Consider the following 57,671-nt stretch of genomic DNA (forward strand, 5'->3'; position numbering starts at 1 on the left):
TCTACATGATGTGGACCGACGGCCTGGCCCGGTTGATGCCGCCATGGGAGCTGTATCTGGGCCGCTACACCGTGCCCGCGGTGTTCTGGGTCGCGCTGATCATGGGCTTGGTGTTCACCGTGCTGATCGCCTACCCGTGGATCGAGAAGCGGCTCACCGGCGACAACAGTGCCCATCACAACCTGCTGCAGCGGCCGCGTGACGTTCCGGTCCGGACGGCGATCGGCGCGATGGCGATCGCGTTCTACGTGGTGCTGACGCTGTCGTGCGTCAACGACATCATCGCCCTGAAGTTCGACATCTCGCTGAACGCGACCACGTGGATCGGCCGCATCGGCCTGCTCGTCGCCCCGCCCGCGGCGTACTACATCGCGTACCGGTTCTGCCTCGGCTTGCAGCGCAGCGACCGCGCGGTGCTCGAGCACGGCATCGAGACCGGTGTGATCAAGCGTCTGCCGCACGGCGAGTACATCGAGGTGCACCAGCCGCTCGGCCCGGTCGACGCGCACGGCCACCCGATTCCGCTGGAGTACCAGGGCGCACCGGTCCCGAAGAAGATGAGCAAGCTGGGTTCGGCGGGCAAGCCGGGCACCGGTAGCTTCCTGCGGCCCGATCCGCAGGAGGAGAGCGCTCGGAACTTCGAGATCGAGCACGAGGAAGAGCACAGGCAGCTGAAGGTGCTGCAGCGCGCTCAGGAGGCGGCGAACGGCAAGCACGGCCACTGACGCCCGCCCCACCGGACGGCCCCCGAGTCGAATGCGACTCGGGGGCCGTTCTGCGTCATACCGCGGGTGTCATAGGCGTGGCGCCGCGCGGCGTGCGGCCTCGATGGCTTCGAACTTGGCGAGGTTGTGCCGGGCGTCGGCCAGCGCGTCGTGCGCGTCCGGCGGGATCGGCGGGAGTTCGGGACGGCCGTGCGCCTCCCAGTGCTGGCGCAATTCGTTGGTGTAGCGCGGCAGGGTGTTGGGCAGGTCGACCATGGAGCCCCACAGCTGGCACAGGGCGACGTGGTCGTAGGCGGATACCCAGGCCCACAGCTCCGGTTGCACGGTCGGCCGCGGCACCAGGAACGCGTACAGCTCGTCCCGGATCCGGGCGCGGCTGCGCCACAACGGAGAGGAAGGCGACGGCAGCTGGGGCAAAACGAATTTGCGCACCCAGGGTCCCGCACGTCCGGCATCGAATTCGGTGGACACCGCGTAGTACTCCCTGCCGTCTTCGCAGACGACGCCGATGGAGACCAAATCGATGGTCACACCGTCCTCGATGAATTCGCAGTCATAAAAATACTTCAAGCACCAAGCCTCTCTGATATCTTCGCTGGCGGTAAATTCGGCAACACGGGGGTGGAATGGCCAGTGTTCTCGTATGCAGTGTAGAAGGTTGCGCGCGTCAGGTACGAGCGCGAGGTGTGTGGCACACATTATGCGCAGGACCCGTACGGGGTACTTCCGCGCTGCGCCGGCGAAAGCTGTTCCAGGCCAGCAGTAATGAAGTATGGAGTCTGCCGAGCGCACCTCCATGAGGTTCGACGATGGGGAGTGTCGATCCCGCCCTGGGGCCAGGGCCGCCAGGGCGGCGTCACAAAAGCTCACGACGGCGGCGGATATCTTCGTATGGTTATTCGATGCTCCGACTACGGGCCGGGAATTAGAGCGCCGTCTTGTCATGGAGGTTCAACCGGGTAGGAAGCTCCGTCCGAGAGGGAATGTTCACCGAATCAACGGCGATAAGTCGGAAACCGGCCCGAGAACCTCGAGTTGTGGCTCAGATGTCGACCGACAGTCCGGAGAGTGCGAGATCTGGTCGGCTGGGCGAAAGAATCCTCGAACTCTACGGAACTGCCGAAGACGATAATGCGATGCGGTCCCTGGACATGGTGTCCCATCGATCGTGAGATGGCGCAATATCCGCGTGGTTACCCCGGTGATCGCACCCGCCGGGGTATAAGCCATTCACCTCAGGTGGGGCGATTCCAGCCCTGGGACTGGGTTCCTGCGAGGGGGTGGCGGTCCGTATTCTGGACTGGTGAACTGGACCGTCGACGTACCCATCGATCGCCTGCCGGAACTGCCGCCGCTGCCCGCCGAGCTGCGCAGGCGGCTGGACGACGCGCTGGCGCGACCTGCGCTGCAGCAGCCGTCCTGGGATCCGGAGCAGGCGGCCGAGATGCGCACCGTGCTCGAGAGCGTGCCGCCGATCTGCGTGCCCGCCGAGGTGGAGGAGCTGCGCGCTCAGCTGGCCGAAGTCGCCCGCGGTGAGGCGTTCCTCATGCAGGGAGGCGACTGCGCGGAGACGTTCGCCGACAACACCGAGCCGCATATTCGCGGCAACATCCGCACCCTGCTGCAGATGGCGGTCGTGCTCACCTACGGTGCGAGCCTGCCGGTGGTGAAGGTCGCGCGGATCGCGGGCCAATACGCCAAACCGCGCTCGTCGGACACCGATGCGCTCGGCCTCAAGTCCTACCGTGGCGACATGGTGAACGCGCTGGCCGCCGACGCGGCGCTGCGCGAGCACGACCCCTCCCGCCTGGTCCGGGCCTACGCCAACGCCAGCGCGGCGATGAACCTCGTGCGCGCGCTCACCGGCGCGGGCATGGCCGATCTGCACAAGGTGCACGACTGGAACCGCGACTTCGTGGCCAAATCGCCCGCCGGTGCGCGCTACGAGGCACTCGCCGAGGAGATCGATCGCGGCCTGGCGTTCATGACCGCGTGCCGGGTCAACGATCCGAGCCTGAAAGCGGCGCGCATCTACGCCAGCCACGAGGCGCTCGTGCTGGACTACGAGCGCGCCATGCTGCGCCTGAGTCACAACGCGATCGGCGAGCCGGTGCTCTACGACCTGTCGGCGCACTTCCTCTGGATCGGTGAGCGCACCCGCCAGCTCGATGGCGCGCACATCGCGTTCGCGGAACTGGTGGCCAACCCGATCGGCCTGAAGATCGGCCCGTCCACCACGCCCGAGCAGGCCGTGGAATACGTGGAGCGGCTGGACCCGAACAACGAGCCGGGCCGCCTGACCATCGTCTCGCGCATGGGCCACAGCAAGGTCCGCGACGTGCTGCCGCCCATCATCGAAAAGGTCCAGGCCACCGGTCACCAGGTGATCTGGCAGTGCGACCCGATGCACGGCAATACGCACGAGGCGTCCACCGGCTTCAAGACCCGTCACTTCGACCGCATCGTCGACGAGGTGCAGGGCTTCTTCGAAGTGCACCACGCGCTCGGCACGCACCCCGGCGGCATGCATATCGAACTCACCGGCGAGGACGTCACCGAATGCCTCGGCGGCGCCCAGGACATCTCCGACCTCGATCTGTCCGGCCGCTACGAGACCGCCTGCGACCCCCGGCTGAACACCCAGCAGTCGCTGGAGCTGGCGTTCCTCGTCGCCGAGATGCTGCGCTGAGATCCGAGCCGCGTCAGCGGCCGGACTTCGCACGCTCGCTTCCGGTCAGGGAAGCGCCACGATGGTGACGGTGTCGCCCGCCTCGAGGTTGACTCCGATGGCCGGAGTTTGCGAGACCACCAGCGAGCTATCGGCTCGGGCCAATTGTTTGACCTCGACCTGCAAGCCGAGGCTTTCCAGCTTGGCGCGGGCGTTGGCCACGGTCCATCCGCGGACGTCGGGCATCTTCAGGGCATTGGAGATCAGCAGGACGACGCCGTCGCCGGATTGAATGGTGGCGCCTGCGCCCGGCTGGGTGCCGATGGCCTTGTCCGCCTCGATGCTGCGGTCGAACTGGGGTTTGGTCTCGCGGATCGCGATTCCGGCGGCACTGAGGATCTTGGTGGCCTCGTCGGTCGACTTGCCGCGCACGTCCGGGACCTTGACCGGCTGCGATCCCTTGCTGCGGTAGACCTTCACCTGCGCGCCCAGGGGCAGCACGGTGCCGGGCCGCGGTTCCACCCGGGCGACCGTTCCCTTGGGGGCGGCGTTGGACTCTTCGCCCGCGTCGACCGGTTGCAGCCCGTAGTCCCGGATCAACTGATTGACCTTCGACACCTGGTCACCCGCTTTGACGTCGGGCACCTTGGGCTTGCCATTGGAGACCAGGACGGCGACCGTGGAACCCTTGGTGATCTTGGACCCGGCCGACGGGTCACTGCCGACCACGCCGCCCACCGGGATCGTGTCCGACGCCTTCTGCCGGATCTCGGTCTCGAACCCGGCGTTCTGCAGCGTGGCGACCGCCTTGTCGGTGTCCAGCCCGGCGATCGGCGGCACCGCCGAATACCGGCCGACGCCCAGCCACCAGCCCCCGATGCCGACCAGCAGCGTGAGCGTCGCGACGATGGCCACCCATATCCACACGGTGCGCCGGGAGCGGTTGAGCTCGTCGGCGTAGGGCGGCGCGTACGGCGGCGCGGGGTGGGCTTGACGCGCCGGTTGGGGCCGGTCGTAGTCCGCCGGGGGGCTGTAGTCGACGCGGGGCCGCTGGGCGGTGACCACTTTGGTGTGCTGCACCGGTTGCGGCGCATGGGGGTCGTGGGCCGACGCGCCCGCGAAATCCGGCCGGTCGTCGTGATCCGGCGCGACGACGCGGTAGCCGGCACTGAGATGCTCGGCGGACTCCTGGGGCGCGGGCACCCGATAGGGAGGCAGGCGCAGCGCGGTGCCGATCTGCCGCAGTGCTGCCGCCATCTCGTTCGCGTCGGCGAACCGGTGCGCGGGGTCGCGCGCGGTGGCCTTGGTCACCAGCTCGTCGAACTCCGGCGGCACCCCGGAGATGAATCCGCTCGGGCTCGGCACATCGTTCTCGATGCGCTGATAGGCCACCGAGATCGAGGTGTCACCGGTGAACGGGACACGGCCGGTGAGCATTTCGAAGATCAGCAGGCCGAAGGAGTAGACGTCGCTGCGGGAGTCGGCGGAGCCGCTGGTGACCTGCTCGGGCGACAGGTAAGCGGCGGTGCCGAGGATGACGCTGGCCGACGTGGTGTTCGCCGCGGCCACCGCGCGCACCAAGCCGAAGTCGGCGATCTTCACCTCGCCCGCGTCGGAGATCAGCACGTTCTCCGGCTTGATGTCGCGGTGCACCAGCCCAGCGGAATGCGCGACGCCGATCGCCGCCAGTACCGGTTCGGCGACGGCGCGCACCGCGTGCGGTGGCATCGGGCCGCGTTCGCGCAGCAGCTCGCGCAGCGTGCCGCCCTCGACCAGCTCCATGATCAAGAAGGGATGGTCGCCGTCGATGCCCTGGTCGTAAACCGCGACCAGCGAAGGATGCTTGAGCTTGGCGACCGCGCGCGCCTCGAACTCGAATCGGGACAGGAACTGCGGGTCGCCCGCGAACTTCGGGTCCATCACCTTGATGGCGACCGGCCGGTCCAGGCGGGTGTCGACCCCGCGGAAGACCATCGACATTCCGCCGCGGGCGATCGGCGCATCGATCCGATAGCGCCCTTCCAGCATCTGGCCGATCAAGAGAAGTCCTCCGGCTTTCACAAAGTTTGCCGCTCCGTGCGGCCTCCACGATGGTATCGACTCCCACCACCCCGGGTGTCTCACGACGTGCGGCAGGTCACCGTCTACCGTTATCCGGGTGAGTGCATTTCCCTGCAGTGACGACGTCCTTCCGCAGTCGGTGGCCCTCGTGCCGCTGCCGGAGGTGGCCGACCGACTCGGGCTGGTGGTGACCCGGGTGCACCAGATGCTGCGCGATCACCAGTTGCTCGCCCTCCGCAGAAACGGCGTCGCGGGCGTCCCAGAACGGTTCTTCGACGACACCGGCGCGGTCGTGAAGCCGCTGCCCGGCCTGATCACCGTGATGCGCGACGCCAAGTACACCGACGAGGAGATCCTGGAGTGGATCTTCACCGAAGACGAGACCCTGCCCGGCAAACCGATCGACGCCCTGCACGGCCCCCTGGCCCGCGAAGTCCTGCGCCGGGCGGCCGCGGACCCGTTCTGAATTATTGGCCGCGCGGGCGCGGCGTGTTCGCGGCCCCTTGATGGCTCGCGTCCGAGCGGCCGCCGCTGGCGACTTCGTCGCGGACGCGGCGGCCGCTCGGACGCGAGCCGGGCCGCGAACGGAACATGCTCGGTCTCGCTGCGCTCGAAACCGGTGGTTGAGCTGTTGTGGTCGCGTGGGGTGGTCAACGCAGGATCAAGTGGATGCTGGTGCCTTGGGCTACCGGGCCCCGCGCGGTGTCGCTTCGCTCGGGCCTTGTTGCGCCGGCCGTAGTGGCGCCGATTCGAGTTCGCCGTCGGCAGTGGCGGGGAGTTCTGATGCGGCCTACTCGGCCGATCCGAGCCTGTTTGTCGAATGCGGCGACGGAGGGCACGAGCCGTTCTTCCTGCTCGCGCCTTGCACGAATCTGCGCCGCTGCGCTAATCGCGTTTGGGCTCGGCTCGGCTTACTTCCGCGCGCTGCTCACCATGCGGGGGCAGCTTGCCGCTACCGTGGCCCAGCACTCGCCGTCGATTCAGGTGGGCTGGACGGTCGTCAGCGGTCTAGGCGGCTGCGCAGGGTGGCGGTGGTGAATTCGGCGGCGGCTACGCGCAGGCGGTGGTGGCGGGGCACCGCGGCGCGGTGGTCGAAGACGGCGTAGTCGCTGCGTTCGATGTGGTGCAGGATGTCGGAGTAGAGGGTGGCCGCGGTGCGGATGGCGGGGCGCACCCGGGGTTCGAGCAGGTCGATGCCTGATTCGGCGCGGCGGTAGAGATCCCGGTTGACCGCGATGAGATGGGCGAGGGCACGGCGAACGCGTGGATCGGTGCGGCCGGTGCGCCGGCATTCGAACAGCAGGTCCTCGTCGACGCCGAACGCGGTGAGGGCATCGGCGGGCAGGTAGACCCGGTCGCGGTCGAGATCCTCTGCGACGTCGCGCAGGAAGTTGGTGAGCTGGAACGCCTCGCCCAGAGCGGCGGCGGCGGGTTCGGCCTCGTGCACCGGGACGACCGTGCCGAGCACGGGGAGCAGCTGCAATCCGATCGCGGCCGCGGAGCCGCGCATGTAGTCGCGCAACTCGGCCATGGTGGCGTAGCGGTTACGGAAGGATGGGGCGCCGGGCGCGTCCATGCGCATGGAGTCCAGGAACGTCCAGAAGTGCTGTGCCGCGATGCCGTAGCGGTGGATGGTGTGGGTGACGGCGGCGAGCACGAGGGCGCGCGGCCGTAGTCCCGCTTCCCGGCTTCGTTCGTGTTCCGGATTCGGGCCGGAGGGCAGCAGCGCGTCGCCGCGGGCCTCGCCGGTGTGCGATCCCAGCGCGGCCCGCAGGTCCCGCTCGATTCGGTCGAGTTCGGTGACCGGGTCGCTGTCGGTCGCGGCGTTAGGACGGCCCGTGCGGTCGACGACGTCGTCCACCATGCGCGCGAACGCGTAGAGCGCGTGCACTGCGGGCCGTCGCTCGGCCGAGAGCAGCCGGGTGGCAAGGAAGTAGGTGCGGCCGTGCGTGGCGGCGATCTGCCTGCACTCGCGGTAGGCGAGCGGGAGCAGGGCGGAACCGGGTAGCCGGCTTTCGGTCATCGGGCGGCGGGCGAAGCGGTGGCCTTGCCGGGCGTGGCCGTGACAGTGCTCGGTGGCGTGGTGCGCAGGCGCAGCGGGTCCACCGTGCGCAGCGACAACGCCGCGATACTCGCGGCGAAGGTGGCGGCGACGACATGCCAGAAGTTGTACAGGCCGATCGAACCGTCCGGCTGGAAGACCAGCATCAACCAGGTGCATACGCCGACCAGCGCCATCAGCGTCGTGGTGGACAGCGCGAACCCGGCGGCCAGCGCCAGCGGCCACGAGTAGTACCAGGGCAGCGCGGCCGGCGAGAGGATGACGATCGCGACGAACGCGATCAGGATGCCCAGCACCGCCTCGCGCTCGCTGTGCCGGAACCGCCACCAGGTCAGGGCGAGCACGGCGACCAAGGCCAGCGCGCACATCGCGCGGGTCACCTCGAGCACCGATTCCAGCCGCAGCGGGGTTATCCAGGTGATCGCGTGCGCCATCACGGTCGGCAGCGAGAGCCAGTTGATGATCTTCTTCGACCCGGACAACGCGGTCAGCCAGCCGATGCCGACGCCCGCGATGGCCGAGGCGGCGACGAACACGACCGCGAACACGCTGAGCCCGAGCCCGGCGATCTTGCCGAACATCAGCGCGGGATGCGGCATGTCCTCCGTCGGCTCCGCGGCGTCGCCGGGCTGCTCGCTGGCGGGCAGGTGTGCCGGATCGCGCCCGACCCGCTGCGCCGCGCGGCGTTCGCGTTCGTGCAGCATCCAGATCCAGACCAGGAACGGCAGCGCGACGCCCGCGGTCGCCTTGATGGCCACGCCGATCGCGACCACCACGATGCCCGCCACGTGGTGGCGCTCCAGCACCAGCGCGATGCCCGCGCACATCAGCCCGACCATCAGCATCTCGTTGTGCACGCCGCCGATCAGGTGGATCAGCACCAGCGGGTTGAGCACGGCCAGCCACAGCGCGACGGTCGGCTTGCCGCCGAGGTGCTTGGTCAGATACGGCACCGCCCACATCATCAGCACCAGGCCGGGCAGCATGACCAGCCGCATCGCGATGGTGCCCGCCACCACGTTGTCGCCGGTCACGGCGGTGATCGCGCGACCGAGCAGCAGGAAGACCGGACCGTAGGGCGCGGTGGTGGTGGTCCACACCGGACTGACGTTGTCCAGCAGCACACCGGGATTCGCGACCGGGCCGACCTGGTAGGGGTCGAAGCCGTCGCGCAGCAGCGCGCCCTGGGCCAGGTAGGAGTAGGCGTCGCGGCTGAACATCGGCACCGCGAACAGCAGCGGCGCGATCCAGATGCCGACGATGGCGCGAAGCTCGTTGAGCGTCACCTCGGCGCCGGTCCGGTCGCCGGTGCCGATCGTGGCGCGCCCGAGGCGGACCCAAGCGGTGATCATGAGCAGCACGCCGATCCAGATGCAGATGGTCGACAGCGCGTAACCGTGCCCGAACCGCAGCCAGGACAGATGCATGGCCTCGAGCAGCGGGTCGCGCTTGCGCACGCTGCCCGCGCCGAAACCACCGAACATGATCATGATCGCGCCGAAGAAACCGAGCAGGGCGGCATGGCCCTCCTGGCTTCTGGCGAAGTCGGCGCAGGTGCGCATCCACCACAGGAAACCACGGTCGGTGGCCGATTCGCGACGTGCGGAGGCGGGCGACGAGGGACGGGTGTCACCGGCGGAGGCGGCCTCTGCGGTGCGCGTTTCGGGGGATGCCATCTGGTGTCGGTCCCCCCGAGTGGTCGGCGGTCGCAACCGCGAGCGAATAGGTCGGCGCTTAGTTTACGGCGTCGTCTCGAACACTATCCGGCTGGTGCGCGGGGTCGCACGCGAAGTGCGCCCGACCTCGCCCGCGATGCGGTTTGCCGCCAGTTTTCCGGATAACAGGGCGGTCGGCACGCCCACGCCCGGAGTGGTGCCGCAACCGGCGATAACCACATTGTCGCTAGAGCGCGGGAAATTGCCCGGCCTGAAAGGGCCGGTCTGACGGAAGAGGTGTGCGGCGGAGAACGGCGTGCCCGCAAGCATGCCGTAGTCGAGCCACGTCCGAGGTGTGTCGAGCCGGTCGACGGTGAAGTGCTCGGCGATGCCCCGGTAGCCGCGCGATTCCAGTACGGTGAGCAACTCGCGGAGGTAGGCGGGGCCGAGGCGCGGCCAGTCCAGCGGTGCCGCCGCGAGATTCGGGCACGGCGCGAGCAAGGAGAACGGCTCATGGCGTCCGTCGCCGCGTTCGACGAACAGACTCGGATCGGTCAGAGCGGGCCGGGTCAGCAGCAGCGAGGGGTCGCTCATCAGCTTGCCGCGGCCGCGGCGAGCGGTGATCTCGGTGAACGTGCGGTCCCAGGCCTCCCCGAACTCGATGGTGTGGTGCGCCTGCACCGGCCACCGCGCCGCGACCGCGGCGGGGACGGTGCCGTGCGCGACGAGCGCCGACGGCGAGGCGCGCAGCCCGCGCCGTGGTCGCACACCGAAACGATCCAGCGAGCCGAGGTCGGCGGTGAGCACGAGCGCGTCGCAGTCGAACGAGCGCCCGTCGGCGGTGCGGGCGCGCCGGGCTCGCCTGCCCGCGTAGTCGATGCCGACCACCTCGGCATTCAGTTCCAGCGTGCCGCCTGCCTCGGCGAACGCGTGCGCCAGCGCCGCGGCGATCGCGCGCATACCGCCCTCGGGGAAGTAGACGCCCAGCGAGGTGTCCATATGCGGGATCGCGCCGTAGACGGCGAGCGCCTGCGCGGGCGGCATGCCCGCGTAGAGGGCTTGGAAGGTGAACAGGCGCGCCAGGCGCGGATCCCGCAGGAACCGGCGCACCCGCGGGCCGAGCCTGCCGAACCCGCCGAGACGTGCCAATTCGACCAGCGCGCGGCGCTTTTCGGGGAGGCGCACCATATCCAGCGGCGAGTCGAAGTTGGTGTCCATGAACTCGGTGAACTCCGCCGCGTAGACCCGCGCCAGCCATGCGCGCAGGCGCCGGTATCCGCGTGCCTCGGCCGGGCCGCAGGTCCGCTCGACCTCCGCGGCCATGGCATCCGGGTCGGCGAAGACCCTGATCTGCGCGCCGTCGGCGAACCGGGCGTGATAGCCCGGCGCCAGCCGGTGGATGCGCAGCGGGGGTTCGCAGGTCTCCGGGGCGCGGCCGACGGCGGCGAGCGCGTCGGTGATCAGTTCGGGCAGGGTGAGCACGGTGGCCCCGGAATCGATCTCGTAATCGGCGCCCTGGTACCGGCCCACCCGGCCGCCGGGGTGGTCGGCCCGCTCGAGCAGCGTGACCGTGTGACCCGCGCCGGTCAGGTAGAGGGCGGCCGACAGGCCGGCCAGGCCCGCGCCGACCACTACGACGCGATCGGTCGGTCCCGCAACGGTTCTCATCCGGTTCGTCTCCTTACCGTGGCGACCGATACCCGGCTCACGCCGCGCGCTCGGTCGCGGCCAGCGCCATCGCGCGCAGCCGTTCCTTGGCCACCGGCGTCGCCGAGCTGGCCTCGATCGCGACCAGACCGCTGTCGGTGAGTTCGGCGATCCGGCGTTCCACCTCGTCGACCGCGCCCAGTTCGGCGAGCAGCGCGCGCAGCCGCTGCACCTGCTCGGCGCTCAGGTCGGTGCCGATACTCGAACGCAGCAGCGCGGCCGCGGCGGCGTCGGTCTCGTCCGCGCGGCGCAGTGCCTCGGCCAGCAGCACGGTGCGCTTGCCCTCGCGCAGGTCGTCGCCGGAGGGCTTGCCGGTGACGGCCGGATCGCCGAATACGCCGAGCAGGTCGTCGCGCAGCTGGAAGGCGATCCCGATGGCGGTGCCGAACCGGCGGTAGGCCTCGATCAGCTGCTGATCGGCGGCGGCGATGGCGGCGCCGAGGTGCAGCGGGCGTTCGACGGTGTAGGCGGCGGTCTTGTAGCGGTTGATCCGCAGCGCGGCCTCGACCGATTCGTCGCCGCCCGCCTCGCCGTTGATGTCGAGCAGTTGACCGCCGAGCACCTCGGTGCGCATGTCGGCCCACACGGGGGCGAACCGGGCGATGGCCGCGGGCGCCAGCCCGGACGCGTGCACCATGTCGTCGGCCCAGGACAGCGCCAGGTCGCCGACCAGGATGGCCACGCTGGCGCCGAAGTGCGCCGAGTCGCCCGCCCAGCCGCGGTCGCGGTGGCGCTGCTCGAAGTCGACGTGCACGGTGGGGAAGCGGCGGCGGGTGCGGGAGGAATCGATGATGTCGTCGTGGATCAGCGCGCAGGCCTGGACGAGTTCGAGCGCGGAGCAGGCAGTGAGCACCGCGGTGGCCTCGGGGGCGTGCGGATCGCCGCCCGCTCCGAGCCACCCGGTCCACGCGAACGCTGGCCTGGTGCGTTTCCCGCCGCGCAGCACGAACTGCTCGAGCGCGTCGGTGGCCTCGACGAAGACCGGGCCGAGGCGCTCGGTCGTCGGGCGGCGGGTGGCGAAGAAACTGGTCAGGGCGTTTTCCACGGCGGTGACGAAGGCGGGGGTGCCCGGCTGCGGCACCGCGGGACGCGGCGTCTGAGTACCGGTTGCGGCGGACAGAGGAGCCTCCAAGGTCGTGCGGATGATGGACGCACGGGGTCGCGAAGGGTGCCCGGGCGCTGCGGGTGATTCGGGGCCGAGCGGGGGGCGGTCGCGCGTGTCGCTCGGCGTGGCGAACATGTCGCTCGAAGCGAAGAATACGCGGGACGTCCGAGCGACCCGACGGGGCCGCCACCGGCCACCTCTACACTGAACCGGTGACTTTCGACAACGTGCGGGGAAGCTCGACCCCTGGCCGGCCGTCCCGGACGCACCCGAACGTCTCTGGAACACCTTCGGTCGTGCAGAGTCTGCGGGCTCACGCGGGGCACGCGGTGCCGTTCTCCGTGGAGTTCAATCCGCCCCGCGACGCCGCCGCCGAGGCGCGGCTGTGGCGCGCCGTGCGGCAGTTCGAGTGCATGCATCCCGCGTTCGTGTCGATGACCTACGGCGCGGGTGGTTCCACTCGCGACCGCACCGTCCGGGTGACCGGGGAACTGGCGCAGCAGACGACGCTGCTGCCGGTCGCGCACCTGACCGCGGTGGAACACAGCGTCGCGGAGCTGCGCTCGCTGGTCGGCGCGTACGCCGACTCCGGTATCCGCAACATCCTGGTGCTGCGCGGCGATCCGCCGGGCGACCCGCTGGGGGAGTGGCACAAGCATCCGCAGGGCGTCTCCTACGCCGAGGAGTTGGTGCGTATCGTGCGCGACCTCGGTGACTTCCACGTCGGCGTGGCCTCGTTCCCGCAGGGCCACCACCGCTCGCCGGACCTGGCGACCGATACCGCGTTCCTGGCCGCGAAACTGCGTGCGGGAGCGGAGTATTCGATCACCCAGATGTTCTTCGACGTCGAGCACTACCTGCGCTTGCGCGATCGGCTGGTGGCGCTGGACCCGATCGAGGGCGCCAAGCCGATCATTCCGGAGCTGATGCCGATCACGTCGCTGCGCACGGTGCAGCGCGCCGAGGAGCTGTGCGGCAGGCCGCTGCCGGACTCGGTCATGCGGCGGCTGCGCACGGCGGCGGGCGACGGCGGGGAGGAGAACGCCGCGGCGGTGCGCGCGGCGGGCATCGAGATCGCCACCGAGATCGCCCAGCGGCTGATCGACGAGGGCGCGCCGTGCCTGCACTTCATCACGCTCAATTTCGCCAAGGCGACCAGCGAGGTGCTGACCAACCTCGGTTACGGCGTCACGGCCGCCCCGGTCAGCGTCTGAGGCTCCCGCCTCGGATGGGGGCTACGTGCGCGTCACCGGCCGCTTCGATGCCGTGACCGGCGGCCGCTCGTACTTCGGATGGTGCGTTCGATCCACTCCGGCATGCACTGTGGCGGCCTCCGTGACCGACCGGTGCGCTCGAGAGCGCACCGGAAAGACCCCGGGTCAGGCCGCGCGGACCGCGCGCAGCCCCCATGCCTCGGCGAGCAGCCGATGCGATTCCAGCCGATCGGCGTGCCGATGGGTGATCGTGGTCACCAGCAGTTCGTCCGCTCCGCTGACGCGTTGCAGCGCGGACAGCCGCTCCACGACGGTGCCCGGTGACCCCACGAACTGGGTGGCGAGGCGATCGTCGACCAGGCGCCGCTGCTCCGCGGTGAGCGGGGCGATGGTCGCCGGATCGGGGTAGTCGGCCGCGCCCGCGCCGCTGCGGATGCTGTGCACCCAGTGGCCGTAGCTCGCGGCCAGCCGCCGCGCGGTGGCGTCGTCCTCGGCCACGACCACGTCCGCGGAGATCACCACGTACGGCTCGGCCAGCTCGGCGGACGGGCGGAACGCCGCGCGATACGCCTCGATCGCGTCCAGCGCGGTGCCCGGCGAGACGTGATAGGCCGCGGCGAACGGCAGCCCCAGCCGCCCGGCCAGCTCCGCGCTCTCGCCCGCGGTGCTGCCGAACAGCCACAGCCGCACTTGCGCGCCCTCACCGGGAACCGCGTGCAACGCAACGCCTTCCGGGCTGACGAAGGTGCCCGCCAGCAGAGCGCGCACCTCGCCGACCTGCTCGGCGAACTCCAGCGGCTGCGCGCCGCGCTGCTGGAGCGCGCCCACCGAGGCGATGAACTTGGACCGGTCCAGGATGCGGCCCGGGTCGAACGGCGGCGGAACGACAACGCCGTCACGGATCTCGGTGCGTCCGGTCACCGTGGAGACCACGGGCTTGCCGCGCGCGGGTCGCGCGGCCTCCGCCCCGAACTGGCCGCGCCGATGACCCGACCGGCCGAGGCCCAGGTCGAGCCGGCCCGGGTACAGCGCGTCGATCGTGCCGAACGCCTCCACGATCGAGGCCGAGGTGTGATGACCCACCTGCACCGCCGCCGAACCCACCCGGATCCGCTCGGTGGCCGCCGCGACCAACCCGATCAGGGTGATCGAGGAGGAGCTGGCCACCGAGACGAAGTGGTGTTCGGCCAGCCAGTACCGGTGGTAGCCCCACTGTTCGGCGTGCTGGGCCAGATCGACGGTGTTGCGCAGGGCCTGCTGCGCGGTCGAGCCCGCGCTGATCGGGGACAGGTCCAGGATCGAGAGGGGAACGAACCGGCCGCTCATGCGGCACGTCCCCGCCGCGGGTCCTGCTCGCCCGCTTCGATGGCCACGCGCAGCCGGTTCTGCGCGGGCGCCACCGGGCAGGTCGCGAAATCGGTGAAGGCGCACGGCAGATTCGCGGCGCGGTTGAAGTCCAGCAGCACCGTGCCGTCCGCCTCCGGCGTGCCCACGGTCAGCGACCGTGCCGCCGGGTAGGTCGTCACACCGCTGGTGGCGTCGGTGAACAGCACCCGCAGGTTGTCCCGGTCGCCGAACGCGACCACGCGTTCGGTCACCTCGCCGATGCGGAATTCGATGGTGCCCGCGGCGCTGTGGCGGTGCTCGAGCCCCTCGACCACGGCGCCGGTGACCACGGTCCGCTGCTGCGCGAACGGCGTGAAGCGCCCCGGGACCACCCAGCGGGGGTCGGGCCGGTAGGCCGGGATGCCGTCGAAGCTCAGCAGGGCGGGCGAAGCGGGGTCGTGCACCCGGACGGCGTAGCGGCCCGTGCGGCGGATCACCTCGAGTACCCGGCGCTCCTGCCGGACGTGCAGGCCGGGCGCCCCTTCGGCAGGGGTGACGATCTGTACGCCCGCGATGCCGAGCCCGTCGTATTCCAGCCGGTCGGCGGGCTGGGCGGTGATGAACACCTTCTCGTCGGTGACCCACCAGGTGCCGGGCAGGTCCGGCAGCCGTTCGGGGCGGTCGGTGAGCCAGTGCAGGGCGGTCAGGCCGAGGAAGCCGAGCGGGTCGCGCAGTTGGTCTGCCCGCGTGTGGTGCCAGCGCGCCCACTCGGTCTCGAAAACGGTGGTGATGCTCGTGGTCATGACGCTTCGGCTCCTTCGTGGGCGGTGGTGCGACGGTGGGGATGGCGCAGGCCGAGGTGGTCGCGCAAGGTGGTTCCGGCGTACTCGGTGCGGAAGCTGCCGCGCTCCTGCAGTTCCGGGACGACCCGGTCGACGAATTCGTCCAGCCCGTGCGGGGTGAGGTGCGGGACGAGGATGAATCCGTCCGCGGCGTCGGACTGCACGTACGCGTCGATCCGCTCGGCGACCGCCGCGGGCGTGCCGATGAACTGCTGGCGTGCGGTGACCTCGATGATCAGCTCCCGGATGCTGAGCCCTTCGGCTTCGGCTCTGGCCCGCCAGGATTCGGCGACCGCGCGGGGATCTTTGGCGTGCCGCACGCGGCCGCGGGTGATGTTCACGTCGTCGACGGGCTCGACGTCGGGCAGCGGTCCGTCCGGGTCGTATCCGGACAGATCCCGGCCCCAGACCTGTTCGAGGAAGGCGATCGCGGTCTGCGGGCCGACCTGTTGGAGGCGGATGTGCCTGGCGCGTTCCTGCGCCTCGGCCTCGGTGTCGCCGAGGACGAAAGTGGCGGCGGGGAAGATCTTCAGCTCGTCGGGGGTGCGCCCGTACTTGGCCAGGCGGCCTTTCAGGTCGGCGTAGAAGCGCTGCCCGTCCTCGAGGGTGCCGTGGCCGGTGAAGATCGCGTCGGCCGTGGCCGCGCCGAATTCCCGGCCGTCCTCGGAATCGCCCGCCTGCAACAGCACCGGGTGGCCCTGCGGGCTCGGCGGCAGCACGAATCGGGCGGTGATGTCGAACTGTCTTCCGCGATGGCGGGTTTCGGGAATCTCCCGGGCGAACACCCCGGCCTGCCGGTCGACGACGAGTGCGTCCGCGGCCCAGCTGTCCCACAGCGCGCGGGTCACCTCGACGGTCTCGGCCGCGCGGTGGTAGCGCTCGCCGTGCTCGAGATAGCCGCCGCGCCGGAAGTTCTCGCCGGTGAACGCGTCGGAGGAGGTCACGACGTTCCAGGCCGCGCGGCCGCCGGAGAGATGGTCGAGCGAGGCGAATTGCTTGGCCAGCTCGAACGGCTCGTTGTAGGTGCTGTTGATGGTGCCGGCCAATCCCAGCTTCTCGGTGACCCCGGCCAGCGCGTTGAGCACGGTGAAGGTGTCCGGCCTGCCCACGACGTCGAGGTCGTGGATGCGGCCGCGATGTTCGCGCAGCCGCAGCCCTTCGGCGAGGAAGAAGAAGTCGAACAGGCCGCGCTCGGCGGTACGCGCCAGATGCTCGAACGACGCGAAATCGATCTGGCTGCCCGACTCGGGGTCGCTCCAGACGGTGGTGTTGTTCACGCCGGGGAAGTGGGCGGCGAGGTGGACCGGCTTGCGAGGCTTGTCGGTCACGACGGGGTACCTTTCGCGCTGATGGCGTAGCGGCTCTCCGGACGGGGCAGTCCGAGGCGCGCACGTAATGTGCTGTTCGACAGCGGCTTCCGGTCGATCCCGGGCAGCAGCCGCACGGCGGCCGGAAGCGCGAGCGGCCGGAGGACGACGCCGTCGGCGGCCTCGGCGCTGTCCACGGCCGCGAGCACTTCGCGCAGTGTCTCTGCGGTCCCGAGGTGGCGCAGGGCGCTGGGCGCTGCGGTGCGGACCGGGCCTGCCCAGCCGTCCAAGGTGTGCGCTTCCGCCCGTGCCGCGTCCGCGGAGCCGGCCAGGTGGATGTCGAGATCCAGCAGCACGTGCACGCTGTCGGGGTCGCGTCCCGCGTCCGCGAGCGCAGTGCGCAACGCGGTGCGCCGTGCCCGCGCCGCGTCGAGGTCATCCGCGCCGATCCGGATCAGGTCGGCGCGGCGCAGCGCGACCGCGGTGGCGGCCGCGCCATCGGCGCGCACCGCGACGATCGGTTGGCCCTGTGGCGAGCGCGGTGTGATGGAGGGCCCCTTCACGGCGAAGTTGTCGCCGGTGAAGTCGATGTAGTGCAGCTTGTCCCGGTCGACGAAGCGGCCGGTCGAGGCGTCGCGGATCTCCGCGTCGTCCTCCCAGCTGTCCCACAGCCGGGTGGCGACCTCGATCGCCTCGTCGGCCTCGTGCCACAGCGCGGCCGCGTCCTGCGCCGGTTTGCGCCCGAACGCCCGCGCCTGCTCGTCTCCTTCGGAGACGGTGACCTCCCAGCCCGCCCGGCCGAGCGTGGCGAAGTCCAAGCTCTGGATCGCCTTCGCCAGATGGAACGGTTCGGTGTGGGTGACCGGCGCCTGGGGAATCAGACCGACGCGGTGGGTGACGGCGGTGACGCGGGCGGCGATCGCGACCGCGTCGAGCCTGCCGCGGGTGACGCCGGGGCCGCCGGGTTGCACGCCGAACGAGTCGGGCAGGAACACCGCGTCGATGCCCGCTTGCTCGGCCGCGACGATAACCTCGGTCCAGTACCGTCCGGTGAACAGGTCCTCCGCGCGCGAGTCGGCACGCCGCCAGGACGCGGGGTGCGCGCCGGTGCCCGCCGCTTCGACGGCGAGGAAGAAGCCGGAGTGTGCCATCAGGCCGTGCCCTCCGCCTCGATCTGCTGCCGCAGCGCCGGATGGGTCCCGGATCCGGCGACATCGGGTCCCAGCAGCAGCGCCTGCTGCCACAGTGCGGCGCGCATGCCGCGCGCGGACCGGACGGCGCGGCGGTCGCGCTCGGCGCGGACCGGGGCGACGGCGTGCACCCGCGGGTTGCCGGAGGTGTCGGCGGCACGCGGGGCGCGCAGACGGGTGCGCCACCAGCGCGCGGGATCGGGTGCGAAGACGGCGGGGGCGGCCGGGATGTCCGGCGCGGGAGACGGTTCGGCGTCGGTGGCGGCCGGTTTCCGGTTGAAGGCGGAGTACACCATCAGGGCGATCCTTTTCGGTCGGTGCCACCACGGCTCGTGGCCGGTGGTGGGCTCCGGTGCGGGGGGAGGGGTGATCGCGCAGGGCGCGACGGCGGGTTCCGGGCGGCTGCGGCACGGGGCCCAGGGCTGCTGCCGGTTCAGCACCCGGCTGTGGCGGTAGGTCGGACGGGGCATTACGACACGCCTTTCGGGACTGCCGGCGCCGGGATGGCCGACAAAAGCTCGCGGGTGTACTCGTGCCGCGGGTTGCCGAAGATCTCGGCGGTGCGGCCGGATTCGACGATGCGGCCGCGCCGCAACACCGCGACGTGGTCGCTGATGCGACGCACCACCGCCAGATCGTGCGAGATGAACAGATAGCTCAGCGCCAGTTCGGCCTGCAGGCCGTCCAGCAATTCGAGGATCTGCGCCTGCACAGAGGCGTCCAGCGCGGAGACCGGTTCGTCGAGCACCAGCAGCTCGGGATGCAGCGCCAGCGCCCTGGCGATGGCGACGCGCTGACGCTGCCCGCCCGACAGCTCGGCGGGCTTGCGCTGGGCGAACCCGGAGGGCAGCGCGACTTGCGCCAGCAACTCCGCCACCCGGTCGCGCCGCTGCGCGCGACTGCCGACTCCATACGCGCGCAACGGTTCTTCGATGATCGCGCCCACCCGCCAGCGCGGATCCAACGAGGCGTAGGGGTTCTGGTACACCACCTGGAAGCGTTTGCGCAGCGCGCGCAGCCGCGACCCACGGGCCTTCGACAGCGGTTGCCCGTCGAAGGTGACCTCGCCCCGATCGGGTTCGGTGAGCCGCAACGCGATCCGCGCGGTGGTGGATTTGCCCGACCCGGATTCGCCGACCAGCGAGAGGGTCTCGCCGCGGCCCAGTTCGAAGCCGACCCCGGCCACCGCGGTCACGCTGTCGCCCCCGTGCGCCCGGAAGGTCTTGTGCACTTCGCGCAAGACCAGTAGCGGCTTACCGCCGCGTGGCTTGGGCTCGCGGTAGCCGCCCGCGGGAGCGAGGCTGGGCGAGGCGGCGAGCAGGCGCTTGGTGTACGGGTGGCGCGGTGTGGCCAGCAATTCGGCGGTCGGGCCGCTCTCCACCACCTCGCCGCCGTTGAGCACGACGAGCCGATCGGCGCGTTCGGCGGCGACGGCCAGATCGTGGGTGATCAGCAGCACCGCCGTGCCGCGTGCCGCGATCTGCTCGGCGAGCCGGTCGAGCACCCGGCGCGCGACGGTCACGTCGAGCGCGCTGGTCGGCTCGTCGGCGATGACCAGGTCCGGTGCGCAGGCCAGCGCCGCGGCGATCAGCACCCGCTGGCGCTGCCCGCCGGACAGCTCGTGCGGGTACTGACCGGCCCGCAGCTCCGGCCGATCCAGTCCCGCGTCGGCCAGCAGTTCGATCGCCCGCGCCCGCGCCGCCTTGCGGTCGGCAAGCCCGTGCACGAGCAGTGCTTCGGCCACCTGATCACCCACCCGCCGGACGGGGTTCAGCGACAGCCCCGGGTCCTGGGGGACGAACCCGATGCGAACTCCGCGCAGCCGCCGCAGCGCGCGTTCGGAGCCGGTGTCGACCACGGCGCCGTCGAAGGTCACGGTCCCCCCGGTGGTCTCGGCGTTCGACCCGAGCAGGCCGATCACGGCGTGGGCCAGCGTGGACTTGCCGGAGCCGGATTCGCCGACCAGCGCCACCACCTCGCCGCGGGCCACCGTGAGCGACACCCCGTTCAGCGCGGTGGCCGCGCCGGTTCCGGACCGGTACCGAACCCGCAGGTCCTGGACGTGCAGCAGCGAAGATGCCGGGGCGCTCACGGGTGTTCTCCCTTCCCGATCGCGCGTCCGAGGCGCTGTGCGGCGAGCACGACGGCGATGATGACGAACCCGGGCAGGGTGGTCATCCACCAAGCGGTCGCGAGGTAATTGCGGCCCTCCGAGATCAGCGTGCCCCACTCGGGGGTGGGCGGCTTCGCCCCGTAACCGAGGAAGCTCAGCGCCGACACCGCCAGCACCGCCATGCCGAATTCGACTGCGGCCAAAGCGAGTACGGGCTGGTAGGCATTGGGCAGCACGTGCCTGGCCAGCACCGTGTACCAGCGCACCCCCGCGGCGTGGGCCGCCTCCACGTACACCGCTTGCCGGACCCGCAGCACTTCCGATCGCATCACGCGCGCGAAATTGGCCACCAGCGAAACGCCCACCGCGATCGCCACATTGCCGGTGCCGAAGCCGAGCGCGGTGACCAATGCGAGCGACAGCAGCAGCGCGGGTACCGACAGCAGCACATCGACCGAACGCATGACCACGGCGTCGACCACGCCGCCGATCGCGCCCGACAGCAGCCCGAGCAGCGACCCGGCGACGAGCGCGATGCCGACGGCGGCCAGCGTGGCGGTCAACGAGAGCCCGGCGCCGTGCACCATCCGGGTGTAGAGGTCGCGTCCGAGATTGTCGGTGCCGAACCAGTGTTCGGCGCTGGGGCCCTGGAACTTCTGCGCGGGCACGCCGGTCAGCGGGTCGCCGCCCGCGAAGACCGACGGCGCCAGCGCCCATCCCACGGCGAGCAGCGCGACAGCGCCCGCGATCAGCAGTCCGGCGTTGCCGCGCAGCCTCTTCCAGCGCACGGCCGGGCGCCGCAGGCCGGGTAGCACGGCCGCGCGCCTTTCCTCGATGACGTCAACCATGAGTCCTCACCTCCTCGGCCGGCGGCGCGCCGAGCGCGAGTCCGGCGGCGGTACGAATGACGGAAGCGGCGTCAGGCACGGATGATCGCCTCCTCGGCGGCGTCGACGGCGTTCCGCTCGGATTCGCCGCCCACGGCGCGGGAGCGGGCGGCGATGCGCGGGTCGAGCAGCGGATACACCAGATCCACCGCGAGATTCACGCTCACGAACACCGCCGAGGTGAGCAGCACGATGCCCTGCACCACGGGGATGTCCTGCGCCAGCACCGCGGTCTGGGTCAGCCGCCCGACGCCCTGGCGGGCGAAGACCGTCTCCACCACCACCGATCCGGCGAGCATGTTGCCCACCAGCACCCCCGCGATGGTGAACGCGGGCACACTGGCCGGGCGCAGCACGTGCGTGCGCTGCACCCACCAGCGCGATCCGCCCCTGGCCAGGGCCACGTCGACGAACGGCTGACGCCAGGTCGTCTCCAGCCCGGCGGTGAGCACCTGCGCGATGACCGCGCCGATCGGCAGCGCCAGGGTGAGCGCGGGCAGCACCGTGCCCGCGAACCCGTGCCCGCCGAACGCGGGCGCCAGCCGCAACTGGAACGAGAACACCTGCAGCAGGAGCAGCCCGGTCCAGAAGGTCGGCACCGAGACGCCCAGCGACGGCAGCGCGGCCAAGGCGTTGCGCAGCCACGGCCGACGGCTGTGAGTCGCCGCGAACGCCAGCGCGACGCCACCGATGACCGCGAAGAGCAGGGCGGCGCCGGTCAACGCGAGCGTGGCGGGCAGCGCGTCACCGATCGCGCCGGTGACCGGCTGCCCGGTGGCGATGGAATGCCCGAGATCGCCGGTCACGGCGTGCCCGAGCGCGGTCCAATACTGTTCCCACAGCGGTCGATCCAGCCCGTAGCGGGCCTGCAACTCGGCGATGGCCGCCTTGTCCACCGGGGTGCCCGACCCGCCCGCGTCGGCCGCGATCGAGACCGGGTCGGCGGGCAGCAGGTACAACACCACGAACGACAGCGTGAACGCCGCCCACAGCACCCAGATCGCCTGCAACACCCGCAGGGTCAGATAGCGCGCCATGACTATCGCCCGCTCAGCCAGGTGTCGAAGAACTGCAATCGCGCCGAGGCTTCGAACTTCAGGTCCTGCGTGTTCGCCCCCGCTCCGATCGCCTGGGACAGCTCGACCGTCGGGATCAGTAGGCCCGCCTCGAGCACCTGCTGCTGCGCGGTGTGGATGAGCCCGTTGCGCACCGTGGTGTCCACGGTGGCGACCTGACCGTTCAGCGCGTCGTCCAGCGGCGGGATGGGGCCGCGCGCATTGAGGTTGCGCCCGTCGAGACCGAAGGAGGTGCGCAGGATGTCGCCATCGGCGCGGGTGGTGTTGCCGTAGAAGGTGTCGAAGTCCTTGCTGTTCTGCCGCGCCGTGGTCTCCGCCACCGACACCAGGTCCAGCTTCAGTTCGACGCCGACCTGCCGCAGTTGCTGCTGCACCAGTTCGAGGATCGCCTGGTTGCCCGCGAACACCTGGCTGAAGAGCACCGAGAACGTCAACCGCTCACCGTTCTTCGCCCGGATGCCGTCCGCGCCGGGCAACCACCCGGCCTGGTCGAGGATGGTGCGCGCCTTCGCCGGGTCGAAGGCCAGCCGTGCCGAGAGGTCGGTGTAGCCGGGTGTGGTGCTCGCCAGCGGGCTGGTCGCGGGTTTGAACTGCGGGCCGAGCACGGTGTCCACCAATTGCCTGCGATCGATCGCGGGCAGCAACGCCTGGCGCACCGCCGGATCGCGCAGCGGTCCGCGTGTGACGTTGGGCTGCAGGCCGAACGGCACACCCGGGTTGGCGGTGCTGAGCACCCGGCCGCCCGCCGCCTCGATCTGCGGCGCGTCCTGCGGCAGCGCGTCGCTGATCGCGTCCAGCTGTCCGGAGGCGAGACTGCCGGTGCGCACGCCGGATTCGGGCACCACGGTGAACTCGATCTTGTCCAGATAGGCCTCACCGCGATGGGCGAACACCGCCGAACCCCAGCGGTAGCCGCTGCGCTTGGCCAGCGTCACCGCGGCGTCCTGGCGGTAGGCCGTGTAGGTGAACGGCCCGCTGCCGACGTTGTCGCCGAGGCAGCGCTGCTCGGCGGGCTTGGCCGTGGTCACGTCGGCCAGGATGCCGAGCTGGGCGGTCGAGGCCGCCTGCAGGAATTGGGCGTTGGGCTTGCTGAACTCGACGCGGGCGGTGAGCCGGTCGACCGCCGTGGTCCCCACGTAGCCCGTGAGGTAGCTGCTGCCCAGCGGTGCCTTGCCCGAGCCGAGCCGCACGACCGAATCGAACGTGTTGCGTACCGAGTCGGCGGTGAGCGGCGTGCCGTCGCTGAAGGTGACGCCGTCGGTGAGGCGGAAGGTGAAGACCTTCGCGTCGGGGCTCGCTTCCCAGCTCTGCGCCAGCCACGGCTTCAGCTCGCCGGTGGCCGGATCCTGGTCGGTCAGCGAATCCACGATCTGCCGGGTGACGTACAGCGTCTGGTTGGTGCCCGCCTGAGCCGGGTCCGAGCAGGTCGGCGTCTGGGACAGGCCGTAGCGCAGGGTGCCGCCCGGCCGGGGCGGGCCCGCGTCGCCGCCGGGCGCGGCCGAATCACTGCCGCAGGCGGCCACGGTGGTGGCCGCGGCGAGCGCGCCGGCCAACGCGGCGATTCGGTGACGGGTTCGGATCACGAGGCGACTCCAGATACTTCGATGCGGGCGAGCTGCTCGCCCTGCTGGGGAAAGGCGTCGGCGACACCGGTCGCCGACGGTCGGCCGGGCATACGGCGGCGCTGCGTCATCTGCTCAGCGCTTCTTCGGCAGGCCGGGTGGGTTGATTCGCGATTCGGTGACCGCCTCGCCGCGCAGCCCCCAGCGGTCGATCACCTGCTGGTAGGCGCCGTGCTCGATGGCGTAGGCCAGCGCGTGCTGCACGGCGGTGATCAGCCCGCTGTCCTTCTTGGTGAGCACCGCGATCTCGCCTTGCAGCGCCTCGCCCGCACCCGAGAAGGTGCCCGCGATCCTGGTCTGCTTCGCGGTGGCCGCGTGGTAGATCGCAGTGGGGTTGGGTCCGAGGTAGCCGTCCAGCCGCTGCGAGGCCAGCGCCAGGTAGTAGTCGGTGACCTGCTGGAAGTAGGCGATATCGATCGGCGGCAGACCCTCGGCCCGGTTCTGCTCGTTCCACTTGACCAGCAGCTGCTCCTGGTTGGTTCCGCTGCCGACGCCGATCCGCTTGCCCGCCAGGCTTGTGCGGTCGGTGTATTCGAGCTTGCTCTGGATCGGCACCTCCAGCGCGACGTTGTCCTTGCGATAGGTCGCGAAGTCGTACTTCTCCTTGCGCTCCTCGGTGACGGTGACATTGGAGATGAACGCGTCCACCTCACCGGAGTCCACCCGCACGAAGTTCTGCGACCAGTCCGCCACCTGCGCGTCGAGTTTCAGGCCGAGGATGTCGGCGATCAGTGCGGCGAAGTCGACTTCGGAGCCGACCACCGTCTTGTCATCGGTGGCGTAGAACCGCAGCGGCGGCGCGGCGCCGGACGCGCCGGTCACCACCAGCGTGCCGCGCTCGCGAATCGCCTGCGGCACCTCGGCGGCGATGGCATCGACCTTCGCGGTCCGGACGCGTCCGGACTGGGCGGGGGAGAGGTCGAAGGTGATCGAACCGGCGGGCTGCGCGGCGGTATCCGCCTCGGGTTCGGTGCAGCCGGTGGCCAGCAGCGCGACCGCGGTCGCGGCGGCGGTGACCATGGCGGAGAACTTCATCGGATACCTGTTCATCAGCGGACTCGGGAAAGGAAGGCGCGGGTGCGCGGGTGTTCGGGATGGTCGAGCACGGCCGAGGGCGAGCCCTGCTCGACGATGACGCCTTCGTCGAGGAACACCACGGTGTCGGCCACCTCACGGGCGAAACCGATTTCGTGCGTGACGATCACCAGTGCGGTGCCGCCGTGCGCGAGATCGCGGATCACGTCGAGCACCTCGCCGACCAGTTCCGGGTCCAGCGCGGAGGTGGGTTCGTCGAACAGGATCACGCGCGGCCGCAGCGCCAGCGCCCGCGCGATGGCCACCCGCTGCTGCTGCCCGCCCGACAACCGGCGCGGATACGCGTCGGCCAACTGTCCGATACCGACCCGCTCCAGCAGCCGGTGCGCCTCGCGCTCCACCTCGGCCCGGTCGCGCCGCTGCGCGGAAAGCGGTGCGAGCGTGACGTTCTCGAGCACGGTCAGGTGGGGGAACAGATTGAACTGCTGGAAGACGAAGCCGATTCGCGAGCGCTGCTTGCGCACTTCGCGATCGGGCAGCGCGTGCAGGCGGTCGCGGCGCAGCCGATAGCCGATCAGCTCGCCGCCGATGCGCACGGTGCCCGCGTCCAGCGACTCCAGGTGGTTCACCACGCGCAGCAGGGTCGACTTGCCCGAACCGGACGGACCGATCACGGTGACTACTTCGCCGGAGCGCACGGTGAGATCGATGCCGCGCAGCACCGGATGCGCGCCGAAGGATTTCCGGACGCCGCGGACCTCCACGGCGGGGGCCGCGCTCATCGGGTCGCTCCGCGCGGTGCGGCGGGACCGGCCTCGGCGACCTCGCGCAGCTTCTGCCACGCGCGTCGCAGCGGTGTCGGCGGCGGCGTGCGGTGCGCGCCCTTGGCGTAGTGGCGTTCGATGTAGTACTGCGCCACCGACAGCACGGTGGTGAGCACGATGTACCAGACCGTCGCGACCATCAGCAGCGGCACCACCCGCCCGTTGCGCCCGTAGATGACCTGGACCTGGTAGAACAGCTCGGCGATCGCCATCACCGACACGATCGAGGTGCCCTTGAACAGGCTGATCACCTCGTTGGTCGCGTTCGGCAGGATCGAGCGCATGGCCTGCGGCGCCACCACCGTGCGGAACTGCCGCAGCCGCGGGATCCCCAGCGCGGCGGCGGCTTCCAGCTGACCGGCGTCCACCGCGATGAACCCGGCCCGGATGATCTCGGCCGAATACGCCGCCTGATGCAGGGCCAACCCGATCACAGCGGCGGTGAAACCGCTGATCACACCGTTCACCTCGAAGGTGAACAGCGCGGGCCCGAACGGGATGCCGATCGAGACGGTCCGGTACAGGTAGGCGATGTTGAACCAGAACAGCAGCTGCACGATCAGCGGGATCGAACGGAACGCCCAGATGTAGACCCACGAGATCACCCGCAGCACCGGATTGTTCGACAGCCGGGCGACCGCGAGCGCGGTGCCGAGCAGAAAGCCCAGCGCCGTGCCCCATACGGTCAGCTCCACGGTGACCCGCAACGCCGACAGCACCGACTTCGCGGTGATGTACTGCGCGAACGTCGGCCAGTCCCATCCGGGATTGGTGGCCAGCCCGTGCACGAACTGGGCGAGCAGGATCAGCGCGACGGCACTGACCACCCAGCGCCAGGGATGCCGGGTCTTGGCCACGGTCGGCGGCGTGCCGTACTCGGCGGCGTCCGGCGCGCGGAGGGGTGTGCCGGTCGGGCCCGGTTCGCGCGCCGGGGCGGTCGCGGGTGCGGTGGACGCACTCATGACGGGTCCTCGATGATCACTTCGGTTCCTCCATCGGTCCCGGCGGAAGCACCCGCACCCGGTGACCGGGGGGTTGCTGCGACGTCGACGAGCCAGGTCTCTCGGTCGCTCTGGATGGTTGGCGCCGACCCCCTGTCAACCGATGTCAGGGGCGAGCCGAATCATGATGCCCAGCAAGGGAAGGCTGGAACAAGAGAAGTAATCAGCGTGAGCGTAGACCTTGTCCACGCCAGTCGATCGGGTCTTTGTAGTAACCAGATGTGCGCTGCTGCGTCGGGGGCGGTGCGAGCCTGTCGCGTCCTCGCGGACGGGCATCCAGCGCCGGATGACGGCGGTCCGATGCAGCATACGGGTATCGCCAGGGCTGGGGAACGCGGGTCGGCCACGCGGAAGCCTGTTTTCGGGCAAACGAGACTCGCCGCGAAATTGCTGTACCCAATCCGTGCTGTTGGAGCCGTTTGCCGGAGTACTGTGCCCCTCGATCGTTCCGCCGATGAGGAGGTTTCGTGATCATTTTGCGTCGTCTGACCCAATTGTCCGCTGTCGCGACCTGTTCGGTCGCCCTCGCGTTTGCCGGGCCGGGTGCCGCGTTCGCGGCTCCGGATGCCACGATTCCCGCGTTCTCCGATCTCTCCGCGCCGATCGCCGCCCCCGGTGACCTGTTCGGCGCCTATCAAACCGCGCTCGACGCGCTGCGCGCGCTCGGTATCCAGCCGTTCGCGTACCCGAGCGCGTCGGCGTTCTGCCTCGACAACACCACGGCCGGGCTGGCGCCCGCGGTGGCCGGAGCCATACCCGGGCCGTGGCCGAAGAACACCGTGCAGCTTCCCGGACTGGACCTCAGCGCCGTCAAGGCCGGGCAAGCCATGTTCACCTTCGTGCCCTACGGCCTCGGGCCGGACGGCGCGAACACCGCGGGAATGCAGGTGGCCTGGCTCAATCTGAGCAACGGACGCAGCGGAACGGCCGCCATGGGACCGCTGGCCGACATCGCCCGCACGATGATCCCCGCTGCCGTTCCCGCGGACCAGCGGCCGGTGGCCGAGCAGGCGATCCGGGACTTCCTCATCGCGGCCCTCCCCATGGGCGGGGTGCGGGCGGTCCCGGTGGACACCGGCAAGGGCACCGTTCTCGCCGCGGTGTTCGGCACGGTGCAGAACGGCGCCAAGTCCTGCTTCTTCCTGCCGACGGTCGGAATCACCGCGGTCCCGTGAGATTCAGCTGTCGCGGCGCGGCGCCGCTCCTGGGAGCGAACGCCCCTTCCAGTGCGCCGTGCCGCGTCGGCGGGCCCGGTGCGAACGCCCCCACAGCAGCAGATACGCCGCCACCGATACCGGATGCGCGAGGGCGGCGGGCACGTCCGCGCGTCCCAGCGGGCCGCCGGTCTCGGTCGAGCGGGCCAGCAGGCGCCCGGCGACGGCGGCGAGCCAGCCGATCGCGCCCGTCCGGCGGATTGCGCCCCTGCCGAGCACGGCAGCCGCGGGCGGTACCCAATAGGCAAGGGCCGCAACAAGTCCCACCGCCGCTCCGCCCGCGATCGTGCCGTCGTAGGCCGACCAGAGCCAGCGGGTGTAGCCCGCGTCCAGGTCGGCGGCGCCGCGATACATCCTGGTGCGGGCCAACTCGCCGGCGGCCACCAGAGCGGTGGCGTGACCGGCTCGCCGCAGCGTACGGGCGATGTCGAGGTCCTCGGTGACGCTCCCGGCCACGGCCGTGTGGCCGCCGACCGCGCGGTAGGCGGCGTTGTCGAACACGAGGAACTGGCCGCAGGCCACCGCCGTGGCGGGTCGCAGGCTCCGGTCGGCCACGGCGATCGGCAGCGTCGAGGCCCACGACCAGCACAGCAGAGGCTGCACCACGGCTTCCGCCACGGAATCGGCCACTTGCAGGGGCCAGGGCGAGACCAGCGCGGCTGAGCGCGTACGCAGCGCGCCGACCGCCGCGGCGAGCGCCGTGGGGGCCAGCCGCACGTCGGCGTCCAGGAAGATCAGCACCGGCGTCGACACCTCCTCCGCCAGCCGGACGCAGGCGGCGGCCTTTCCGGTCCAGCCGGCGACCGGATCGGACTCGGTGCGCAGCAGGGTGAAACGCGCGTCGTCGCCGATCGCCGCTCGTGCCGCGGCGCCGGTGTCGTCGGTGGACGCGTCGTCGAGGATGCGCACCGCGAGGCGCGGTACGCCCACCTGCGCGCGCAGGTCACCGATCAGGGCGGGCAGCCGGTCGGCCTCGTTGCGCGCCGGAACGCAGACGGTGACGGGTTCGATCACCGTCGTCGGGGCATTCGTCAGCCTCTGCACGGTGATGCGGTTGTATAGCGCGATGCCCGCGCCGAGCGCCGCCACCGCGGTGGCGAAGGTCGGCAGGATCGAGTTCGCGCGCAACGTCTTCGGCAGGTCGGCACTCACCATGTGGGCCACGCTATCCCGGCGCACCGACCTGCCGCTCAGCGATTCTGCGTCACCGAGCGCCACCAGCGGCTCAGGGAGAAGCCGACTTCCGGCGCGCCGGGCGCGGCGGGGTTGCGGTCCATGTACGCCATCGCCGCGACGATGGCGGCCACCGCGAGCGTGATGCCGCCCGCGATGCCCGCCCAGCCCGCGAACGAGCGGGTGTTCGGGTCGGCGTAGCTGACCTCGGCCTGCGGCCTGGAGACTTCGCCGGGCGGCAGTTTCCAGGAGACGACGTTGTCGCCCTCGCGGCTGCCGTTGGTCTTGGCGACGCGGGCCGGGAATGCGATGGTCAACTGCACGTCGGAGCCGTGCGGCGGCAGCGATTTCAGATCGACCCGCCCGCTCAGGCTGACCAGGTCGCCGGTGCGCTGGAACTGCAACTGGAACATGCCCTGGGTCTGCTCGGACAGCTGGCCGAGCTGCTGCACATCACCGAAGGACAGGTCCTCGAAGAACACCTGGCTGCCGGTGTAGCCGTCCTGGGCGTACGGCTCCACTCGCAACTTGGCCGCCAGCGTCTCGGGCGCCTTCAGCTGTGGACCCTTGTCCCCGGCGTCGGCGGGCACCACGGCGGCGACGATCCGGCCGGACACCCGGTCGTTGGACGAGACCCCCATCGAGACCTGCACCCGCAGGCAGCCCGCGAGCATCGGCACCAGCATCGCCGCGAGCAGGACCACCGACGCGACACGCGCGCCGCGGCGTGGGGCCCGCCGCTGCGGGAGGTCCGGGGCATCGGGCTTCGTGATGACGGGACTCGGCTGCACGGGTGACATCGTGCCAGGCCTGCCGCCCGGAATGAAACGCGCCAGTCGCAGCGCGCGTCGGCGCGCCGGGCGCGGGACGCGGCGGCGGGTCAGCGGCGCGCGCGAGCCAGGGCGACCAGCAGGGGAGCGCCCAGCAGACCCATACCGGCGAAGCCGTATCCCGCCGAGGAGGGAAGGTCGAGGAACACCGCGTGGGCCAGCGCCGATCCGAGCCAGGTCCACAGGAACAAGGCCACCGGAACGGTGAGCGCGATCGCGCGGTGGTGCGATCGCGGCGTCCGCACGGGATCCGGCGCCGCCCGCTCCCAGACCGCGAGCACCGCGGCCATCACGAGCGCCACGCCGAACCAGCCCAGGTAATTCGTCAGCGGAATCCAGTCGAGGCCGGGCAGTCCGGAATGGAGGTCACACCAGGTCCACTGCCCGTCGGCCACCATCTGCGGATCGAGGAACAGGTCCCAGCCCACCGCGCCGACCGCCGTCCACCCGAGTCGGGTGATCGTGCGCCGCGACAGCATCCCGGCCACCACCCACACCGGATACATCCCGCCGGTCCAGGCCAGCGGGACGATCAACGGCACCTCGAGCAAGGCCGGTCCGAGCCGGTCGGTCGCGTACTCGTAGCAGCCGAACGGGATGCCGGTCGCGGTGCCGATCACCTCCGCCGCGAGCCCGATGCCGGAGACGATGGTCAGAAAACCGACGGCGTAGCGCAATCCCCTGGTCGCCGTCGCGTGCGCCAGCGCGGCGCCGGTGCACAGCAGTACGACCGCGACGGTGATGCGGTCGCGCCCACCGCCCGTGGTCAGCGGATACCCGATCTGCGCGACGATCGTCAGCGCCACGAGGACGAGGGGCAGCAGAAAGCTCGCCGAGCGATAGCCGGACAGCAGGCCTGTGGAGTGATCGGGCGCGGTGGGTACCGCCGGGGCAGGCGGGTCGCCCGAGTCCGTCATCGTCGAAGCCACCGGGACAGCCCGCGCCGGTGCAGGTCGCGCAGTGCGAGGGCGGCGGCCGTGCGGCCGCTCGCGCCGGAGACACCGCCGCCGGGATGGGTGGACGCGCCCGTCAGATACAGCCCTCGCGCGCCGGGCACCCGCTGCCCCGCCAGCTCGGGCAGCGGTCGCCACAGCATCATCTGGTCCAGCGACATCTCCACGTGCATGACGTTGCCGCCGACGAGCCCGAGTTCGCGCTCCAGATCCACCGGCGTCTGCACATGCCCGCGCAACACCGTCTCCGCGAAACCGGGTGCGTAGGACTCCACTTCGGCGATGATCCGGTCGCCTTCCTGCCGCGCGAGATCGGACCAGTCGGCGCCGGAGGCCAGGCGGTACGGGTGCCACTGCGCCCACAGCGACAACTGATGCTCACCGGGCGGCGCGATGGTCGGGTCCAGTGCGCTGAAGCTCATCGCCAGGACGACCGGTCGCGGCGGCAGGTCCCCGGCCAGCGCCGCACCGTGCGCACGGCGCAACTGCGCGCGGTCGGACACCAGGAATTGCAGGCCGTGGGCGGAATGCTCGATCGGGCTGCCGGGGTAGCGGGGCAGCGCCGACGTGGCGGCGCGCACCACCATCCCGATGCCGGGACCGACGCGGATGCGCCTGCGCCAGTCGTCGAGCACCGCGCCGTCGAAGCCACCGTCGCGCAGCAGCTCCAGCGTCGTCTGCACATGGCAGCCCGCGATCACGATGTCCGCGCGCAGGTCTCGGCCCGAGGCGGTGCGCACCCGCCAGCGGTCTCCGTCGCGGCGCAGCGCGGACGCCGCGTCGCCCGCGGTCACCACCCCGCCGTCGGAGCGCAGCCGCGCGACCAGGGCCGTGGTCAGCGCCCCGCTGCCGCCGACCGCGCGCCCCGGCGGCAGGGTGTGCATGAGCGCGGCGAAGCCCACCATCGGCGCGGTGCCCGGCTCGGACATCGGCGGCCCGGATTGGGCGCCGAACCACGCCAGCGACGCCTTCAACCGTTCGTCGTCGAAGCAGGCGTCCAGCAGCGCGTCACCGGATTGCAGGAATTCCCGCGACAGAGCGCTGCCGCCGTCCTTCGCGTCCAGTCCCCAGAACGACCGCACCAGCCGTCCCGGCGTCGGTCCGCCGCCGAAGGCCCGCATCACCCGGGCGCTGCGCGGACCCCACGTCCGCACGAACCGGCGGTAGGCGGCCGCGTCCCGCGGGCCGCAAGCCGCCGCGATCGACGCGCAGGTCGCTTCCAGGTCGCGATGGAACACGATCGCGGAGCGGCCCGCGTGCGCGGGCGTGAAACCCCATGGGTCGCAGTCGATGTATCGCAGACCGAAGCGGTCGAGTTCGAGTTCCTCGACGATGCCGGTGTGGCGGATCATGATGTGCGCCGACGAGCCGCGATCGACCCGATGGCCGGGGAACCGCTCGACCGTCGACACCGCGCCGCCGAGGACGTCGTCGCGTTCGAGCACCTCCACCTCGTGTCCGGCGCGGGCGAGATAGCACGCGGCGACCAAGGCGTTGTGGCCCGAGCCGACGACGACCACTGTCACGTGACCCTCACAGCGGCAGCCGCCTGCCGAGAATCGCGAACGGACGGTTGTCGCCCGCGAACACGAAATTCCGGACCACGTCGGTGAATCCCTGCCTGCGGTACAGCCGCCATGCGCGATTGTCCTCGCCGGTGACCTCGGGCGTCGACAGCAGCACGGCGCGCTCGGTGCGGTCGCGCAGCAGCCGTTCCAGCAGTGTGCCGCCGATGCCGCGACCCTGCGCGGCGGGATGCACATGCAGCTCGGTGAGCTCGAAGTAGTCCGACAGCAATTCGCGCGCGGAGTGTTCCGGCCAGCCCGAGCGCCGCATCCCGCTGTGCACCTGCTGGTGCCACCACTGGTGGGCGGCGCCGCGATAGCCGTAGGCGATCGCCACGATCGGCGCGTGGCGCAGATCGATCCGGCCGGAGTCGTCGGGCAGCACCGCGGCGACCGCCTGCCAGCCGGGCCGGGTGGTGTGCTCGGTCCACATCGGCGCGCGATGGTTCTCGGTCCCGCGCGGATAGTCCATGGCGGCCACGTAGACCGCCAGCGCGTCGTGCAGCCGGGAGCGCAGAGCCGCCACCGAGAGATCGATGACGGCGGGTGCGGGAGTGTGATTGGGCTTGACGGCGGTCATGGCTCTCGTCGGTCGCGCGGACGCGGAAGTTTGTCGGTGGGCGTCTCTATATTGAAGCTCAATTCAAACGTTCGAATACCTGTTCGGTCCGGGTGGTGCTGGAAAGCGGTGGGGGACCCCGCCTCCAGTACGGGATACGGGCCAAGGTACGCGATGGTGGAGGGACGGCGATGTGATGTCTGGTCGAGTGGAACATCCGGGCCGGCCCGGCCGGGCCGGCAAGTTGCTGGAGCGCGCGGACGGGTTGCTCATGCAGGCGGCGGGGGAGCGGGATCCGCGGGAGCGGTTCCGCACCGCCTACCTCGCCGCGCTGCGCGGCGCGGGCGCGGTGATCGCGCTCACGGGCGCCGATGCCGCCCCCCGGGCGCGCTCGCGCAACGCGTGGGTGCTGATGCAGCGCGCCGCGCCGGAATTCGTGATGTGGGCCGACTACTTCAGCGCCCGCTCGGAGACCCGGGCGGCGCTGGAGGCGGGGCTGGACCGGAATGTCGACGAACACGAGGCGGACGAGTTCTCTTCGCGGGTGGCGGCATTCCTCCATGACGTGGAAGACCTCCTCGCGGCGTCGGCTCGGTTGCGGCCCGCCCCGGGAGTGACCGGCGGCATGACCGCTTGATTATCGGCCTGAAGACGGACTACGTCCGACTGCGCACATAAGGCGTACCTCCGCCTTCGCTGCGGCCGTGCGCGTTCTGAGGACGGACTACGTCCGACTGCGCACATAAGGTGGTCTGGCCCTGATCGAACTCGTATCATTGGTGACAGATGGCCGCCAAGGTCGGCTATCTGTCGCCTACCCGGAGGCGACAGCCACGTCCTAGTGCCGGGGGAGGTACCGTGCCACTCTCCGAGCACGAGCAGCGCATGCTCGAACAGATCGAGAGCGCTCTCTATGCTGAGGATCCCAAGTTCGCCTCATCCGTCCGCGGCGGACGGCTACGTTCGACCTCGAGTCGTCGCAGACTCCAGGCCGCGGCGTTGTTCGTCCTCGGCCTCTTTCTCCTCGTCGCGGGCATCGCCGCGCCCGTGAAGCCCGGCGGCTTCCCGATCATCAGCCTGATCGGATTCATCGTGATGTTCGGCGCCGGTGTACTCCTGTTGCTCGGCACCTCGAAGAACACCGCCAAGAACGATCGGTCCGGCGCTCAAGCGCCCTCCGGTTCGGGCGGGCGGGGCCGGCAGCGGAAATCGGGCGGTTTCTCCGAGCGCATGGAGGATCGCTTCCGGCGGCGGTTCGAGCAGGAATAGCTCGCCCGTAGCCTGACAACTTCAGTAGAACCGGCGACGCCGCACCGCGATGGTGCGGCGTCGCCGGTTCGCGTGTGTGTCCGATCGCCGCACGGATGATCTTCGAACCGGACTTCCCCTTTCCCCCACACCTCCCCACAGACTTCCCCCACCGCGCCCCCTCTCCGGGTGCATCAGAGCGTTTGCTGGGTGTTTTCGGGCGTTTGTCCCGGGGGGTGGCGCGTGTCGGCAGAACTCGCGAAAGTTCTCCACGGCGGTGATAGCTGGGGTGACCTGCGTAATCGTCTGGGTCGGGAGCCAGATCACCGCCTGTTTCGATTGAAAGTGGGGGAAAGTGGGGTAATGTGGAGCGCGCAGTACTGAAGGGCCGACCATCGAGGTGATCGTTAGGGAGGTATCGAGTTGTTTCTCGGTACCTATACACCTCGCTTGGACGACAAAGGGCGACTCACGTTGCCTGCGAAGTTTCGAGACGATCTGGCGGGAGGGTTGATGGTCACGAAGGGGCAGGACCACAGCCTTGCCGTGTACCCGAAAGAGGAGTTCACCGCGCTCGCCCGGCGTGCCGCGGCCGCGTCTCGAAGCAACCCGCAGGCCCGTGCTTTCGTCCGGGCACTCGCGGCCGGAACGGACGAGCAACGTCCGGACGCGCAGGGCCGGATCGTGTTGTCCGCCGATCATCGTCGCTACGCCAACCTGCAAAGGGATTGCGTGGTGATCGGTTCGGTCGACTTCCTGGAGATTTGGGACAAGCAGGCGTGGGAGTCCTACCTCGCCGAGCACGAGGAGGACTTTTCGCAAGCCAGAGACGAGTCGCTGGGCGGAATCTTCTAGCCGCGGGCGCACGAGTGCCACGCGGTCTCTGCCCGGACGCGGACCCTGACGTACTTCCCCGACGCCAGGTGCCGGAGTTCGGTCAGAGACCCCGGGGCATTCGTAATCCGTATCGAAAGCACTCTGTATCAAGGCGACCCGTGTGGCGGTGCGCGACGACGCGAGGCAGGACTCCGGGAGGTCGAGGTGAACCGTGAACAGCGCGGTCCCCGCCATGTTCCGGTTCTGCTCGAGCGAGCCGACGCGCTGCTCGGTCCGGCCTTGGCCGAGCCCGGCGCGGTCTACGTCGACGCGACGCTCGGTCTCGGTGGTCACGCCGAGCACTTCCTGAGCACCTACCCGGACATCCACCTGGTCGGTCTCGACCGCGACACCACTGCCTTGAAGCTGGCCGGTGAGCGGCTCGCGCCGTTCGCGGATCGAATCACGCTGGTGCACACCCGCTATGACGGTATCTCCGACGCGCTGTCCGAGGCAGGCCTGTCCGCCACTGGTTCGGTCTCGGCGATCCTGATGGACCTCGGGGTCTCCTCGATGCAGCTGGACGAGGCCGATCGCGGCTTCGCCTACTCCGTGGACGCCCCGCTGGACATGCGGATGGACCCGACCAGCGGACTCACCGCCGCCGACGTGCTGAACACCTACAGCCACGGCGACCTGGCCCGGGTGCTGAAGACCTACGGCGAGGAACGCTTCGCAGGCCGGATCGCCTCCGAGGTGATCCGCCGCCGCCGGATCAAACCGTTCAGTACAAGCGCGGAGCTGGTGGAGCTGCTGTACGCCACGATCCCCGCCGCGACACGCCGCACCGGCGGGCATCCTGCCAAGCGCACATTCCAAGCGCTGCGGGTGGAGGTCAACGGGGAACTCGACTCGTTGCGAGCCGCGCTGCCCGCCGCACTCGCCGCGCTGCGCGTGGGCGGCCGCATCGTCGTCATGTCCTACCAGTCACTGGAGGACAAGGTGGTCAAGCACGAGTTCGTCGCGCACACCGCGTCGAGGACACCGGTGGACCTGCCGGTCGAGCTCCCCGGCATGGGACCGGAGTTCCGGATGCTGACCCGCGGAGCGGAGAAGGCGACCGAGCAGGAGATCGAAGACAACCCGCGGGCGGCGCCGGTACGCATGCGCGCCGCCGAGCGGATCCAGGAGGCGCGGTGATCGAGCAGTGCCCGGCGCCGCGTCGCGCCGGTCGGGTGCGGATGTCCCGCAGCGATGTCGGAGGCCGGATGAGACAGCGGCGCGCTGTGCTGATCCGGCGTCCCGGGAGGACACAGGAGGGGAATCGATGAGCGTGCGGACGCGGACCGTCGAAGCGCCGAGCCGGGTCGCCCGGCGGGTTCAGGATGCCGAGCGGGTGAAATCCGGCGCGGCGCAGCGCGCCTACGCGAAGCGGCGCATGCGCGCCGAAACCGGTTCGGACACCACGTTTCTGCCCACCGTGCGGCGCTCGGCGATGGCCGCGCGCATTCCGTTCGTCACGGCCATCCTCGTTCTGCTCGGCTGCGGCCTCGCGCTCACCTTGCTGCTGACCACCCGTGCCGCCGAGGACAGCTATCAGCTCGGTGACGCGCGGGCGACGAATCGGCGGCTGGCCGACGAGCGCGCGGCGCTGCAGCGCGAGGTCGAGGTCGCCGATTCGGCCCCGGAACTGGCGCTGCGCGCGCGGGAGCTGGGGATGATCCCCGCCAAGGACCCGGCCCGCCTGTTGATCGGGCCGGACGGCTCGGTCACGGTGATCGGCAAGCCCACCCCGGCCGAGGGCACTCCGGTGCCGCCGCTGAACGCCGGGCCTTCGGCGCGCTCGCCGCAGGGGGAGCGGGTGGTACCGGTCACCACCACGCCCGGTGCCCCGGTGCCGGGCCGTCCGAACAGCGGGCCGCAGAACAACGCTCAGGTGAACGCGGCGCCCGCGCCGGCAGGCCCGGTCCCGACGTCGTCCGCGGCGGCCGTCACGCCGCAGCCCGAACCGACCGCGGCGCCGCAGGCCGCTGCGCCCCAGCCGCCCGCGGAAGCGGCTTCGCCGCAGCCGGAAGCAGCGCCCGCGCCGGAGCCGGCGCCCGACGGAGTGCCGCAGTGACGCATCCCAGGCCCGCGCCGCGCCGGCGACGTGGGCCTGCGGCGCCGCGCGCCGCGGGCAGGCAGCGGCCCTCGACCAAAGCTGTCCCGGACGGTCCGCTCCGGTTGCGTCTCGGCGTCGGCCGGGTGGTCATGCTCGTCGCGCTCGCGGTGGTCACGATGCAATTGCTGTGGGTGCAGAGCATCGCCGCGCCTGGACTGTCCGCCCAGGCGGCCAGCCAGCGCACCACCCATCAGCCCGACCCGGCGATCCGCGGGCCGATCAACGACCGCAACGGCAAGGCGCTGGCCTTCACCGTCTCGGCCAAAGCCCTGCACTTCCGGCCGGTCGCCGTCCGCAAGGAGCTGGCGGACGCCAAGGCCAAAAGCGACAAGGCGCCCGATCCGGCCCAGCGGTTGCGCGACATCGCGCGCACCATCCACGAGAAACTCGGCAAAGACGCGCCCGCGGAAGCGGACCTGCTCGCGAAGCTGAACAGCGACGAGCAATTCGTATTCCTCGCCCAGAACGTGGATCCCCGGATCGCGGACGAGATCACCGAGAAGTTCCCGCAAGTGGGCGCCGACCAGCAGAGCCCGCGGGTGTATCCCGGCGGGTCGCTGGCGGCGAACGTCGTCGGCGCCGTCGGCTGGGACGGTCACGGGCAGGTCGGGCTCGAGTCCTCGCTGGACTCGGCGCTGGCCGGCACGGACGGATCACACACCTACGATCGCGGTTCCGACGGCGCGGTCATCCCCGGCAGCTGGCGTGACGAACAGCCCGCGGTCAACGGGTCCGCCGTCGAACTCACCCTGGACTCGGATCTGCAGTACTACGTGCAGCAGCAGGTGCAGCAGGCCAAGGACGTGTCCGGCGCGGGTTCCGCTTCGGCCGTCGTCTTGGACGCCAAGACCGGGCAGGTCCTGGCGATGGCCAACGACAACACCTTCAACCCCGGCCTCGGCCCGCAGAAGTGGGCAAATGCCCAGCTGAGCAACCCGTCGGTGACGGACGTGTTCGAGCCGGGCTCGGTGAACAAGATCGTCACGGCCGCCGCGGCCATCGAATACGGCCTGACCGATCCGGACGAGGTGCATCAGGTGCCCGGCGCCATCCAGATGGCGGGCGTCACCGTGCACGACGCCTGGGCGCACGGCGTCGAGCCCTATACGACCACGGGCATTTTCGGCAGGTCTTCCAATGTGGGCACGCTGATGCTCGCGCAGCGCGTGGGCGAGGACCACTTCGCCGACATGGCGCATCGGTTCGGGCTCGGCCAGCGCACCGGCATCGGCCTGCCGGGCGAGAGCGCGGGCCTGATGCCCGACCGCGATCAGTGGTCCGGTGGTACCTTCGCGAATCTCCCGATCGGGCAGGGCCTTTCGATGACAACGCTGCAGATGGCCGGCATGTACCAGGCGATAGCCAACGACGGCGTCCGCATCCCGCCCCGGATCGTGCGCGCGAAGATCGCGCCGGACGGCACCCGGAGCGAGGAGACCCAGCCGGACGGCGTGCGGGTGGTGAGCAAGCAGACCGCCGCCACGTTGCGGACGATGTTCCAGGCGGTGGTGCAGCGTGACCCGATGAACGCCAACCAGAACGGCACCGGATGGCCCGCGGCCATCACCGGCTACCAGGTGGCGGGCAAGACCGGGACCGCGCAGAAGGTGGACCGGAATTGCCGGTGCTACTCCACGTCGTCGTTCTGGATCACGTTCGCGGGCATGGTCCCCGCGGACAATCCGCGGTACGTGATCGGGCTCATGCTCGACGCGCCCGTCCGCAGTTCCGACGGCTCCGGCGGCGGTTCGGTCGCTCCGCTGTTCCACAACATCGCCTCCTGGGCGTTGCAGCGCGACCGTATTCCGCCGTCCGCGCAGCCGTCCAGGCAATTCGTCCTGCAGGCGGGGTGATCGAGCTTTCCGGGCCGGTGTGACCGGGGTGTGCGAGCGGTAGCGAAGAGATCGGATCCGTGCGGAGGAAACAGCAGGTGAGTGCGGTGTTCGAGGAGCGAGGGCACGCGGCGGACCGCCGTGTGCGCCGCGTCCTCACCCGGTGGCGTCCGGGCGCCGCGTGGCGCGGTCCGGACCGGGTGGGCGAGCCCGTAGGGTGCGGTGGGCGACCTCCCCGGGTTTGCGATGGGGCGCATGGTCCCGCCGTGACCGGTCGCCGGTAACCTGACACGTCGATCACCGCCCCCGAAAGGAGCCTGGTTTCTGTGCAGTCCGGTCAACCGCGCGCATTGCGGCCAGAGCATTCGCCGTCAACGCCGCTGGCGTCGCTGGCCGCCGTCATCGGGGCCGCGACGAGCCCCGAATCGGCTGTACACGGTGTGTCGGTCACCGGCATCGAGCAGCGCTCGGATGCGGTGCTCCCCGGTGACCTGTTCGCCGCGCTGCCCGGCGCCCGCGCGCACGGCGCGCGTTTCGCGCGGGATGCGGTCGCCCAGGGCGCGGTCGCGGTGCTGACCGACGCGGCGGGCGCGGAGCTGGCGGGGCCGCTCGGGGTGCCGGTGCTGGTGCGGGAGAACCCCAGGGCCGTACTCGGCGAGCTGTCGGCGACGATCTACGGCAATCCGTCCGAGCGGTTGCGCATCGTCGGGATCACCGGGACCTCGGGCAAGACCACCACCTCCTATCTGGTGGAGGCGGGTCTGGCCGCCGCGGGGCTGTCCACCGCGCTGATCGGCACCATCGAGACCAGGATCGGCGGCAGGCGGGTGCCAAGCGCGCTGACCACCCCCGAGGCGCCGCAGTTGCACGCGATGTTCGCACTGATGGTCGAGCAGGGCGTGGACGCGGTGGTGATGGAGGTGTCCAGCCACGCGCTGACGCTGGGCCGGGTGGACGGGGTGCGTTTCGCGGTGGGCGCGTTCACCAACCTGTCCCAGGACCACCTCGACTTCCACGCCGACTTCGAGGACTACTTCGCCGCCAAACGTAAGCTGTTCGAACCGGATTCGCCGGTCGCGGCGCGCACCGCCGTGGTCTGCGTGGACGACGAGTGGGGGCGGCGGCTGGCCGCCGGTCTGGCGAACCCCGTCACCGTCTCGACCACCCGCACCGCAGCCTGGAGCGTCACCGGGGCGGTGTCGGCGCACGGCGGCGAACAAGACTTCACCGCGGCGGGTCCGCAGGGGGAAATTCCCGTGCGCCTGCGGCTTCCCGGCCACTACAACGTCGCCAACGGCCTGCTCGCGGTGGCGGTGTGCGCCGCGGCGGGCGTCGAGCCGTCGGTCGCGGCGCCCGCGTTGGCGACCGTGGACGTGCCCGGCCGGATGCAGCGGGTGGAGCGCGGGCAGGACTTCCTGGCGATCGTCGACTACGCGCACAAGCCCGCGGCGCTGGAGTCCGTGATCGCCACGCTGCGCGGGCATCTCGCGGCGGATACCGCGGGACGGCTCGCGGTGGTGGTCGGCGCGGGCGGCGATCGGGACGCGGCGAAGCGGCCGCTGATGGGCGCCGCGGGCGCGCGCGGCGCCGACCTGCTGATCGTCACCGACGACAACCCGCGCACCGAGGACCCGGCGGCCATCCGCGCCGCCGTGCGCTCCGGTGCGCTGGAGGTCCCGGCGGCCGAACGCGGCGAGGTGCGGGAGATCGGTGACCGGGCGGAAGCCATCGCGGCCGCGGTGGCATGGGCGCGCCCCGGTGACGCGGTGCTGATCGCGGGCAAGGGACATGAGGCAGGGCAGGAGATCCAGGGCGTGAAGCACCCGTTCGACGACCGCGATGTACTCGCGGCCGTCTTGGAAAGACGCAGTCCGCAAGGAAACCACGCGGAGGACTTGACGGTTTCATGATCGAGATGACACTGCGGGACATCGCGGACGTCGTCGGCGGCACGCTGCACGACGTCGCAGACCCGGAGGTGCGAGTGACCGGTGCGGTCGAATTCGATTCGCGTCGAATCGGTTCCGGGGATCTGTTCCTGGCGCTGCCGGGCGAGCGCTCCGACGGCCACGACTACGCGGAGGCGGCGATCGCCGCGGGCGCGGTGGCGGTGCTTGCGGCGCGGCCGGTGGGCGTGCCGGCCATCGTCGTCACTCCCGCCCGCGGCGCCGTGCCGTCGAGTTCGGTTGCGCTCAGCCATGATTCGGATGGTTCCGGTGCCGCCGTGCTGACCGCCCTCGCCGCGCTGGCCCGCGCCAGCGTGTCGCGTCTGGCCGCCGAGGGCGGACTCACCGTCGTGGGCGTCACCGGCTCGTCCGGCAAGACCTCCACCAAGGACCTGCTGGCCGCCGTCCTGGCGCCGCTGGGCACGGTGGTGGCGCCGCCGGGTTCGTTCAACAACGAACTCGGCCACCCGTGGACCGCGTTGCGTGCCGACGCGGGCACCCGTTTCCTGGTGCTCGAGCTGTCCGCGCGCGGGCCGGGGCACATCGCCGCGCTGGCCGAGGTGGCGCCACCGAGCATCGGGGTGGTGCTCAACGTCGGCACCGCGCATCTGGGCGAGTTCGGCAGCCGCGAGGCGATCGCGAAGACCAAGGGCGAGCTGGTCGAGGCGTTGCCGCCGACCGGGCTGGCAGTGCTCAACGCCGACGATCCGCAGGTCGCCGCGATGGCCTCGCGCACGTCGGCGCGGGTGGTGACCGTCGGCCAGGCCGCGAACGCCCAGGTGCGGGCCACCGGCATCCGGCTCGACGACCAGGCTAGGGCCGAGTTCACCGTGCACACGCCCGTGGGCAGCGCCCCGGTGCGCCTGGCCGTGCACGGCGAGCACCAGGTGGGCAACGCGCTGTCGGCGATCGCGGTCGCGCTGGAATGCGGCGCGGACCTCGACACCGTCACCGCGGCGCTGTCCGGTGCGCGCGCCGCGTCCGCCCGCCGGATGGACGTGCGGACCACCGCGGACGGGATCACGGTGGTCAACGACTCCTACAACGCCAATCCGGATTCGGTCCGCGCCGCGCTCAAAGCGCTGGTGAGCATGGCCCGCGCGGCAGGCACGCCGCGGCGCAGCTGGGCGGTGCTCGGCGAGATGGCCGAGCTCGGCGAGGAATCCGTCATCGAGCACGACGCCATCGGACGGCTCGCGGTGCGGCTGGACGTCAGCCGGGTGGTCGTCGTCGGCACCGGAAGGCCCGCCCGCGCGCTGCACCAAGGCGCGGTGATGGAAGGGTCCTGGGGTGAGGAATCGATCCTCGTACCCGACATCGAGGCGGCGATCGCACTGCTGGACAAGGAAGTCGCCCCCGGCGACGTGGTGCTGGTCAAGGCATCGAAGTCGGTCGGCCTCTGGGAGGTCGCCGAGCATCTGACCGACCCGGGCGCTGTGACCGCACGCGGCGGCACGGCGAACAACGGGGCGGGACAGGACACGGAGGCAGCAGGATGAGACAGATTCTCTTCGCCGCGGCGATCGCGCTGACGGTCTCGATCCTGCTGACGCCGCTGCTCATCCGCTTGTTCGCCAAGCAGGGCTTCGGGCAGGAGATCCGGGTCGACGGTCCCGCCAGCCACCAGGCCAAGCGCGGCACCCCGACGATGGGCGGCGTCGCCATCCTGGTCGGCATGTGGGCCGGCTACCTCGGCTCCCATCTGATCGGCATCGGCTACGACGCCGATGGGCCGTCGGCGTCGGCGTTGCTGGTGCTCGGCCTGGCCACGGCGCTCGGCGCGGTGGGTTTCGTCGACGACTTCATCAAGATCCGCAAGCAACGCAACCTTGGTCTGACCGCGGCGGGCAAGTATCTCGGCCAGCTGTCCGCGGCCGTGATCTTCGGTATTCTCGCCTTGCAGTTCCGCGGCGGGAGCGGGCTGACCCCCGCCAGCAGGCACCTGTCCTACGTGCGCGACATCAGCACGGTGACCATGGGCGTGGTCGTGTTCCTGGTCTTCGTCTGCTTCGTGGTCGTCGCCTGGTCGAACGCGGTGAACCTCACCGACGGACTCGACGGGCTGGCCGCCGGATCGATGAGCCTGGTGCTGGGCGGCTACGTGATCATCACGTTCTGGCAGTACTACCACGCCTGCGAGACCAAGCCCGAGACCGGCTGCTACAACGTGCGCGATCCGCTGGACCTCGCCCTGGTCTGCGCCGCGGGCGCGGCGGCGTGCGTCGGCTTCCTGTGGTGGAACGCCGCCCCCGCCAAGATCTTCATGGGCGACACCGGTTCGCTCGCGCTCGGCGGCCTGCTGGCGGGCCTGTCCATCACCACCCGCACCGAGCTGCTGATGATCGTGATCGGCGCGCTGTTCGTCGCCGAGACCGCCTCGGTGGTGTTGCAGGTCGCGGTCTTCCGCACGACGCGCAACCGGTTGTTCAAGATGGCGCCGTTCCACCATCACTTCGAGCTCAGCAAATGGGCCGAGACGACGGTGATCATCAGGTTCTGGCTGCTGGCCGCGATGGCCTCCGCGGTCGGGCTCGGGCTGTTCTACAGCGAATACCTCTCCGCGGTCGGGTGAACGAGATGGTCGAACATTCTCCGCGGGCCCTGCGCTCACCCGGGCCCATGCTGGAATTCCTACGCGGCCGTGACGTCCTGGTCGCGGGCTGGGGAGTCTCGGGACGCTCGCTGGTCGAACCGCTGCGCGACATCGGCGCGCGCCCGGTGGTCACCGACGCCGGCGCCGCCGCCTTGGACGAGGCGGCCGGGCTCGGGCTGGACGTGGCCACCGCCGCGGAGCTGGAGAACACCGACTGGAGCCGGTTCGCGCTGGTGATCACCAGCCCGGGCTGGCGGCCGGACTCGCCGGTGCTGGCCTCCGCCGTGTCCGAGGGCACGCCGGTGTGGGGTGACGTGGAGTTCGCCTGGTGGGTCGACCAGGCCAGGATCTACGGCCCGGTGCGCAAATGGCTGGTCGTCACCGGCACCAACGGCAAGACCACCACGACCCAGATGACCCACGCCATCCTGCGCGCCGCCGGTATCGCCAGCGTCGCCTGCGGCAACATCGGCCTTCCCATCCTGGACGCGTTGCGGCGCAACCCCGGTCCGCAGGTGCTCGCGGTCGAGCTTTCGTCGTTCCAGCTGCACTGGGCGCCGTCGGTGCGCCCGGAGGCGGGCGTGGTGCTCAACGTGGCCGAGGATCACCTGGATTGGCACGGCGGCCTGGACGCCTACGCCGCCGCCAAGGCCAGGGCGCTGGTCGGCCGGGTCGGTGTGGTCGGCCTGGACGATCCGGTCGCGGCCTCGCTGGCTCGCAAGTCCAAGGCGCGCCGGACCGTCGGTTTCCGGGTCGGGGTGCCCGCCGACGGCGAACTCGGCGTGGTGGACGGCAAGCTGCTCGACCGCGCGTTCACCAAGGCCGCGATCCTGGCCGAGGTGGGCGACATCAGCCCGCCCGGTCCCGCCGGCGTCGCCGACGCACTCGCCGCCTCCGCGCTGACCCGGGCGATCGACGTCGCGCCGCAATTCGTCCGGGAAGGCTTGATCGAGCACAAGGTCGGCCCGCACCGTGCCGCGTTCGTGCGCGAGCTGGGTGGCGTCGAGTTCGTCGACGACTCGAAGGCCACCAATCCGCATGCCGCGCGCTGCTCGGTCCTGGCGCATCCGCAGGTGGTCTGGGTGGCAGGCGGCCAGCTGAAGGGCGCGCACGTCGATGATCTCGTCGAGGAGGTCGCCGACCGCCTGGTCGCGGCCGTGCTGATCGGCGCCGACGCGCCGGTGATCGCGGCCGCGTTGGCGCGACACGCCCCCGAGGTCCCGGTGGTCGAGCTGATCGCGGGAGACGATGCAGGGATGGGTGACGAAGCGTCGAGAACCGCCGCGGCCGACGCCGTCATGGCGCGCGCCGTGCGAGCGGCCGCCGGGTTCGCCCGCCGCGGCGACACCGTGCTGCTGGCTCCGGCCGCCGCGTCGCTGGACATGTTCGCCGACTACACGCATCGGGGTCGCAGCTTCGCCGCGGCGGTGCACACCCTGGAAGAACGTGACCTGGGCACCACCGACATCGGAGGTTTGCGGTGACCGCCGACCGGGGCGGGTGTGATCCGGACGCCCACTCCGGTCGGTCGAAACACCTTCGCGGACCGGCGGGCCCACCGCCGCATCGCTTTCGGCGCCGAGATATCCCGACGCCGCTCCGGTTACGACCGAGGGTGAACCAGGGGGCGCATGGTGGGTAGAGGTAGCGGCACGCGGTCGACAGCGAAAGCGGGTACCCAGAAGACCGGCGCGCAGCCACAACGGAGCCGGGCGTCGGGTATGGGGCCCGCGGCGTGGCTGGCACGCCCGCTCGCGTCGTTCCATCTCGTCGTTACCATCGCGACACTGCTGACGGCCCTGGGACTCGTCATGGTCCTGTCGGCGTCCGGAGTCGTGGAATACGCGGAAGGCGGGTCGGCGTACTCGCTGTTCATCCAGCAGACCCTGTTCGCGGCGATCGGCGCCGTCCTGTTCTATCTGGCCCTGCGGGTTCCGCTGCGCCTGTTACGCCAAGCGTCGTTCCCGCTGTTCGCGATGTCGGTGCTGGCGCTGGTGCTCGTCCTCGTTCCCGGTATCGGCACCCGCGTGCAGGGCGCCCGCCGGTGGCTGATCCTCGGCCCGGTCTCGGTGCAGCCGTCCGAAGTCGTGAAGGTGACGCTGATCGTCTGGGGCGCTCACCTGCTGGTCTCCCGGCGCGCGATCGGTTCGGGTCTGCGCGACCTCCTGGTTCCGCTCGTCCCGGCGGGTGTGCTGGTGTGTCTGCTGATCGTGGTCCAGCCGAACCTCAGCACCACGGTCGCGGTCGGGATCATCCTCGGCGCCCTGCTGTGGTTCGGCGGCCTACCGGTCCGGTTGTTCGTGACGATCGCGGTCTCCGGCGTCGTGGCCGCGGGCGTGCTCGCGATGTCCGCCGGATACCGGTCGAATCGGGTCCGGTCCTTCTTCAACCCGGGTTCCGATCCGCAAGGCGACAATTACCAAGCCCGGCAAGCGCTGTATTCCCTGGCCGACGGGGGGATCTGGGGCAGAGGGCTTGGGCAGAGCCGGGCCAAGTGGAGCTACTTGCCGAACGCGCACAACGACTTCATCTTCGCGATCATCGGCGAAGAACTGGGCTTCCTCGGCTGCGCGCTGGTGCTCGGACTGTTCGCCTTGTTCGTCTACACGGGCCTGCGCATCGCCAGCCGGTCGGCGGATCCATTCCTGCAACTGCTGACCGCCGCCGCGACGACGTGGATCGCCGGGCAAGCCATGATCAACATCGGGTACGTGGTGGGTCTGCTGCCGGTCACCGGACTGCAGCTGCCGCTGGTGTCGGCCGGTGGCTCATCGCTCGCGATCACCCTGCTCATGTTCGGGCTCATCGCCAACGCCGCTCGACACGAGCCGGAGGCCGTCGCGGCGCTGCACGCCGGACAGGACGGTCGTTTCAGTAGGCTGTTGCGGTTGCCCAAACCCGAGGTGTACGCACCGGCCCGGGCGAGTTCGGCCCGCCGCGGCCGGGCGCCAAGGCAGGCCGACCGCGGACCGTCCGCGCTTCCGCGGGGGCGGGGCGGGCGGTACAGCGCGGAACCGCCGCGGCGCCGCTCGCCGGAGAGCCGCGGCACCAGCTCGGCGCGCGCCACCAGGGCTTGGGAACCCAGTTATCCGGTCAATCACGCAAGAGAACGGGGAAGATCTAGGTGATCTCGGTAATCGTCGCGGGCGGCGGCACGGCGGGCCACATCGAACCGGCACTGGCGGTGGCGGACGCGTTGCGGCGGCTCGACGATTCGATCCGGGTGACGGCACTGGGCACCGAACGCGGTTTGGAGACCCGCTTGGTCCCCGAGCGCGGCTATCCGCTCGAGCTCATCCCTCCGGTCCCGCTGCCGCGTAAGCCCACCGCCGATCTGCTGCGGTTGCCCGGCCGGGTACGCGCCTCGGTGGCCGCGACCCGGGCGGTCATCGACGCGGTCGAGGCCGACGTGATCATCGGATTCGGCGGCTACGTGGCGCTGCCGGCGTATCTCGCCGCTGGCGCGGGCGTGCTGCGCCGCAGGCGGCCGGTTCCGGTGGTGGTGCACGAGGCGAACGCCAAGGCCGGTATCGCGAACAAGGTCGGCGCCCGCCGCGCCGCGCGGGTGCTGGCGGCGGTCCCGGACTCGGGTCTGCCGAACGCGCGCGTGGTGGGCATCCCCGTGCGGGAATCGATCACCGGATTGGACCGCGCCGCATTGCGAGCCGAGGCGCGGGCGCACTTCGGCCTGCCGGCCGAAGGACCGGTGCTGCTGGTCTTCGGCGGTTCGCAGGGCGCGCGAACCCTGAACGAGGCGGTCTCCGGCGCCGCGCCCCAACTGGCCGCCGCGGGTATCTCGGTGCTGCACGCGCACGGCCCCAAGAACACGCTCGAGGTGGACGATTCCGCCGGTGCGGACGGTGTCCGGTACGCGGCGGTGCCATACCTGTCCCGGATGGACCTCGCCTATGCCGCCGCCGACGCGGTGGTCTGCCGATCGGGCGCGATGACCGTCGCGGAGGTCTCCGCGGTGGGGCTGCCCGCGTTCTACGTGCCGCTGCCGCATGGCAACGGGGAGCAGGAACTCAACGCTCGGCCCGTGGTGCGCCAGGGCGGTGGCAGAATTGTCCCCGATTCCGAGTTGACGCCGAAGTACGTGATCGATGAGGTGATACCGCTGCTCATGGACCCCGCACGGCTGATCGAGATGGGCCGGGCCGCCGCAGGCGCCGGGCACCGCGACGCCGCCGACGAGGTGGCGCGGATCGCGATGGAGGTGGCGCGCCGATGAGCGACACCACCGCCGACCATGCCGCGCCGGACGCCGTCACCGAACGCACAGGGCTGCCCCCGGAGCTGGAACGCGTGCACATGGTCGGCATCGGCGGGGCCGGGATGTCCGGCATCGCGCGGATCCTGCTCGCCCGCGGCGGCGCGGTGTCGGGATCGGACGCCAAGGAGAGCCGTGGCGTGCTCGCGCTACGCGCGCGGGGCGCGCAGGTGCGGATCGGGCACGACGCCACCGCCTTGGACCTGCTACCCGGCGGCCCGACCGCCGTGGTCACCACGTACGCGGCCATTCCCAAGACCAATCCGGAACTGGTCGAGGCCAACCGGCGCGAGATCCCGGTGCTGCTGCGCCCGACCGTGCTGGCGTCGCTGATGCGAGGGCATCGCACCCTGCTCGTCTCCGGCACGCACGGCAAGACCTCCACCACCTCGATGCTCATCGTGTCGTTGCAGCACTGCGGGGTCGACCCGTCGTTCGCGGTGGGCGGTGAGCTGAACGAGGCGGGCACCAACGCCCACCACGGCACCGGCGACATCTTCGTGGCCGAGGCCGACGAGAGCGACGGCTCGCTGCTGCAATACGACCCGGACGTCGCCGTGGTCACCAACATCGAGTCCGATCACCTGGACTTCTTCGGCTCCGACGAGGCCTACGTTCAGGTCTTCGACGACTTCGCCGACCGGCTCGCCGCGGGCGGCCTGCTGGTGGTGTGCCTGGACGATCCCGGCTCGCGGGCGCTGGCCGAGCGGGTCGGCGAGCGCTTGGCCGAGCGGAACGTCCAGGTCCTCGGCTACGGCTCCGGCGACCTCGCGGACGCGCCGGTCGCGGTGGGCGCCCGGCTGCACAGCTGGGAGCCGCGCGACGTCGGCGGCGTCGCGCAGTTCCAGCTCGCCGACGAGGCCGCGCCGCGCGCGCTGCGCCTGGCGGTGCCGGGCAGGCACATGGCGCTCAACGCGCTCGGCGCCCTGCTCGGCGCCCGGGCCGCCGGCGCCGAGGTGGGGGAGATCATCCAGGGACTGGAGGGGTTCGGGGGTGTGCATCGACGGTTCCAGTTCGCCGGGCGGGAGAAGGGCGTGCGGGTGTTCGACGACTACGCCCATCACCCCACCGAGGTGCGCGCGGTGCTCGGCGCCGCCGCCGAACTGGTCCAGCAGGAGGCGCGCGACGGCGCCCGGTCCAGGCAGGGCCGGGTGATCGTGGTCTTCCAGCCGCATCTCTACAGCCGGACCGCGACCTTCGCGCAGGACTTCGGCGCCGCGCTCAGCCTGGCCGACGAGGTCGTCGTGCTCGACGTCTACGGCGCGCGGGAGAAGCCGCTGCCCGGCGTGAACGGTGCGCTGGTCGCGCAGTCGGTGACGAAGCCGGTGCACTACCAGCCGGATATGTCGCGGGTCGGGCGCCAAGTCGCGGGGCTGGCGTTGCCGGGCGACGTGGTGATCACCATGGGCGCCGGTGACGTCACGATGCTGGGCAGCCAGATTCTCGACGGATTACGGGCGCGTCCCCAGCACGGACGGTGACCCGGCGTGCGCGGGGTCGACTCGGCGCGCGCGGCCGGGCGCCGCGCGGGTGATCGGTTCGGCGAGATCGAATGGCGCCGAATTCGCCTGTGGGGATTGCTGAGCGTGTGCGTTCTTGCAGTGCTCTGTGTCATCGCCTGGTTCACCCCGGCGCTCTCGGTACGCACCGTGCGGATCGAGGGGGCGGTGGCGGTCCCCGAGCAACAGGTGCGGGATCTGCTCGAAATTCCCTCCGGCCGCTCGATGCTGCGAATCGACACCAATGCCGTCGCCCGGCGGGTGGTGAGCATTCCGAAGGTGCGCTCGGCACGGGTGCAACGGATATTTCCGTCCACCGTCCGAGTGACCGTGGTCGAGCGCGCCGCGGTGTTGTACTACGACAGCCCGCAAGGCGCGCACCTACTGGACGCCGACGGCGTCGAATTCGCGGTCGAGCCCGCGCCGATCGGCGTGCCGAAGTTGGTCACCGGTCATCCCGGCGGCGCCGACCCGGTGACCGGGGTGGCGGTCGCGATACTCGCCATCGTGCCGCCTGCGCTGGCAGTTCAGGTGAGCGAGGTTGCGGCCCGGTCCATTTCGGATATTTCGCTGAATCTGAAGGACGGCCGCACGGTACTCTGGGGCGGGAGCAACGACGCCGAGCGAAAGGCGGCGGTGGTGTTGCCGTTGTTGACGCGCCCCGGAACGGTGTTCGATGTGTCGAGTCCCAATCTGGTCACGGTAAAGTGATCCACACCCATTGCGCCCAGGTAATTTTCAGCGGTCCGGAAGTGGTTCCGGCGCCGAGAAGGGGGCCGGGGGGCAACCGTTCACCATACGACGTGTGGAGCGGCGAGACGAGTGGGATCACGCAAGATTCTGGCTCTCGTTTCGGCGCGCCTGCGCGCGTATCGCGTCGGCTGCGAATAGCGTTCCGCAACAGTCGGATACTTGACATAACGCTAACCCTATGGTTGAGCTTTAGAGTTTGCCCGAGCCGCGGTTCGTTCTTCGGAGCGACCCGACCTCCGGACCGGGCCCACAAAGCGGTGTGCCGAGAATCCGGAAACGACAGGCTTTAGATCGAAGGAAGGCGAGAGCCCATGACGCCCCCGCACAACTACCTTGCGGTGATCAAGGTCGTCGGTATCGGCGGCGGCGGTGTGAATGCCGTCAACCGGATGATCGAGCAAGGACTCAAAGGTGTCGAGTTCATCGCGGTCAACACCGACGCCCAGGCCCTGCTGATGAGTGATGCCGACGTCAAGCTCGACGTCGGCCGTGAACTGACCCGCGGCCTCGGCGCGGGCGCGGACCCCGAGGTCGGCCGCAAGGCCGCCGAGGACCACAAGGACGAGATCGAAGAGGTGCTCAAGGGCGCCGACATGGTCTTCGTGACCGCGGGCGAGGGCGGTGGCACCGGCACCGGTGGCGCCCCGGTCGTCGCGCAGATCGCCCGTAAGCTCGGCGCGCTGACCATCGGCGTGGTCACCCGTCCGTTCTCCTTCGAGGGCAAGCGGCGCGGAAACCAGGCCGAGGTCGGCATCAACCTGCTGCGCGAGTCGTGCGACACGTTGATCGTCATCCCGAACGACCGGCTGCTCCAGCTCGGCGACGCGGCGGTGAGCCTGATGGACGCGTTCCGTTCCGCGGACGAGGTGCTACTCAACGGTGTGCAGGGCATCACCGACCTGATCACCACCCCCGGTCTGATCAACGTCGACTTCGCCGACGTCAAGAGCGTGATGTCCGGCGCGGGCAGCGCGCTGATGGGAATCGGTTCGGCGCGTGGCGAGGGCCGCTCGGTGAAAGCGGCCGAATCAGCGATCAATTCGCCGCTGCTGGAAGCGTCCATGGACGGTGCGCACGGCGTGCTGCTGTCGATCGCGGGCGGATCCGACCTCGGTCTGTTCGAGATCAACGAGGCGGCGTCGCTCGTGCAGGAGGCCGCGCACATCGAGGCCAACATCATCTTCGGCACGGTGATCGACGATTCGCTCGGAGACGAGGTGCGAGTCACCGTGATCGCGGCGGGCTTCGACGGGGGCGGGCCGGCCCGGCGCACCTTCGAGAATCCCGGCCGCAGCACGATCGGCACGGCGCGCTCGGGCGAGATCGGGCAGAGCCGCACCAGTGAGATCGCGGCGCGCAGCAGCGACAGCACACCGACTACCTCCGGCGCGACCGCCGCGGGCCGCGGCACGCTGCCGAGCTACCGGGACACCGAACGGCAGCGCACGCTGGGTGAGCCGACGGTGACGAGCAACACGCGCTCGCACATCACGCCGCCGGATGCCGGCGACGATGACGACGACGTGGATGTGCCGTCGTTCATGCGGAGGGGCTGAGCGCTGGAGTGTGGTTCCGGCGCAGGCCGGGACCGACCGCGCGGAGCGATCCCGGCCCGGGCCGGGACGTCTCGGCGGGACACCGGGGGTGGTGTCCCGGAGTTCGACTGTCGATCAGTGCTTTCGGGGGAAGGCCGGCGTGGGGGCCGGCCGGGCGGGACCGGGCGCCGGGGCGCCCGATGCGACGCGATTGCCACCGCCCGGGGGAATATTCGCTCTCTACCTGGACATTTCGACGCCCGTCGCCGAGCGCAACTACGCTCGTCGCCATGACTATCGCGCCGACCATCACTGTCCGACGGGTCACCACGACCAGGGCCGGAGGCTTCTCGGCGCCACCTTACGACTCGTTCAATCTGGGCGACCACGTCGGCGACGATCCGGCGGCCGTGCGGCGCAATCGCGATCGGCTGGCCGATGGCATCGGCCTGCCGCCGGAGCGCCTGGTCTGGATGGAACAGATCCACGGCCGCACCGTGGAGATCGTCGACGGCCCCCGCCCCGAACCGGTCCCCGCCACCGACGCGCTCGTGACCACCGTGCCCGGACTCGCGCTGGTCGTGCTCACCGCCGACTGCGTGCCCGTTCTGTTGTCCGACGACGAGGCGGGCGTGATCGCCGCGGTGCACGCGGGGCGGATCGGCGCTCGCATCGGCATCGTGCCGCGCGTGCTCGAGGCGATGGTGTCGGCCGGTGCGCGCCTGGACCGGGTGGGAGCTTTTCTCGGGCCCGCGGCCTCCGGCCGTCAGTACGAGGTTCCCGCCGCCATGCGCGCCGACGTCGAAGCGCATCTGCCCGGCAGCGCGACCACCACGGTCCGCGGTACCCCCGGCCTGGATCTGCGCGCGGGTATCTCCCGGCAGCTCACCGAGGCGGGCGTGGGCGCGATCGCGGTCGACCCGCGCTGCACCATCGAGGACCGCACCTTGTTCAGTCATCGCCGTGGCGCGCCGACCGGCCGGATCGCTGGTGTGATCTGGATGGAGACCGGCGCATGAGCGCGCGTGACGCCCGCGCGGTCCCGGAGCCGAGCGTCGGTGGGGTGCGGGCATGAACGCCGAGGCGAAGGCCGCGGTGGACGGCGCGCTCACGACCCGGACCGCCGAGCTGTCGGCCAACCTCGCGGGTCTGCTCGCCCGCATCGACTCCGCCTGCCGCGCGGCGGGCCGGGCGCCGGATTCGGTGCGGCTGCTGCCGGTGACGAAATTCTTCCCGGCCGCCGACGTGGCGATCCTGCACCGGCTCGGCAGGCGCGAGTTCGGCGAGTCGCGGGAGCAGGAGGCCGCGGCGAAGGTGGCGGCGCTACGTGAGGAAGACCTCTCCGGCATTCGCTGGCACATGATCGGGCGGTTGCAGCGGAACAAAGCCCGGGCTGTCGCCCGCTGGGCGCACACCGTTCACTCGGTCGACAGCGAACGTCTGGCAACCGCTCTCGACGCTGGTGCCCAAGCTGCGTTGGAGGCGGGAGAGCGCACCGAACCGCTTCGGGTGTTGCTCCAGGTGAGCCTGGATGACGACCCCACCCGTGGGGGTGTCGCGGCCGCGGATCTCCCCGTGCTCGCCGAACGGATTGCGAACGCGCCGGGATTACGTTTGTCGGGTCTGATGGCCATTCCGCCCCTGGGGGCGGAGTCTGATGCCGCATTTGCGCGACTTGCGATGTTGCACACGTTGTTGCTCGCCGATCATCCGGGGGCGACGGAGCTTTCCGCGGGAATGTCCGGCGATCTGGAATGCGCGATCGAACACGGTTCGACGGTTGTGCGTGTCGGTACCGCCTTGATGGGTATGCGACCGATAACCTCGGGCTAGCAAAGAAACCTCATCAGTCACATTCGACACATATGCTGGGATCTGACGAGGGCTGAGCAAGACTTCAACACCCGGCCGCCACCGGGGCCGAAGGAAGGTCGACCAATGAGCACGCTGCACAAGTTCAAGGCGTACTTCGGCATGGTTCCGCTCGAGGATTACGAAGACGACTACGTCGACGATCGCGCTCCCCGAGGCGTGGACGAGCGCGGTGCTCGTCGGCCCCGGCCCCGTGACTACTCCGACCGCGACGGCTACGTCGACCGCTACGGCGACGACCGCTACGGCGCGGGCCGTTTCGACGACGTCGACTACCCCGAGCCCGCCTACAAGTCGCCCTACAAGGCGGGTTACTCGGTGTCGCGGCGCGACGACTACGCCGACGAGCCCTACGGTGACGACCGCTACGACGCGCCCAGGCGTCCCACCCGGATCGATGCCGCACCGTCCGGCCGCTTCCGGGCGGGTGGGAGCGCGCCACCGCTGCGTGGCACCACCCGTGGCGCGCTCGCCGTCGATCCCGACGCCGAGGAGCGCAGGCTGGAGGAGCGCGTGCGTCCCGAGCCCGCCCCCGTGCGGCGGCCCGGGATCTTCGAGGACGGAGGCCCCTTGTCCAAGATCACCACGCTGCGCCCGCGCGACTACAGCGAGGCTCGGATCATCGGCGAGCGCTTCCGCGAGGGCAATCCGGTGATCATGGATCTGGTCGATCTGAGCAACGCCGATGCCAAGCGGCTGGTCGACTTCGCCGCGGGTCTGGCCTTCGCGCTGCGCGGGTCGTTCGACAAGGTGGCGACGAAAGTGTTCCTGCTCTCACCGGCCGATGTCGACGTATCAGCGGAAGAACGCAGGCGCATCGCGGAAACCGGCTTCTACAACCAGAAATAAGGTCGTGATCTGGGGGGTGAAGCGGACCGGTCGCCCGTTGTGCGGCGCGGTCATTTTGCGCGAAGCGATTTTTACGGCAGAGTGAACTGCGTGGCCTTGTTCGCGGTGCTGTACTTCGTACTGTTCATCTTCTGGCTGTTGCTGATCAGCCGGGTGATCGTCGAGTTCATCCGTAGCTTTGCCCGAGACTGGCGTCCTACCGGTGTCGTGGTCGTCGTCCTGGAGGTGATCTTCACGATCACCGACCCGCCGGTGAAACTGCTGAGGCGGTTGATACCCCCGGTGTCGCTGGGCGGAATTCGCCTGGATCTGTCGATTATGGTCCTGCTTTTCATCGTCTTCATCCTGATGTCGATCGTGGGCAGGCTCGGGCAACCGGTAGCTCCGGTGTGACAGAATGGGCCGAGAAGACAGCTTGCTAGATCTGCTAGATCTCCAAAAGACGCGTGAAGGGATCCTTCCATGCCGCTGACCCCAGCCGATGTGCACAACGTCGCGTTCAGCAAACCGCCGATCGGGAAGCGCGGCTACAACGAGGATGAAGTCGACGCGTTCCTGGATCTCGTCGAGCAGGAGCTCTCACGCCTGATCGAGGAGAACGCGGATCTGCGCCAGCGGGTCGCCGAACTGGACGCGGAACTGGCCGACGCGAAGAAGAACCGCGGCCCGGCCGTCGCGAACACCGTGAAAGCGCCGATTCCGCAGGCCCCGCCGCCCCCGCCGGAACCGATCAAGCCCCCGGTTCCCGCCGCGCCGCCCGCTCCGATGCCCGCCGCGCCGGTGGCCAAGGACGCTCCGGGCGCGGACGCGAACCTGCAGGCCGCCAAGGTGCTCAGCCTCGCCCAGGAGATGGCGGATCGGCTGACCAGCGATGCCAAGGCCGAGGCGGAGAGCTTGCTGTCGAATGCCCGAGCGAATTCCGAGCGACTGGTCGGAGACGCCAGGACGCGGTCGGAGGCGATGATCGCCGACGCCCGCCAGAAGTCGGACGCGATGCTGTCGGACGCGCAGACCCGCTCGGACAGCCAGCTGCGCCAGGCCAAGGAGAAGGCCGACGCGTTGCAGGCGGACGCGGAGCGCAAGCACACCGAGATCATGGCGACCATCACTCAGCAGCGCAGCGTGCTGGAGAGCCGGATCGAGCAGCTCAAGACCTTCGAGCGGGAGTACCGGGTGCGGTTGAAGTCGTACCTGGAGTCGCAGCTCGAGGAGCTGGAGAACCGTGGCTCGGCGGTTCCGGTCGACGGCGGAGAAGCGTTCGCGGACGCCAACACGGCGAACAACCTCGCGCCGGCGTCCTTCGCCAAGGGCGGCAAGTAGCACGCCGCGCACGAGCACAGCAGTTCGCATACCGTTAGAGGAACTGTCGAGCCGCCCGGCATGCCTTGGGGGTCACCATGCTCGTCTTGACACTCGTCCTTGCCGCGATCGGCTTCGCTCTGCTCGTGGCCGCGCTCACCACCGGATCGGTGATCTGGGCGTGGGGTTGCATCGTGGTGTGCGTCATCGGTGCGATGCTCCTGCTGGTGAGCGCTTTGTCCATGCGGAGTCCGGATGGTGATTCCCCACCGCCTCCTGGCCGACATGCCAAACGCTGACCTGCACTCCGATATGAGTTGACCGCTGCGGCTAGAATCAAACATGAATACGGCGTCGATCCGGCTATCACCGGGGAGCCTTCGGAAGAACGGTGGCGCGGCCCGCGGGCCGGGCGCTCAGTAGAACCGAACGGGTGAGCCCGTCACAGCTCGCGAATGAGAGGTCCGGAGTTCGTCACGCCGGACAAGCGGGGTGGTACCGCGGTTTCGGCGCACCGGGCGCCGTCATCGTCCCCGTGCCCATGACACACGGCACGAGGAGACGTATCCGCCATGGCGGACCACACTTCCAGCAACAGCGCGTACCCGCGCGTCGACCTCGGCGTCGGCAACGGGGCGTCGTTCCCCGAGATGGAGCGCCGCGTGCTCGACGCGTGGGCGGCCGCCGACACCTTCCGCGCGAGCATTGAAAACCGTTCCGGCGCAGCCGAATTCGTCTTCTACGACGGCCCGCCCTTTGCCAACGGTCTGCCGCATTACGGACATTTGCTCACCGGATACGTCAAAGACCTCGTCCCGCGTTTCCAGACCATGCGCGGCAAGCGGGTCGATCGGCGATTCGGATGGGACTGCCACGGACTGCCCGCCGAAATCGAAGCCGAAAAGCAGCTCGGTATCACGGACAAATCACAGATCGATGCGATGGGCCTCGCGGAATTCAACGCGGCCTGCAAAACGTCGGTACTGCGCTACACCGGGGAATGGCGCGACTACGTGACCCGCCAGGCCCGCTGGGTCGACTTCGACAACGACTACAAGACGTTGGACACCGACTTCATGGAGTCGGTGATGTGGGCGTTCAAGTCGCTGTACGACAAAGGTTTGATCTATCAGGGCTTCCGGGTGCTGCCCTACAGCTGGTACGAGCAGACGCCGCTGTCGAATCAGGAAACCCGCCTCGACGACGCCTACAAAATGCGCCAGGACCCGGCGGTCACGGTCGATATGGCGTTGCGCGTGCCCCCGGAGCATCCGCTGCACGAACTCGACGGCGCCAACGCGCTGATCTGGACCACGACGCCGTGGACGCTGCCGTCCAACCTGGCGATCGCGGTGCACCCCGATGTCCGCTACGTGCACCTGCGCGGCGCCGACGGCAAACGCTATGTGCTCGCGGCCGAACGGGTTTCGCACTACGCGCGGGAGTTCGGCGAGAACCCGGAGGTGCTCGCCGAGTACGACGGCGCCGCGCTGGCCGAGCTTTCCTACGCGCCGCCGTTCGACTTCTTCCTGGGCCACCCCAACGCCCACCGGGTGCTCACCGCCGACTACGTGACCACCGACTCCGGCACCGGCATCGTGCATCTGGCGCCCGCCTTCGGTGAGGAGGACATGGACGTCGCCACCGCGCACGGCATCGAGCTGGTGCAGCCGCTGGACGCCGGCGGCAAGTTCACCTCGATGGTCCCGCCGTACGAGGGCCTCATGGTGTTCGACGCCAACCCGGTGATCATCAAGGACCTCAAGTCCGCGGGAAAGCTGTTGCGGCACGAGACGATCGAGCACTCCTACCCGCACAGCTGGCGCTCCGGGCAGCCGCTGATCTACATGGCCGTGCCGTCCTGGTTCGTGGCGGTCACCAAGTTCCGCGAACGGATGGTCGAGCTCAACAAGCAGATCACCTGGGTGCCCGAGCACATCCGCGACGGCCAGTTCGGCAAGTGGCTGGAAGGCGCGCGCGACTGGAACATCAGCCGCAACCGCTACTGGGGCAGTCCGATCCCGGTGTGGGTGTCCGACGATCCGGCCTACCCGCGCGTCGACGTGTACGGATCGCTGGACGAGCTGGAGCGCGACTTCGGCGTGCGCCCGGCCGATCTGCACCGCCCGATGATCGACGAACTCACCCGGCCGAATCCCGATGACCCGACCGGCGAGTCGACCATGCGCCGGGTGCCGGAAGTGCTGGACTGCTGGTTCGAGTCCGGCTCGATGCCGTATGCCCAGGTGCACTACCCGTTCGAGAACAAGGAGTGGTTCGACAG

Annotated in this window: 49 protein-coding genes, 1 pseudogene and 1 riboswitch (1 of these 51 running past the window's edge); of the genes and pseudogenes, 27 read left to right on the forward strand and 23 right to left on the reverse strand. The window is 70.3% G+C overall.

Going from position 1 to position 57,671, the window contains the following annotated elements:
• A pseudogene (locus ACZ6DL_RS35080) lies at window positions 1–725 on the forward strand (cytochrome bc1 complex cytochrome b subunit); the annotation flags it as partial.
• A gap of 69 nt (window positions 726–794) precedes the next feature.
• Here ACZ6DL_RS35080 and ACZ6DL_RS35085 read toward each other — a convergent pair.
• A complete protein-coding gene (locus ACZ6DL_RS35085; protein WP_466057707.1) occupies window positions 795–1,295 on the reverse strand; it encodes a polyadenylate-specific 3'-exoribonuclease AS in 501 nt (166 codons plus the stop codon).
• Between the two features lie 733 nt (window positions 1,296–2,028).
• Here ACZ6DL_RS35085 and ACZ6DL_RS35090 point away from each other — a divergent pair.
• The gene (locus ACZ6DL_RS35090) at window positions 2,029–3,414 is read left to right on the forward strand and encodes a class II 3-deoxy-7-phosphoheptulonate synthase (RefSeq protein WP_040865895.1); all 1,386 of its coding nucleotides are present in this window, start codon (window positions 2,029–2,031) and stop codon (window positions 3,412–3,414) included.
• Window positions 3,415–3,459: 45 nt separating this feature from the next.
• On the opposite strand, the gene pknB is transcribed toward ACZ6DL_RS35090, so the two are convergent.
• Window positions 3,460–5,421 carry a Stk1 family PASTA domain-containing Ser/Thr kinase gene (gene pknB, locus ACZ6DL_RS35095; RefSeq protein ID WP_466057784.1) on the reverse strand — a complete coding sequence of 654 codons (1,962 nt, stop codon included), beginning with the start codon at window positions 5,419–5,421 and terminating at the stop codon, window positions 3,460–3,462.
• Between the two features lie 130 nt (window positions 5,422–5,551).
• On the opposite strand from pknB, the gene ACZ6DL_RS35100 reads away from it, so the two are divergent.
• The gene (locus ACZ6DL_RS35100) at window positions 5,552–5,920 is read left to right on the forward strand and encodes an Rv2175c family DNA-binding protein (protein ID WP_466057709.1); all 369 of its coding nucleotides are present in this window, start codon (window positions 5,552–5,554) and stop codon (window positions 5,918–5,920) included.
• 534 nt (window positions 5,921–6,454) lie between these two features.
• On the opposite strand, the gene ACZ6DL_RS35105 is transcribed toward ACZ6DL_RS35100, so the two are convergent.
• The 4 genes from ACZ6DL_RS35105 to ACZ6DL_RS35120 form a co-directional block, all read right to left on the reverse strand.
• Window positions 6,455–7,477, reverse strand: a complete 1,023-nt coding sequence (locus tag ACZ6DL_RS35105) for a phytoene/squalene synthase family protein (RefSeq protein ID WP_466057711.1) — start codon at window positions 7,475–7,477, stop codon at window positions 6,455–6,457.
• Window positions 7,474–9,192, reverse strand: coding sequence for an alpha-(1->6)-mannopyranosyltransferase A (locus ACZ6DL_RS35110; RefSeq protein WP_466057713.1), 1,719 nt, complete (start codon window positions 9,190–9,192; stop codon window positions 7,474–7,476). Before ACZ6DL_RS35110 ends, ACZ6DL_RS35105 begins: the two co-directional genes overlap by 4 nt.
• A gap of 63 nt (window positions 9,193–9,255) precedes the next feature.
• Entirely contained in the window at window positions 9,256–10,839 is a 1,584-nt protein-coding gene (crtI, locus tag ACZ6DL_RS35115) for a phytoene desaturase family protein (protein ID WP_466057714.1), read from the reverse strand.
• 37 nt (window positions 10,840–10,876) lie between these two features.
• Complete coding sequence (locus tag ACZ6DL_RS35120; protein ID WP_466057716.1) at window positions 10,877–12,010, reverse strand: polyprenyl synthetase family protein; 1,134 nt, start codon at window positions 12,008–12,010, stop codon at window positions 10,877–10,879.
• 185 nt (window positions 12,011–12,195) lie between these two features.
• Here ACZ6DL_RS35120 and ACZ6DL_RS35125 point away from each other — a divergent pair, with 185 nt between their 5' ends.
• Entirely contained in the window at window positions 12,196–13,197 is a 1,002-nt protein-coding gene (locus tag ACZ6DL_RS35125; protein WP_063054036.1) for a methylenetetrahydrofolate reductase, read from the forward strand.
• A 165-nt stretch (window positions 13,198–13,362) separates the two neighbouring features.
• Here the strand turns inward: ACZ6DL_RS35125 and ACZ6DL_RS35130 are convergent, their stop codons facing one another.
• The 12 genes from ACZ6DL_RS35130 to ACZ6DL_RS35185 form a co-directional block, all read right to left on the reverse strand.
• A complete protein-coding gene (locus tag ACZ6DL_RS35130; protein WP_466057718.1) occupies window positions 13,363–14,523 on the reverse strand; it encodes an LLM class flavin-dependent oxidoreductase in 1,161 nt (386 codons plus the stop codon).
• Window positions 14,520–15,326 (reverse strand): DUF1684 domain-containing protein, encoded by an 807-nt coding sequence (locus ACZ6DL_RS35135; protein ID WP_466057720.1) that lies wholly within the window; start codon window positions 15,324–15,326, stop codon window positions 14,520–14,522. Before ACZ6DL_RS35135 ends, ACZ6DL_RS35130 begins: the two co-directional genes overlap by 4 nt.
• The gene (locus tag ACZ6DL_RS35140) at window positions 15,323–16,693 is read right to left on the reverse strand and encodes an NtaA/DmoA family FMN-dependent monooxygenase (protein ID WP_466057722.1); all 1,371 of its coding nucleotides are present in this window, start codon (window positions 16,691–16,693) and stop codon (window positions 15,323–15,325) included. The genes ACZ6DL_RS35135 and ACZ6DL_RS35140 overlap by 4 nt, the downstream gene beginning before the upstream one ends.
• A complete protein-coding gene (locus ACZ6DL_RS35145) occupies window positions 16,690–17,823 on the reverse strand; it encodes an LLM class flavin-dependent oxidoreductase (RefSeq protein ID WP_466057724.1) in 1,134 nt (377 codons plus the stop codon). Before ACZ6DL_RS35145 ends, ACZ6DL_RS35140 begins: the two co-directional genes overlap by 4 nt.
• Window positions 17,823–18,158, reverse strand: a complete 336-nt coding sequence (locus ACZ6DL_RS35150; protein WP_040865906.1) for a hypothetical protein — start codon at window positions 18,156–18,158, stop codon at window positions 17,823–17,825. Before ACZ6DL_RS35150 ends, ACZ6DL_RS35145 begins: the two co-directional genes overlap by 1 nt.
• A gap of 173 nt (window positions 18,159–18,331) precedes the next feature.
• Window positions 18,332–19,954 (reverse strand): dipeptide ABC transporter ATP-binding protein, encoded by a 1,623-nt coding sequence (locus ACZ6DL_RS35155; RefSeq protein WP_466057726.1) that lies wholly within the window; start codon window positions 19,952–19,954, stop codon window positions 18,332–18,334.
• Window positions 19,951–20,823 carry an ABC transporter permease gene (locus tag ACZ6DL_RS35160; RefSeq protein ID WP_393241341.1) on the reverse strand — a complete coding sequence of 291 codons (873 nt, stop codon included), beginning with the start codon at window positions 20,821–20,823 and terminating at the stop codon, window positions 19,951–19,953. The genes ACZ6DL_RS35155 and ACZ6DL_RS35160 overlap by 4 nt, the downstream gene beginning before the upstream one ends.
• 71 nt (window positions 20,824–20,894) lie before the next feature.
• On the reverse strand, window positions 20,895–21,899 hold the full coding sequence (locus ACZ6DL_RS35165) for an ABC transporter permease (protein ID WP_466057728.1): 1,005 nt from the start codon (window positions 21,897–21,899) through the stop codon (window positions 20,895–20,897).
• Window positions 21,900–21,901: 2 nt separating this feature from the next.
• Complete coding sequence (locus ACZ6DL_RS35170) at window positions 21,902–23,521, reverse strand: ABC transporter substrate-binding protein (RefSeq protein ID WP_466057730.1); 1,620 nt, start codon at window positions 23,519–23,521, stop codon at window positions 21,902–21,904.
• Window positions 23,522–23,635: 114 nt separating this feature from the next.
• Window positions 23,636–24,610 carry an ABC transporter substrate-binding protein gene (locus tag ACZ6DL_RS35175; RefSeq protein WP_466057732.1) on the reverse strand — a complete coding sequence of 325 codons (975 nt, stop codon included), beginning with the start codon at window positions 24,608–24,610 and terminating at the stop codon, window positions 23,636–23,638.
• Window positions 24,610–25,377, reverse strand: coding sequence for an amino acid ABC transporter ATP-binding protein (locus ACZ6DL_RS35180; protein ID WP_466057734.1), 768 nt, complete (start codon window positions 25,375–25,377; stop codon window positions 24,610–24,612). Before ACZ6DL_RS35180 ends, ACZ6DL_RS35175 begins: the two co-directional genes overlap by 1 nt.
• Window positions 25,374–26,381: an amino acid ABC transporter permease gene (locus ACZ6DL_RS35185; RefSeq protein WP_466057736.1), complete on the reverse strand. Its 1,008-nt coding sequence runs from the start codon at window positions 26,379–26,381 to the stop codon at window positions 25,374–25,376. The genes ACZ6DL_RS35180 and ACZ6DL_RS35185 overlap by 4 nt, the downstream gene beginning before the upstream one ends.
• 27 nt (window positions 26,382–26,408) lie before the next feature.
• Window positions 26,409–26,502: riboswitch (SAM riboswitch) on the reverse strand.
• Window positions 26,503–26,887: 385 nt separating this feature from the next.
• Between ACZ6DL_RS35185 and ACZ6DL_RS35190 the strand changes: the two genes are divergently transcribed.
• Window positions 26,888–27,595, forward strand: a complete 708-nt coding sequence (locus ACZ6DL_RS35190; protein ID WP_466057738.1) for a hypothetical protein — start codon at window positions 26,888–26,890, stop codon at window positions 27,593–27,595.
• 3 nt (window positions 27,596–27,598) lie between these two features.
• On the opposite strand, the gene ACZ6DL_RS35195 is transcribed toward ACZ6DL_RS35190, so the two are convergent.
• The 5 genes from ACZ6DL_RS35195 to ACZ6DL_RS35215 form a co-directional block, all read right to left on the reverse strand.
• Window positions 27,599–28,789: a glycosyltransferase family 2 protein gene (locus ACZ6DL_RS35195; RefSeq protein WP_466057739.1), complete on the reverse strand. Its 1,191-nt coding sequence runs from the start codon at window positions 28,787–28,789 to the stop codon at window positions 27,599–27,601.
• Between the two features lie 35 nt (window positions 28,790–28,824).
• On the reverse strand, window positions 28,825–29,493 hold the full coding sequence (locus ACZ6DL_RS35200) for an LppM family (lipo)protein (protein WP_466057786.1): 669 nt from the start codon (window positions 29,491–29,493) through the stop codon (window positions 28,825–28,827).
• Window positions 29,494–29,687: 194 nt separating this feature from the next.
• Window positions 29,688–30,554 (reverse strand): carotenoid biosynthesis protein, encoded by an 867-nt coding sequence (locus ACZ6DL_RS35205; protein ID WP_466057741.1) that lies wholly within the window; start codon window positions 30,552–30,554, stop codon window positions 29,688–29,690.
• Window positions 30,551–32,116 carry a phytoene desaturase family protein gene (locus ACZ6DL_RS35210; RefSeq protein ID WP_466057743.1) on the reverse strand — a complete coding sequence of 522 codons (1,566 nt, stop codon included), beginning with the start codon at window positions 32,114–32,116 and terminating at the stop codon, window positions 30,551–30,553. Before ACZ6DL_RS35210 ends, ACZ6DL_RS35205 begins: the two co-directional genes overlap by 4 nt.
• A 7-nt stretch (window positions 32,117–32,123) precedes the next feature.
• On the reverse strand, window positions 32,124–32,735 hold the full coding sequence (locus ACZ6DL_RS35215) for a GNAT family N-acetyltransferase (protein ID WP_062977533.1): 612 nt from the start codon (window positions 32,733–32,735) through the stop codon (window positions 32,124–32,126).
• A 175-nt stretch (window positions 32,736–32,910) separates the two neighbouring features.
• On the opposite strand from ACZ6DL_RS35215, the gene ACZ6DL_RS35220 reads away from it, so the two are divergent.
• The 22 genes from ACZ6DL_RS35220 to ileS all read left to right on the forward strand — a co-directional run.
• Window positions 32,911–33,351, forward strand: a complete 441-nt coding sequence (locus ACZ6DL_RS35220) for an SAV_6107 family HEPN domain-containing protein (RefSeq protein ID WP_466057745.1) — start codon at window positions 32,911–32,913, stop codon at window positions 33,349–33,351.
• 221 nt (window positions 33,352–33,572) lie between these two features.
• The gene (locus ACZ6DL_RS35225; protein ID WP_466057788.1) at window positions 33,573–33,983 is read left to right on the forward strand and encodes a DUF3040 domain-containing protein; all 411 of its coding nucleotides are present in this window, start codon (window positions 33,573–33,575) and stop codon (window positions 33,981–33,983) included.
• 402 nt (window positions 33,984–34,385) lie between these two features.
• Window positions 34,386–34,817, forward strand: a complete 432-nt coding sequence (mraZ, locus tag ACZ6DL_RS35230; RefSeq protein WP_039797118.1) for a division/cell wall cluster transcriptional repressor MraZ — start codon at window positions 34,386–34,388, stop codon at window positions 34,815–34,817.
• Window positions 34,818–35,003: 186 nt separating this feature from the next.
• Complete coding sequence (gene rsmH, locus ACZ6DL_RS35235; protein ID WP_466057747.1) at window positions 35,004–35,978, forward strand: 16S rRNA (cytosine(1402)-N(4))-methyltransferase RsmH; 975 nt, start codon at window positions 35,004–35,006, stop codon at window positions 35,976–35,978.
• Between the two features lie 127 nt (window positions 35,979–36,105).
• Window positions 36,106–36,897 (forward strand): cell division protein FtsL, encoded by a 792-nt coding sequence (ftsL, locus tag ACZ6DL_RS35240; RefSeq protein WP_466057749.1) that lies wholly within the window; start codon window positions 36,106–36,108, stop codon window positions 36,895–36,897.
• Window positions 36,894–38,792, forward strand: a complete 1,899-nt coding sequence (locus ACZ6DL_RS35245; RefSeq protein ID WP_466057751.1) for a peptidoglycan D,D-transpeptidase FtsI family protein — start codon at window positions 36,894–36,896, stop codon at window positions 38,790–38,792. Before ftsL ends, ACZ6DL_RS35245 begins: the two co-directional genes overlap by 4 nt.
• Before the next feature lie 305 nt (window positions 38,793–39,097).
• Complete coding sequence (locus ACZ6DL_RS35250; RefSeq protein WP_466057753.1) at window positions 39,098–40,681, forward strand: UDP-N-acetylmuramoyl-L-alanyl-D-glutamate--2,6-diaminopimelate ligase; 1,584 nt, start codon at window positions 39,098–39,100, stop codon at window positions 40,679–40,681.
• Window positions 40,678–42,216 (forward strand): UDP-N-acetylmuramoyl-tripeptide--D-alanyl-D-alanine ligase, encoded by a 1,539-nt coding sequence (locus tag ACZ6DL_RS35255; protein ID WP_466057755.1) that lies wholly within the window; start codon window positions 40,678–40,680, stop codon window positions 42,214–42,216. The genes ACZ6DL_RS35250 and ACZ6DL_RS35255 overlap by 4 nt, the downstream gene beginning before the upstream one ends.
• Window positions 42,213–43,289 (forward strand): phospho-N-acetylmuramoyl-pentapeptide-transferase, encoded by a 1,077-nt coding sequence (gene mraY / locus ACZ6DL_RS35260; RefSeq protein ID WP_062977371.1) that lies wholly within the window; start codon window positions 42,213–42,215, stop codon window positions 43,287–43,289. The genes ACZ6DL_RS35255 and mraY overlap by 4 nt, the downstream gene beginning before the upstream one ends.
• A 47-nt stretch (window positions 43,290–43,336) precedes the next feature.
• Window positions 43,337–44,794: a UDP-N-acetylmuramoyl-L-alanine--D-glutamate ligase gene (gene murD / locus ACZ6DL_RS35265; protein WP_466057790.1), complete on the forward strand. Its 1,458-nt coding sequence runs from the start codon at window positions 43,337–43,339 to the stop codon at window positions 44,792–44,794.
• Between the two features lie 237 nt (window positions 44,795–45,031).
• Window positions 45,032–46,438 (forward strand): putative lipid II flippase FtsW, encoded by a 1,407-nt coding sequence (gene ftsW, locus ACZ6DL_RS35270; protein WP_466057757.1) that lies wholly within the window; start codon window positions 45,032–45,034, stop codon window positions 46,436–46,438.
• Entirely contained in the window at window positions 46,435–47,541 is a 1,107-nt protein-coding gene (gene murG, locus ACZ6DL_RS35275; RefSeq protein WP_357041448.1) for an undecaprenyldiphospho-muramoylpentapeptide beta-N-acetylglucosaminyltransferase, read from the forward strand. Before ftsW ends, murG begins: the two co-directional genes overlap by 4 nt.
• A complete protein-coding gene (gene murC, locus ACZ6DL_RS35280) occupies window positions 47,538–49,061 on the forward strand; it encodes a UDP-N-acetylmuramate--L-alanine ligase (protein ID WP_466057759.1) in 1,524 nt (507 codons plus the stop codon). The genes murG and murC overlap by 4 nt, the downstream gene beginning before the upstream one ends.
• Window positions 49,062–49,067: 6 nt before the next feature.
• Window positions 49,068–49,790, forward strand: a complete 723-nt coding sequence (locus ACZ6DL_RS35285; RefSeq protein WP_466057761.1) for a cell division protein FtsQ/DivIB — start codon at window positions 49,068–49,070, stop codon at window positions 49,788–49,790.
• Between the two features lie 353 nt (window positions 49,791–50,143).
• On the forward strand, window positions 50,144–51,388 hold the full coding sequence (gene ftsZ / locus ACZ6DL_RS35290) for a cell division protein FtsZ (RefSeq protein ID WP_466057763.1): 1,245 nt from the start codon (window positions 50,144–50,146) through the stop codon (window positions 51,386–51,388).
• Between the two features lie 269 nt (window positions 51,389–51,657).
• A complete protein-coding gene (gene pgeF, locus ACZ6DL_RS35295) occupies window positions 51,658–52,386 on the forward strand; it encodes a peptidoglycan editing factor PgeF (protein ID WP_466057765.1) in 729 nt (242 codons plus the stop codon).
• 52 nt (window positions 52,387–52,438) lie between these two features.
• Window positions 52,439–53,200 (forward strand): YggS family pyridoxal phosphate-dependent enzyme, encoded by a 762-nt coding sequence (locus tag ACZ6DL_RS35300; RefSeq protein WP_466057767.1) that lies wholly within the window; start codon window positions 52,439–52,441, stop codon window positions 53,198–53,200.
• Between the two features lie 105 nt (window positions 53,201–53,305).
• The gene (locus ACZ6DL_RS35305; RefSeq protein WP_040865945.1) at window positions 53,306–54,088 is read left to right on the forward strand and encodes a cell division protein SepF; all 783 of its coding nucleotides are present in this window, start codon (window positions 53,306–53,308) and stop codon (window positions 54,086–54,088) included.
• Between the two features lie 90 nt (window positions 54,089–54,178).
• Window positions 54,179–54,481: a YggT family protein gene (locus ACZ6DL_RS35310; protein WP_039797136.1), complete on the forward strand. Its 303-nt coding sequence runs from the start codon at window positions 54,179–54,181 to the stop codon at window positions 54,479–54,481.
• A 69-nt stretch (window positions 54,482–54,550) separates the two neighbouring features.
• Window positions 54,551–55,408 carry a DivIVA-like cell division protein Wag31 gene (gene wag31, locus ACZ6DL_RS35315; RefSeq protein WP_063053722.1) on the forward strand — a complete coding sequence of 286 codons (858 nt, stop codon included), beginning with the start codon at window positions 54,551–54,553 and terminating at the stop codon, window positions 55,406–55,408.
• Window positions 55,409–55,485: 77 nt separating this feature from the next.
• Complete coding sequence (locus ACZ6DL_RS35320) at window positions 55,486–55,686, forward strand: hypothetical protein (RefSeq protein ID WP_084488747.1); 201 nt, start codon at window positions 55,486–55,488, stop codon at window positions 55,684–55,686.
• A 273-nt stretch (window positions 55,687–55,959) separates the two neighbouring features.
• Window positions 55,960–57,671: the 5' portion of an isoleucine--tRNA ligase gene (ileS, locus tag ACZ6DL_RS35325; protein WP_466057770.1), read on the forward strand. The gene runs 1,423 nt beyond the window's last position; only the first 1,712 of its 3,135 coding nucleotides appear in the window; its start codon is at window positions 55,960–55,962; its stop codon lies off the right edge, out of view.

This window comes from Nocardia sp. NPDC041819 (assembly GCF_055590505.1).

Excerpts from the sequence above, each read along its gene's own strand:
- ACZ6DL_RS35320 (WP_084488747.1), top strand. The coding sequence starts at position 55,486 with ATGCTCGTCTTGACACTCGTCCTTGCCGCGATCGGCTTCGCTCTGCTC.
- ACZ6DL_RS35200 (WP_466057786.1), bottom strand. The coding sequence starts at position 29,493 with ATGCTGGTGCCGATGCTCGCGGGCTGCCTGCGGGTGCAGGTCTCGATG.
- ACZ6DL_RS35135 (WP_466057720.1), bottom strand. The coding sequence starts at position 15,326 with ATGACCACGAGCATCACCACCGTTTTCGAGACCGAGTGGGCGCGCTGG.
- ACZ6DL_RS35175 (WP_466057732.1), bottom strand. The coding sequence starts at position 24,610 with ATGAACAGGTATCCGATGAAGTTCTCCGCCATGGTCACCGCCGCCGCG.
- ACZ6DL_RS35160 (WP_393241341.1), bottom strand. The coding sequence starts at position 20,823 with ATGGTTGACGTCATCGAGGAAAGGCGCGCGGCCGTGCTACCCGGCCTG.
- crtI (WP_466057714.1), bottom strand. The coding sequence starts at position 10,839 with ATGAGAACCGTTGCGGGACCGACCGATCGCGTCGTAGTGGTCGGCGCG.
- ACZ6DL_RS35205 (WP_466057741.1), bottom strand. The coding sequence starts at position 30,554 with ATGACGGACTCGGGCGACCCGCCTGCCCCGGCGGTACCCACCGCGCCC.
- pknB (WP_466057784.1), bottom strand. The coding sequence starts at position 5,421 with ATGCTGGAAGGGCGCTATCGGATCGATGCGCCGATCGCCCGCGGCGGA.
- ACZ6DL_RS35185 (WP_466057736.1), bottom strand. The coding sequence starts at position 26,381 with ATGAGTGCGTCCACCGCACCCGCGACCGCCCCGGCGCGCGAACCGGGC.
- ACZ6DL_RS35150 (WP_040865906.1), bottom strand. The coding sequence starts at position 18,158 with ATGGTGTACTCCGCCTTCAACCGGAAACCGGCCGCCACCGACGCCGAA.
- ftsL (WP_466057749.1), top strand. The coding sequence starts at position 36,106 with ATGAGCGTGCGGACGCGGACCGTCGAAGCGCCGAGCCGGGTCGCCCGG.
- ACZ6DL_RS35130 (WP_466057718.1), bottom strand. The coding sequence starts at position 14,523 with ATGAGCGGCCGGTTCGTTCCCCTCTCGATCCTGGACCTGTCCCCGATC.
- ACZ6DL_RS35110 (WP_466057713.1), bottom strand. The coding sequence starts at position 9,192 with ATGGCATCCCCCGAAACGCGCACCGCAGAGGCCGCCTCCGCCGGTGAC.
- murC (WP_466057759.1), top strand. The coding sequence starts at position 47,538 with ATGAGCGACACCACCGCCGACCATGCCGCGCCGGACGCCGTCACCGAA.
- ftsW (WP_466057757.1), top strand. The coding sequence starts at position 45,032 with ATGGGGCCCGCGGCGTGGCTGGCACGCCCGCTCGCGTCGTTCCATCTC.
- ACZ6DL_RS35145 (WP_466057724.1), bottom strand. The coding sequence starts at position 17,823 with ATGGCACACTCCGGCTTCTTCCTCGCCGTCGAAGCGGCGGGCACCGGC.
- pgeF (WP_466057765.1), top strand. The coding sequence starts at position 51,658 with ATGACTATCGCGCCGACCATCACTGTCCGACGGGTCACCACGACCAGG.
- ACZ6DL_RS35300 (WP_466057767.1), top strand. The coding sequence starts at position 52,439 with ATGAACGCCGAGGCGAAGGCCGCGGTGGACGGCGCGCTCACGACCCGG.
- ACZ6DL_RS35220 (WP_466057745.1), top strand. The coding sequence starts at position 32,911 with ATGTCTGGTCGAGTGGAACATCCGGGCCGGCCCGGCCGGGCCGGCAAG.
- murD (WP_466057790.1), top strand. The coding sequence starts at position 43,337 with ATGCTGGAATTCCTACGCGGCCGTGACGTCCTGGTCGCGGGCTGGGGA.
- ACZ6DL_RS35180 (WP_466057734.1), bottom strand. The coding sequence starts at position 25,377 with ATGAGCGCGGCCCCCGCCGTGGAGGTCCGCGGCGTCCGGAAATCCTTC.
- ACZ6DL_RS35215 (WP_062977533.1), bottom strand. The coding sequence starts at position 32,735 with ATGACCGCCGTCAAGCCCAATCACACTCCCGCACCCGCCGTCATCGAT.
- mraY (WP_062977371.1), top strand. The coding sequence starts at position 42,213 with ATGAGACAGATTCTCTTCGCCGCGGCGATCGCGCTGACGGTCTCGATC.
- ACZ6DL_RS35165 (WP_466057728.1), bottom strand. The coding sequence starts at position 21,899 with ATGGCGCGCTATCTGACCCTGCGGGTGTTGCAGGCGATCTGGGTGCTG.
- wag31 (WP_063053722.1), top strand. The coding sequence starts at position 54,551 with ATGCCGCTGACCCCAGCCGATGTGCACAACGTCGCGTTCAGCAAACCG.
- ACZ6DL_RS35305 (WP_040865945.1), top strand. The coding sequence starts at position 53,306 with ATGAGCACGCTGCACAAGTTCAAGGCGTACTTCGGCATGGTTCCGCTC.
- ACZ6DL_RS35105 (WP_466057711.1), bottom strand. The coding sequence starts at position 7,477 with ATGACCGAAAGCCGGCTACCCGGTTCCGCCCTGCTCCCGCTCGCCTAC.
- ACZ6DL_RS35255 (WP_466057755.1), top strand. The coding sequence starts at position 40,678 with ATGATCGAGATGACACTGCGGGACATCGCGGACGTCGTCGGCGGCACG.
- ftsZ (WP_466057763.1), top strand. The coding sequence starts at position 50,144 with ATGACGCCCCCGCACAACTACCTTGCGGTGATCAAGGTCGTCGGTATC.
- ACZ6DL_RS35195 (WP_466057739.1), bottom strand. The coding sequence starts at position 28,789 with ATGGTGAGTGCCGACCTGCCGAAGACGTTGCGCGCGAACTCGATCCTG.